We start from the raw sequence: 57,671 nt of genomic DNA on the forward strand, positions 1-57,671 counted from the left end.
GTTGTGAAAGATGTAAAGAAATACTACAAAGGTGAAGTTATCAAAGCTTTAGATGGTATTAATCTTACAATTAACGAAGGAGAAGTTGTAGTTATTATTGGACCGTCAGGTAGTGGTAAAAGTACAATGCTCCGTTGTTTAAACCTTTTAGAGATACCTACAGATGGAGAAATTATATTTGAAGGTGAAAATCTTTTAGGGAAGAAAACTAATATAGATAAACACAGACAGAAAATGGGAATGGTATTCCAGCATTTTAATCTTTTCCCTCATATGACTGTAATGAAGAATATGACTATAGCACCAACAAAACTCAAAATTAAAAACAAAGAAGAAGCCGAGGCTAAGGCAAAGGAACTTCTTGAAGTTGTTAATTTAGCTGATCGTGCTGAGGCGTATCCAAAACAGTTATCAGGTGGACAGAAACAAAGAATTGCAATTGCAAGAGCTTTGTGTATGGATCCTGAAGTAATGCTTTTTGATGAACCTACATCAGCACTTGATCCTGAAATGGTAGGTGAAGTTTTAAGTGTTATGAAGGATTTAGCACGCAGAGGAATGACAATGGCTGTTGTTACACATGAAATGGCATTTGCTAGAGAAGTTGCAACAAGAGTTATATTTATGGATGCGGGAAGAATAATTGAAGAAGGTACTCCGGAAGAAATATTTGAACATCCAAAGAACCAGAGATTAAAAGACTTTTTATCAAAAGTGTTATAAAGACTAATGGAATTATAAAAGTGTTTTATATAAATCATTTTAAGATTAATTTTTGATATATATATACTAAAAAGCAGTGAGTTAAGGCTCGCTGCTTTTTATATTTTTGTGTAGAATAATTTACTTTTATAAAATTTAGTTTTCAAATGTCAAATTTAAGAATGAAGTGTCGCAAACTTTGTTTATGATTTATTTGTGATAAGGTTCATTATTTATGATTCTGTAACTTCTATATATTTGTTCTAATAAAATTACACGCATTAGTTGGTGTGGAAAAGTCATTTTTGAAAAGCTTAATTTAAAATCAGAACGTTTAGAAACACTTTCATGTAAGCCTAAAGAACCACCAATAATAAAAATAATATGACTTTCACCGGTTATTCCCAGTGAATTAATCTTTTTAGATAATTCAACGGAATCCAATTGCTTTCCTAAAATTTCTAAAGTAATAACATATGCGTTGTCTGGAACGTGCTTTAAAATTCGTTCAGCTTCTTTTTCCTTAATTAAATTAATTTCTGTATCGGAACTGTTTTCGATTGTCTTTTCATCGGCAACTTCAACAATATTTAATTTGCAATATCTTGAAAGACGTTTAGAATATTCAGCAATTGCATCTCTATAAAAATTTTCTTTAATTTTACCAACAGTAATGAGTGTAATTTTCATATTTAAAATCCTTTCACCTTGTTCAAAAACAAATAATAGAGTATAATGATATAAGGATACCGAAGCGGGAGTTTTTTGTGCTTGCACAAAAAAACTCACATTTATGGTATCCGTAAAACATGAGGAAGTAGCCCGATAGGGCGAAATCCGAATGTTTTTAGGATTGAGAAAGCACGAAGTGCGAAACAATCCGTAAATATCATTATACAATAAAAGTAAATGTTTTAGGATTGAGAAAGCACGAAGTGCGAAACAATCCGTAAATATCATTATACGGTATACGGAGGAAATGTAAATGCCATTTTGCCCAAAATGTAAATACGAATTTGTAGATGGAATAAAAAAATGCAACGAATGTGGTTGCGATTTAGTAGACAACTTAGATGATATAACTAATGAGTCTGATGAAGAAATTATGGATAATGAGAATATAATTAATGCTGAATTAGAGAATGCTAATTTAGGCGAAACATATGAATCTTTAGAGGATGGAAATGTATCAGTTGACAAAGAAGATGAAGAAAGCAGATTTATGAGTTCTGCAAAGACATATCAGAAATTATCAGATAAATATGAAGATGTAAAGTCATCAGCATATACATTGATTTTAGTTGGTGGAGTTGGACTTTTTGTTATGATTCTTCAATGGATTAATGTTATTAAATTTCCAATATCAAGTCAGACTAAATGGTTGTTTAATTCTGTTTTAGGAGGAATGTTTATAATATTCCTTGCTGCCGGAATTGTATCATTTATGCATGCTAAAAAAGTTAAAATTGAGGCTGACATTGAGGATAAACTTATAAATAAAATTAATCAATTTGCAAAAGAAAACATAACAAAAGAAATAATTGATAAAGAAGTACCACAGGATGATCATGTAGAAATATTATTTTTCAACCGTGCTGAGGTAATAAAAAACATATTGATGCATGAATTTGAGGATGCTGATGAGGCATTGATAGATGAACTTATTGAGAATATATATCAGAGTATATATGAAGAATAAATATAAAATAAAAGCTCTTGCATTAATAGATATAAAATGCAAGAGCTTTTTTATGCTTAGTACTAATAATAGATAGTGAAAAATAGGATAATATATGAAGAGAATGTATACGTAATATAGTTAATTTAGAGGAGAAAAATAAAATGAGTGAAATTAAAAAAATTGCAGTTTTAACAAGTGGAGGAGATGCACCGGGAATGAATTCAGCTATAAGAGCAGTTGTATTTAGTGCGGCGCGTTTTGGAATAGAAGTAGTTGGAATTTTTAGAGGATACGAAGGACTTATAGATTGGGAAACTATAAAATTAGAGCCTGATGATGTTAGAAATATAAACAATCGGGGAGGCACAATTTTATACACAAGCAGAAGCGAAAGATTTTTAGATGAAAAATTTAGAAAACAGGCCGCAGATAATTTGAGAAAAAATAATGTTGATGCTGTTGTGGCAATCGGCGGAGATGGAACTTTAAGGGGTGCAATTGATTTTGAAAAAGAAGGAATAAACATTGCTTGTATTCCAGGAACAATTGATAGAGATGTTTCATGTAGTGAATATACGTTAGGATTTGATACTGCTGCAAATACTGCGACAGAAGCAATTGATAAAATCCGCGATTCATCTATTTCGCATGGTAGATGTAGCGTTGTAGAAGTAATGGGAAGAAAACGCGGATATATCGCTTTGTGGGCAGGAATGGCAACATCAGCCGATGCTATTATTTTACCTGAAAAATGGGATGGCAATTATAATAATGTAACAGATGCGATAAAGAGACGACATGAAGATGGAAGAAACAGTTATTTAGTTGTGGTTGCTGAAGGAGTAACAGATGCCAATGAACTTGCTGATTTAATAAAGAAAAAAACGGGTATTGAATCAAGAGTCTCAGTATTAGGATATATCCAGCGTGGTGGACAACCATCAGCTAAGGATAGAATGTATGGTTCATTAATGGGGGCTTATGCCGTGGAAATATTGGTGAATGGCAATAAGAACAGAATTGTTGCTATAAAAGATGATAAGCTTATAGACTATTCAATAAATGAAGCTTTAAATATTCAGAATAGTCAGATTGATTCATTTCAGTACAAATTAAGTTTATTGTTATCAGATTGATTCATTTCAGTACAAATTAAGTTTATTGTTATCAGATTAGACTCTCAGATTAGACAAATTAATTTATAGATTATAAAAATGCGTAGTGTAAATTAAGCACTACGCATTTTGTTAATTGTACGCCCTGCGACGCACGTTTCAAATCGTATAATATGAAACAATCTCTAGAGGGTACTTGTTTAGTTTAGAAAATATAACAAGATAAATGATGCAATATTTAATTTAATAGCAATTATAATACATTGTTCCGGGTTTTAAGTTCTTTTTATTTAATTTGAATAATTCACTGACAGTTACAAGTTCATAGCCTTTTTTGTTTAATTCAGGCAAAGCTTTAATGAATCCGTCTACAGATGTAGGATGTGAGTCGTGAAGAAGAATTATTTCTCCTTTGTCAGCGCTTTTAATAATTTCTTTATATACATAGTTAACATTTCTATTTTTCCAGTCCAGAGTATCTACAGACCAGTAAATCATAGGAACATCTGCAAGTTTTGATACAGTGTCATTAAAACTTCCATATGGAGGTCTTATAAGTGTAGGATAGATTCCGATTGCAGATTTAACCACAGATTTAGTTTTGTTAAATTCAGATTTAATATCTGATTCTGATAAACTGGTTAATTTAGCATGGTCATATGAATGACTTCCGATTTCATTTCCGTTGTTAAAAGATTCTTTTAAAACAGATTTTTTAGCAGTTACATACTGACCAACAACAAAAAATGTTGAATTATAATTATATTTTTTTAGCGAATCAACTAATTTTTTTGTGTATGGACTTGGACCGTCATCAAATGTTACAGCCATATATTTAAAATTTCCGACAACAACCTTGCATTTGGCTTTAACTTTTTTGGACTTAGACATACAGTAAACATATGTAGTGCCCTTTTTCTTTCCTGTAACAATGCCTTTTTTGTTGACTTTAGCAATAGATGGATTTTTGCTAACCCAGATTATGCCTTCTTTTTTCTTGTCAGTATAAAGTGCTTTAAGACTACGGGAATCCTTTTTGTTTAATCTTAAAACAGTTTTGTTAAGTGAAATTTTTTTTATCGTAGATTTAATTTTAGGCTTTTTCTTAACTATAGTAGTGTCTGTAGGTGTATTTGTAGTAGATGCTACAGTAGTGTCTGTAGTTGAAATAACCGTTGTTGATGTTTCAGGTATAACTGCAGAAGTAGTAATTTCCTCAGCCATTGTTATAGTGGAACATATAAAAATTCCAAGTGCTGTTAAACATAATGTTTTTAAAAACTTTTTTTTCATAAAAATCTCCATTCCATTGCAAGTAATAAATGTAATCCTAATAAAGGATTATACTAATCAGATGCAAAAAATAAATTTATATATATATAACATAAATCCATTTTAAAGTCCAAATTAAAAAAAGTAAATAGCATAATTGTGGCATGTCCTCATATAATTCAATATGGGAAATGAAAGAAAGAATGTATTAGAGTATTTGCCACAAAAAATAGCCTTAGAAATAAAAAATAAAGTGCCTGATATAGAGCAAATATTGGAAATTAGAATAAGGGTAAATAAACCGATTTGCGTTAGGACAATAAAAAAAGAATATGTAATCGATGAAATTAAAATTGAAAATACAGATATGAATCGGATATTTAACATAATTACGGAATTCTCTACATACGCATATGAAAATTCAATAAAAAAAGGATTTATTACCGTAAAAGGTGGGCATCGAATTGGAATTTGTGGTGAAGCAGTTTATGAAAATAATGAAATTAAATATATAAATAATGTATCGTATTTAAATTTCAGGTCTGCAAAAGAAATTATTGGATGTGCAAACGATTTATATGAAAAATTATATAAAAATAACATATTTAAAAATACTTTAATTATATCAGAGCCCGGAAAAGGAAAAACAACATTACTTAGGGACATTATAAGGCTTTTAAGTGATAAAGGTAAGTTCAATATATCTGTAATTGATGAGCGAAGCGAAATTGCGGCAAGTTATAAAGGAATGACTACAAATGATTTGGGAATAAGAACAGATGTTATGACTGCATTTGAGAAAAAAGATGGAATAGTCATGGCAATACGTGCAATGGCTCCCGACATAATTGCTGTTGATGAGATTGGAAATAAAGAAGATATAGAAGGTTTATATTTTGCTAAGCAAAGTGGGGTTGGTGTTATTGCTACAGCACATGGTAGCAATGTAAATGAAAAAGTGACAAAATATAAGGATTTGTTTAAAAAATATATTTATATAGAAGAGATTGGAGAATATGAATGTATATAAAGTTTATTGGAGCAGCATTTTTAATTGTAGCGGGTTGCATGTCGGGCAAAGAGATTAGTTCGAATTATTTAAATCGACTAAGGCAGCTTGAGGAAATAAAGAAAACAATTATTTTTATTTGTGGAGAAATTAAATATAACAATTCGAATCTGGATTATGTTTTTACAAAAATATCCAAAAATTCCAAAGAATTTATAAAGGAGTTTTTGGAAAGTGTAGTTAAGGATTTGAATGGAAATACTGAAAGAGAAATAACAGATGTATGGTGCGAAAATGTAGAAAAAGAAATTAAGACGAAAACCAGTCTTGAAGCATCTGATTTAAATGATTTAAAGGATATGGGAAATTTGCTTGGAATAACGGACAAGGATACTCAGATAAATAATATGAATCTATATTTAGAAAAAATCCAATTGCAAATAGACAAGCTTGAAAAAGAAAAGGATGAGAAATGTAGACTTTATAAAACAGTAGCCACGATGTTTGGTTTACTTATTGTTATAACGATAATTTAATGGTGATGCTATGGATATAAGTATAATTTTTAAAATTGCTGCAGTTGGAATAATTGTTTCAGTAATAGGACAAATATTAAAACACAGCGGAAGGGAGGAACAGGCTTTTTTAACAAGTCTTGCAGGATTAATACTGGTTCTTATGTGGATAATTCCTTATATATATGAGCTTTTTAATACTATAAAAAACCTGTTCGAATTATAAATGTTTACCGTTGGAGTTTTAGGAATAATAATAGTTATTCTGACCCTGCAGTTAAAAAATATTAAAAGTGAATATAGTGTTGTAATTATGATTGTCGGCTGTGTAATTATATTTTTTTATTCTATTTCAGGAATAATTAAAGTTGTTGAAATATTGAAAAAAATAATTAATGATACCGGTATAAATGACGAGCGAATTATAATTCTTCTCAAAATAATGGGAATATCTTACATTGCCGAGTTTGTATCAGATATTGCTAAAGATAGCGGATATAGCGCATTGTCAAATCAAATCCAAATTTATGGGAAAATTACAATTCTTGTAGTAAGTGTTCCAATATTAGAATCGTTAATTAATTGTATAAATGGGTTGCTGTTATGAAAAGAATAATATTAGTTTCAATAATTGTAGGAATAATTTGCTGTAAAAGCGTTTATGCAAATGAATTTGAATCAAATACATATATTACACTTGATGATTTCGATTTAAAAGAAACACAAAATGTTATGCAGAGTGAAAAGTATTCCATTGATATAGATGAACTGTTACAGGAAATTTCTAAGGGAAATGTAATGGCTGCGGTAAATATAATTATCGATAATGTAAGAGATAAATTGGAAAATCAGTTTAATGATATAAAACAGGTAATAATTACTATCATATTTACAACAGTATTTGCGGCATTGATTGTTAATTTCTCGTATTCATCATCTAAAAATGGCGTTAATGAAATGGCATTTTATGCTTGCTATGTTTTGCAGATTTCTACACTAATGTATATTTTTCAAATTGCAATGGAAATTGGAGAAAAACTTGTTTTGTTTATATTACAGCTTATGGGTGCAATAATTCCTACATATTTGCTGGCGGTGGGAATTACAAGTCAGGCAACAGCACTTGGTTTCAATAGTCTTATTATGACACTTATAGCAGTAATAGAGGATGTCATATTGAATATTGTATTTCCTATGCTTAAAGTATATATGGCAATATCCATGGTTAATTCAATTTCAAAAGAAGATCTTTTGTCAGGTATGGCAGATTTGATAAAAAAAGCAATTAATTTTATTTATAAGTTTATATTAGGGACAGTTACCGGACTTAATTTAATTCAAAGTCTGATTCTGCCGACAACAGATTTAGCAAAAAATAATATAGCAAAGAAAATTATTTCAAATGTACCGATAGTTGGAAATGGGACTGACGCAGTAGCACAGATAATATTGAGTTCAGTAGGAATAATAAAAAACAGTATCGGGGTTCTTGCAATAATATTGATTGTATTTGTGTGCATTGTTCCAATGGTGAAAATGACTGCATATTCAGCTGTAGTTCAGATAAGTGGTGCAGTATTACAACCAATTGCAGATAAAAGAATATTGAATTGTATTAAGCAGACAAGTGAAGGAATAAAACTATTAAACAGAGGGATAAGTGTTGTTGGTTTTTTATTTATTATTACAATTGCAATAATTTGTATTTCTACCGGCAATGGAGGATAAGGATGTTTGAAGAATTAGCAGGATATATAAAAGGGATAGTTTTTTTTAGTCTTTTTGCAAATCTGATTTTAGATTTTATGCCAAACATAAACTATAAAAAATACATAAAAGTTTTAATTGGAATATTACTTATAATAGTTATTCTAAAACCTATTTTAAATTTTGATTTTTTGTTAAATGAAATTAATGACAAAGTGGATGATGTTTCATTTGAATTAAATAATGATTTACAGGTTGATGAAAAAATAAATGAAATGGAAACAAAAATTTATGAAAGAATTCTAGAAGGAGAGAACTTTGAAAGATGATTTATTTTCGCAGTTGTATGAAAATATAAAAAAAATAGGACTTACAAAATGGATAATGCTTGGAATAGCAGGAGTATTATTGATTGCAAGTTCTTATTTAAAAAAAGATGAAGTAAATGAAAATAAAGCAAGGTATAGTCAGTATGAAGAAAAAAATACATTTAATCAGAAATACGAATATAAAGATGAGATTGAAAAAGAAGTTGAAGAACTTGTTAAAAACATAAAGGGGGTGAATAAGGCAAAAGTGATGATTACTTTAAAATCATCAGAAGAAAGAATCGTTAAAGAAGACAATGAAGTTGTTGTTGAAAATGATGAAAGGGAAACAAACAAAACGGGCAAAGAAAGTAAAAAAAACAACACAGTAATAGTAGATGGAGAGAATGGAGAACAGCCATATGTAGTCAAAGAATTATATCCGCAGGTTGAAGGTGTGGCAGTGTGTATCAAAGGAAATTTTGATAGTGAAATAAAAAATAATATTATTAGTATAATTCAGGCATTATTTGATATTGAATCACATAAAATATCGGTAACAGAAATGAAATGATAGGAGGAATCATGAAAAAAATATTTAAAAAGAATCAGATAATAGTAACAGTTTTGGCAATACTAATTGTAATTGCAGGATACCTTAAGTATACGGATGCAAATTTTAATAACAAAAACAAAGAAGTTACAAATGAAATATATGAGTCTACATATGGAACTGATGACATATTAAGTAATGGAGAAATTGCAAGCCTCGATGAAAATGAAACAGGTGAAGCAGTGGAAGAAACAACACTTCAGCCGGGAGAAGCTGTAATGACCAGTTCGAAGCTTACGGATTTTATCATTCAGGCACGTATAGACAGAGAACAAATCCGCTCAAAAAACAAAGAAACATTATTAAAAGTTATAAATGACGAAACAGTAAGTGAAAAAGAAAAAACAAGTGCAGTAGAAGCAATGGTTGAGATTACCAAAAGTAGTGAGTTGGAAAATACAATAGAAACATTGCTTGAGGCAAAAGGCTTTTCAAATGTAATTGTAACGCTTTCGGATAACCAGGTAGATGTAATTATAGATGAACAGGAAATAACAGACCAGAAGAGGGCACAAATAGAGGAAACGATTAAAAGAAAAACAGATATTAGCGCAGATAAAATTGTAATAACCCCTGCGCATAAGTAAGTAAATTAAGTTGTAAAAATACTGCCGCAATGATATACTTATACGTGACAAGCACAAAGATGAAATAATTAGGAGGCTTTAAATGGAAGAAAAGAGAACTACTTATACTATATATGAAGGTGGAGAAGTTGGAGAAGTTGAAATCAATGATGATGTAATCGCAGTGATTGCAGCTGTTGCAGCAATGGAAGTTGAAGGAGTAGCTTCAATGGCAGGCAATATAACAGCTGATATAGTTGCTAAACTCGGAATGAAAAAACTTTCAAAGGGAGTAAAGGTTACAGTATCAGAAAACAGCATGGTTATCGACTTATCATTAAACCTGGAATATGGAACAAATATTTTAGAAGCTTCTAAAGCAGTTCAGAGTAAGGTTAAAAGCTCTGTAGAGAATATGACAGGATTGAATGTCGATGTAGTCAATGTCAACATCGCAAGTGTAGAAGTAAAATAATAATACCTTAAAAGCGGGTGTCATTTATGACACCCTTTTTTGGGATATAGATTGATGATTGTATGACATGATATGATTTATATAGATATACTTTGATTTATATAGATATACTAGTTGGGTTATGAAAATATTCGCTTAGTAATTAAAACTTAGGAGGCAGATATGAATAGAACGGAAATAAGAGAAAACACATTTAAATTACTTTTTTGTAAAGAATTTCATAGTAAAGAAGATATGGGAGAACAATATAAACTTTACATGGAATCCTTAGAAGATGAAGAAAGAGAAAAGACTAATAAGATTATTAGTGAAGATAGTGTAGAAGAATTAATTCCATTTGAAGATAAAGAATATATAGTAGAGAGAGTTAACAAAATAATTGATGCAATTCCTGAAATTGATAAAGCAATTGATGAAGTCGCAGTAGGTTGGAAGACTGACAGAATGGGAAAAGTTGAATTGTCTATATTAAGACTTGCATATTATGAAATGGCTATGGATGATGAAGTTCCGGGAAAAGTTGCAGTTGATCAGGCTGTTATATTAGCAAAGAAATATGGAAGTGATAATGCACCTGCATTTATTAATGGAATTTTAGCTAAGTTATTTCAGGAGTAAATAATGAAATCAGTATATTCAGTATCTCAGGTAAACTCTTACATTAAAAATATGTTTACTCAGGATTTTGTTTTGAACAGTATATATATAAAAGGTGAAGTAAGTAATTGTAAATATCATATGTCAGGTCATATTTATTTTTCGCTAAAAGATAAAGGTGGTGTTATTTCCGGTGTAATGTTTGCAGGTAACAGAGGCGGACTTAATTTTACATTAAAAGAAGGACAAGATGTTATTGTTCTTGGAAGTGTTTCAGTATATGAAAAAAGTGGATCATATCAGGTATATGCAAAACAGATAATGCTAGATGGAGCAGGACAACTTTATCAGAAATACGAAGAATTAAAGAAAGAGTTAGAAGAAATGGGCATGTTTGACATTATGTACAAACAGCCTATTCCTAAATATGCCACAAAAATCGGAATATGCACAGCAAGTACAGGAGCAGCTATTCAGGATATAAGAAATATATCTTCAAGACGTAATCCATATGTTCAATTATATTTATATCCGGCAATCGTACAAGGCGAGAATGCAGTTGCAAGCATTGTACAAGGACTTAGGTATTTAGATGAAATGGACATGGATGTTATAATTGTAGGACGTGGTGGTGGTTCTATAGAAGATTTATGGGCGTTTAATGAAGAAGCAGTTGCAAGAACAATTTTTAATATGAAAACGCCGGTAATATCAGCTGTTGGGCATGAAACAGATACTACAATAGCTGATTATGTAGCTGATTTGCGAGCACCAACACCATCAGCAGCTGCAGAATTAGCTGTTTTTGATTACAATGAATTTAAAAATAAGTTATTCCAATATAAAAGAACTCTTGAAAATAAACTTGAAAGAGAAATTCAAAAGAATAGAATTTTAGTTAAAAATTATGAGGCAAGAGTAAATTATGTAAGTCCTAAAAATCAACTGTTAACAAAGAAACAATACGTAGATGAACTTTTTACTAAAATGGAGAATTTATTTAAAAATAAATTAACAAATGATAAACATACTTTGGGAATTTTAGCAGAACGTTTAAATGGTTTATCACCATTAAATAAATTATCTAATGGATATGCGTATATAACTGATGATAATTTGCATACTATTACTTCTGTCGGACAGATTGATGTAGGAGAAAAGGTATTGTTAAATCTTAAAGATGGAAAAGTAACAAGTGTCGTAGAAAAAATTGAAAAAGGGAGTTTATAAATGAGTAAGGCAAGTACAATCGAAGAAAATTTTACTAAACTCGAAGAAATAATTGAAAAAATGGAGTCAGAAGATGTTACATTAGAAACATCTTTTGATTTATATTCAAAAGGATTAAAATTAATAAAAGACTGTAATGATAAGATAGATAAAGTTGAAAAGGAAATGAAAGTGATTGAAGGTGGTAGTGAAGATGAATAATTATGCTGAACAGAAAAAAACTGAAATTTCCAAAATTGAAGATATTATTAAACAGTATTGCCCTAAAGAAGAAGGACTTCAGAAAATAATTTTTGAAGCAATGAATTATAGTGTTGAAGCTGGAGGAAAGCGCCTTCGTCCAATGCTTATTTTAGAATCATGCAGACTATTTGGTGGAAATGATGAAGAAGCGTATCCGTTTATGGCTGCAATGGAAATGATTCATACATATTCATTGGTGCATGATGATCTTCCGGCAATGGATAATGACGAATACAGACGTGGAAAAAAGACAACACATATAGCGTTTGGTGAGGATATGGCTATTTTAGCAGGAGATGCCTTGTTAAATTATGCTTTTGAAATTATGTCTGAAGCTGTTGTTAACAGCAAGCAGCCTGAAAAAATGGCAAAAGCCATGAGCACAATCGCTAAAAAAGCAGGTGTTTATGGGATGATTGGCGGACAGACAGTAGATGTTTTAAATGAAGACAGACCAATGAATATATATACTATTAATTTTATATATAAGTTGAAAACTTCAGCTTTAATAGAGGCGTCTATGATGACAGGTGCAATACTCGGAAATGCAACCGATGATGATATCAAAAAAATGGAACAGATTGCAAGAAATGTGGGACTTGCATTTCAGATTCAGGATGATATTTTAGACGTTACAAGTACAACTGAAGAATTAGGAAAACCGGTTCTTAGCGATGAGAAGAATCACAAAACAACTTATGTGACTTTAATGGGAATTGATGACGCAAAGAAAAAAGTTGAAGATTATTCTAATGATGCATTAAATTTATTAGATGAATTAAATTATAAAAACGAGTTCTTGAATAATCTTATTAATGAATTGATAAACAGAAAGAAATAGATATGAGCAAATATGTATACTTAGATGAAATAAACAATATAAATGATATAAAAAAGATACCACACGATAAGTATCCGGTTTTGGCTCAGGAGATAAGAAATTTTCTTGTAGAAAATGTAAGTAAGACAGGTGGACATTTAGCTTCTAATTTAGGAGTAGTAGAGTTGACGATGGCATTGCATCTTGTTTTAAATCTTCCTAAGGATAAGATAGTGTGGGATGTAGGACATCAGGCATATACACATAAAATTCTTACGGGCAGAAAAGATGATTTTACTACATTAAGATGCTTTGAAGGATTAAGTGGATTTCCAAAGAGAAATGAAAGTGAAGCGGATTCATTTGATACAGGACATAGTTCAACATCAATTTCAGCTGCATTAGGAATTGCAACAGCAAATAAATTAAATGGTAATGATGACAAGGTAGTAGCTGTAATCGGAGACGGTGCACTTACAGGTGGACTTGCTTTTGAGGCTTTAAATAATGTTGCTGCATTAAAAAGAAATTTTGTTATTATTTTAAATGACAATAATATGTCTATAGCTGAAAATGTAGGTGGAATGTCAAAATACTTAAATAAAATACGAGTTGGCGAACATTATAATGAATTTAAAGTTGACGTTGAACATTTACTTAAAGGTATTCCAAAAATTGGTGATAATTTAAGTGCCGGAGTAAAAAGGGTTAAGGATAACTTTAAACAGTTCTTTGTACATGCCAAATTTTTTGACGATATGGGTGTAACTTATATAGGACCTGTAGATGGACATAATATAGATGAACTAATTAGAATTACAGAGGATGCATTAAAAATTGAACATCCTGTATTAATTCATGTACTTACCAAAAAAGGAAAAGGCTATTTGCCGGCAGAAAATAATCCTACTAAATTTCATGGAATTGATTCATTTGATGTTAAAACAGGTGAAAAAATTAATGAGAGCAATGTAAAAACATATACAGATATATTTTCAGATAAGATATTAGAATTAGGCAATGAAAATAAAAATATAGTTGCAATAACTGCTGCAATGCCGGATGGAACAGGCTTGAAAAAATTTGGTGATAAATATCCGGATAAATTTTTTGATGTAGGAATAGCAGAAGAACATGCTGTTACTTTTGCAGCCGGTTTAGCAGCAAATGGCAAGAAACCGTTTATATCAATTTATTCATCGTTTTATCAAAGGGCATATGATCAGATAATACATGATGTATGTTTGCAAAACTTACCGGTTACATTCATTGTCGACAGAGCAGGGTTGGTTGGAAAAGACGGTGAAACTCATCAGGGAATATTTGATATATCATTTTTCTCAAATATTCCTAACATGACCATAATTGCTCCTAAAAATGGAAGAGAATTAGAAAAAGCATTGGAATTTGCTCAAAAATATAATGGACCGATAGCAATTAGATTTTCGAGAGGTAAAGCAAGTAATGTATTTGAAAATTTGAATAATGAACTTGTTATGGGCAAAAGCGAAACGTTAATAGAAGGAAAACACGTTGCAATAATTGCGGTTGGAAATATTATTGAAGAAACGTATAATGCAGTGAAAAGTCTTAATGCTAAAGGGTATAAACCAACTCTTATTAATGCACTATTTTTAAAACCGTTTGATAAAGAAATGATAGATTCTATAGCTAAAAAATATAAATATATAGTTACTATAGAAGAAGGAATAAGACATGGTGGTTATGGCGAAGCAGTTATATCTTATATGGCTGACAAAAACTATAAAAATGATGTTATGAATTTAGCTATAGAGGATGAATTTGTAGAGCAGGGAACTGTAGAAGAATTGAGAAAAAAATTGCAGTTAGATGCAGACAGTATATGTGAAAGGATTTTAAATTTCATAAAATGAAAGAAAGATTAGATGTTTTATTAGTTAAAAGAGGTTTAGCAGAATCAAGAGAAAAGGCAAAGGCAATTATAATGAGTGGAATTGTTTTTGTCGATAATGAAAGAGAAGATAAAGCCGGTACATTTTTTAAAGATACAGTTAATATTGAAGTTCGTGGTAAAACCTTGAAATATGTTAGCCGTGGAGGACTTAAACTTGAAAAAGCAATGGACAAGTTTGGAGTTACTTTAGATAAAAAAATATGTATGGATGTAGGGGCTTCTACAGGTGGCTTTACAGACTGCATGCTTCAAAATGGGGCTGTAAAAGTTTATTCTGTTGATGTTGGACATGGTCAGCTTGCATGGAAACTTGTTCAGGATGAAAGAGTTGTATGCATGGATAAAACAAATATAAGATATGTTACAAGAGATGATATAGATGATGTTATAGAATTTGCATCGATAGATGTATCATTTATATCTTTGACAAAAGTTTTACTGCCTGTAAGAGAACTTTTAACTGATGATGGTGAAATAGTATGTTTAATAAAGCCTCAGTTTGAAGCAGGAAGAGAAAAAGTAGGGAAAAAAGGTGTTGTTCGAGATAAAAATGTACATATCGAAGTAATAAATAATGTAATAGAGTATGCAAAAAGTATTAATTTTAAAATTTTAAATTTAGATTTTTCCCCTGTAAAAGGACCGGAAGGTAATATTGAATATTTATTGTATTTAAAGAAAAAATTAAATGAAAATGAAGAAGATGTCGAAATTACCGTTAAAGATGTAGTTGAAAATTCCCATAAGGAATTGGACAAATAAATTTGGAGTAAATAAATGAAAAATTTTTGCATAATTACAAATAATAATAAAGATAAAGATTATGTTTTATCAAAAAAAATCGAAGGCTTTATTACTGAAAAAGGCGGAACGTGCTTTATTTCTGAAAATTCAGATTTAACAGATGAAAAATACAATTACACAAATCCGGATAAGATGCCTGAAAATCTTGAGTGTGTCATTACAATTGGTGGTGATGGAACGCTTTTACAGGCAGCACAGGATTTGATGTCAAAAGATATTGTGTTTTTGGGGATTAATAAAGGAACTTTAGGTTTTTTAGCAGAAGTCAGTGTTGAAGATATAGAAGATGCATTATATAGATTGCTTATGGATGATTTTAAAATTGAATCACGAATGATGTTGAAGGGAACAATAATAAGAAATGATAAAGAAATATATTCAGCATCTGTATTAAATGATATTGTAATTCATAGAGGTGCAGACATTAGAATTTCTGATTTTTATGTTCATGTAAATAATCAGTTACTTGGTAAATTTCAGGCTGATGGCATAATTTTATCAACACCTACAGGGTCTACGGCTTATAATTTATCGGCAGGAGGACCTATTGCAAGACCTAATTCAAATTTAATTATTCTTACACCAATTTGTGCTCACTCAATAGGACAGAGAAGTATAGTGTTATCAGATGAAGATAAGATAGAAGTTACAATAGGTACATGTAAGAACCCAAAAGGAGAATTTAGAAGAATTTCTTTTGACGGTGATAATATAGTTGAGGTTGAATCAGGAGATGTTATAGCAATTGAAAAGTCTCAGGTTTCAACAAAATTAGTGAAGCTTGATGATAGCAGTTTTTTACAGACAGTAAAGAAAAAAATGGGAGATAAATAGTGAAAGTTCAAAGACAGCGAAAAATTGTAGAGTTAATAACTGAAAAAGACATTGAAACACAGGAAGAATTGGCAAAATGTCTTGTTGATGAGGGTTATGCCGTAACGCAGGCAACTGTTTCAAGAGATATAAGAGAACTTAACCTTACTAAGGTATCTATTAATGGTGGAAAACAAAAATATGTATTACCTCACAGTAAAAACATGACTATTAACAGCAAATATATAAGGGTTTTAAAAGATGGAATACTTTCCATGACATGTGCAGGAAATCTTTTGGTAGTACGAACTGTTGCAGGGATGGCAATGGCTGTAGCTGCTGCTATTGATGCAATTAATATGAAGGAAGTTGCAGGATGTATTGCTGGAGATGATACAATTATGTGTGCGATAAGAGATGCACACGATACTGAAAATGTAAAAAAACATTTAGAAAGTTTTATTATATAATGGCTAATTAACCTGTGAATTTGGAGAGATGTGCAGGCTAGGAGGAAATATGTTACTTAATTTACATGTAAAAAATTTAGCATTAATAAAAGAAGTTGATGTTGATTTTACAAATGGTCTTGTAGTTTTGACAGGGGAAACCGGAGCAGGAAAATCGTTAATTCTTGGTTCAGTGAATATTGCTTTAGGTAAAAAAGTTGAAAAAGACATTATTAGAAAAGGTGCAGAATATGCACTTGTTGAATTAACGTTTTGCATTGATTCAAGATTGAAAGAAAAGTTAGAACAATACGATGTTTATCCGGAAGATGAAAATATAATAGTGGTTTCTAGAAAAATAACCCATGGTAGAAGTGTGTCTAAAATAAATGGAGAAACTGTTAGCCTTACAACTTTAAAAAGTGTAATGGATTTACTAATAGATATACATGGTCAGCAGGATCATCAGTCTTTACTTTATAAAAACACTCATCTTCAGATTTTAGATAAATATGCAGGTGAAGAGGTAAAAGAACTAAAAAATACTATTTACGACAAATACAGTCAATATATTGAAATTAAAAAAGAATTAGACAAATTTGATATGGACGAAACAAAAAGGCTTAGAGAATGTGAATTTGCCGAATTTGAAATTAATGAAATTGAAGCAGCCAATTTAAGTTTAGGTGAAGATGATGAAGTAGAGAATGAGTTTAAAAAATTATCAGGTTCTGAAAAGATTATGTCTTCGCTTTCGGATGCATATCAGATTATGGGATATGAAGGTAATCAGGGTGTGTGTGAGTGTATAAGTCGTGTTGGATATGATTTATCGGAAATATCAGATATAGATTCTAAATTATCGGATTTACAAAAACAGATATATGATATAGATGATATGTGCAAAGGACTTGCCAGAGAAATATCAGATTATATAGATGAAGTAAATTATGAGCCTCAAAGAGTTGCTGAAGTTGAAGAAAGATTGAATCTTATTAATCATTTAAAATTAAAATATGGACAGTCAATTGAAAAAATATTAGCTTATAAAGGTGAAAAGCAGGCATATTTGGATAGTTTAAATAATTATAATTTGATGAGAGAAGAGACAAAAACAAAATTAGATAAAGAGATGAGCGAGTTAGTTGTATTATGTGATAAACTTTCGTCTCTTCGTAAAAAATATGCTATAAAACTTGAAGAAACGGTTGTTAAGGCTCTTGAAGATTTGAATTTTTTATCTGTTAAATTTAAAATTAATGTATCGAAAAAAGAAAATGTATCAGCTAATGGACAGGACGAAGTTGAATTTTTAATTTCTACAAATCCGGGAGAAGAAGTAAAATCTTTAGCAAAGGTCGCTTCCGGAGGTGAGTTGTCAAGAATAATGCTTGCTATTAAATCAATACTTGCCGGTGAAGATGAAATTGATACAATGATTTTTGACGAAATTGATACAGGAATTAGTGGAAAAACTGCACAGATGGTAGCGGATAAATTGATGTGCATAAGTAAGGAACATCAGGTTATTTGTATTTCGCATTTAGCTCAGATTGCGGCTATGGCAGATTCACATTATCTAATTGAAAAAAATACTGATGATGAGTCAACTGAAACGAATATATATAGATTATCAAGAGAAGATTCGATAAAAGAGCTGGTAAGAATTAGCAGTGGAGGAGAAATTACCGAGACAGCTATAAAACATGCTACAGAAATGAAAGAAATGGCAGAACGTGCAAAATTAGGTCAGTTTTAAAGTTATATTACTACATAAACTAAGAAGGAATAAAATATTCCTTCTTTTTTTATTTGCGTAAATAATAATAAAGTATATTTTATGCTGAATTGGTGTATATCACAAAAAATAATCAGAAAGTAACAAATAAATGCTTTCTTATATTTGTTAAAAAGAAGGAGAATAGGAGGATAAATGAGTATGAAACAAATAAATAAAAATACACGTAGAGCTAAAATTTATAAAAGATATCTGATAGTTTCCATAATTATAGGGTCGATTATGGTGTTTGTAACAGGTAAAGAATATATAGAAAAAAATATTCCTAAGGAACTTACGGCAGCTTACAATTCTTCAAAAGATTACGATAGTGGAATTAATTATGAGTATGATGTAAAAAGTGCCAGCGCTCAGATAAATGGAAGTGATACTAAAATATATGCATGTGGAATGCCTGTAGGTTTATATCTTCACACAGATGGAATAATGATTATAGATTATGCAGGTTTTGAAAGCATAGATGGCAACAAGGTTACACCATTGAAAAATAAAGTAAAAAAAGGCGATTATATTGTAAAAGTAAATGGAAAAAAAGTAGATTCAAAACAGGAAGTAATTGATTTAGTCGAAAAAAGCAATGGGGAAACAATAGAACTTACTATAAAAAGAAATGATGAAGAAATAACAGAAAAAGTAAAACCTGTGAAGAACAAAAATGGAATATACAAAATTGGACTTTGGGTTAGAGACGATACACAGGGATTAGGAACTATTACTTTTGTTACTTCAAATGGAATTTTTGGGGCATTAGGACACGGCATAAGTGATTTAGATACAGGAGATATGGTTACTTCATTTTCAGGAAATCTTTATTATGCAAATATATGGGGGATTAAAAAAGGAAAAATAGGAGAACCGGGAGGATTTTGTGGAAGCATAGATTATAACGAAGAAAATAAGGTTGGTACAATTACAAAAAATTGTGAAACAGGATTGTTTGGCAATGTTGATTTAAATAAAATTGAAGTAGAAAAATTTAAAGAGGTTTCAGTTGCTAAAACAGATGAAGTAAAATGTGGAAAAGCAAAAATTATAATTTATAAGGATGGTAGATATAACGAGTATGATATTAATATTAATAGAGTTAGAAGGAGGGCAAATCAGAACAAAAATCTCGTGATTGAGGTTGTAGACAAGAAACTTTTAAGTAAAACAAATGGCATAATTCAGGGGATGAGTGGAGCACCAATTATTCAGAACGATAAACTAATAGGTGCGGTTACTCATGTGCTTATAAATGACCCACATCAAGGGTATGGAAGCCTTATAAGTAACATGATTCAATAATTTCATTGAATAAAAAACATTTTTTTAATATAAATTGTCATAAATATGGTATAATTATTCATAAGTATAAATTACAAAGGAGAGACAAATGGCTTCAAGACGATCAGAAAATATTAGTGAAATGAGTAATTTTGAAATAATTAAGGAAATGGAGGACTTGTTAAAGAAGTATAACAGAAAAACTGATAAGGCAATTTACAAAAAAAGCATTGTTAAGTTATTACAGAGTGCAGAAGTAATTTTAGCTGCAGATGTTGATTTTAAGAAAGCTCAAACAGATGGGGAATTTTTAGAAAAAGTAATTCTGAAAACAGATGTAGTTAAAGATTCTGAAAGAAAAAGAATGTTACCTATATTTACTTCTTTTGATCAGATACCGGATGATTATGCAGAACACTTTTCATTGATAAGAGTTCAGTCAAGAGTATGTTATAATCTTATGAATGAAAGAGATGACATCGATGGATTGGTTATAAATCCGTTTACAAAATCAATGCCATTAATAAAGAAAGTTGATGATAATCCGATAAGAAAAACAGAAGTTAAGGCTGAAATTGATGACTTTGTTTTAGTACACAATGGCGAAAGATATGTAGTTAATAAATGGCCGTTTACTATTGGTAGAGTGGGAACGGATATTGAAATTAACGAATCATATATTTCCAAAATTCACACTATTTTAGTATATAAGGATGGAAAATATATTATTGCTGACAACGATTCAACTAATGGAACTAAGGTAAATGGAATCTTACTTAAACCAAAGGTACCTGTTGTATTACACAGCGGATATAAAATACTTATTGCTGATGAAGAGGAATTTGAAGTCTATATAAACGAATAAAGTTTTTGACTTTTGTAAACCTGTTTCGACATTTTGTTTATCGTTTATTGACATAAATAATCGTTATATAAAAATTAAATCCAGATATGTAAACCACAATGTCATATACAGTCGAATATTGCGATTTGTTTAAGTTGAATCGCGTTTAATAACTAATTATAATTTATCTTGTTGAATGAACAGATAATTCGTGGCGCTGTGATTAAGTCATTCTAAACAATAATGTATTAGGAGAATATATATGGATAAGATTAGGGTAGCAATAGTAGATGATAACGATAAAATGGTTGAAATGATGGATGAGTATTTAGGCTCAGATGATGAAATAAATGTAATTGGCAGAGCAAAAAATGGAGAAGAAGCATTTGATTTGATTAAGGGGACCAGTCCTGATGTAGTATTACTTGATTTGATTATGCCTAAAATGGACGGTCTTTCTTTGATGGATAAGATACATAAAGACGGAACTATGATAAGGATGCCTTTTTTTATAATAACTTCTGCAATAAGCAATGAAGCGGTTATTCAGGATTCATTTAATTATGGAGCGGGATATTATATGTTAAAGCCTTTTGAAATGGATATGATTGTAGACAGGGTAAAAAGTGCAAAAGGAATTAACGGGAAAAAAATTCCAGAAAATAAAAAGATAATTGCTCCACTTGAAGATATGCAGAAATTTATGGAGAGAAATATTGAAAGCGACGTTACTAATATTATTCATGATGTTGGAGTTCCAGCGCATATTAAAGGGTATCAGTATTTGAGGGAAGCGATTATAATGTCCGTTAACGATAATGAAATGTTAAATTCCATAACAAAAATTCTTTACCCATCAATTGCAAAGAAATTCCAGACTACACCAAGTAGAGTTGAAAGAGCAATAAGACATGCCATTGAAGTTGCATGGAACAGAGGAAAAATGGATACAATTGATGAATTGTTCGGATATACAATAAATGCAGAAAAAGGTAAACCGACAAATTCAGAATTTATAGCATTAATTGCTGATAAGATAAGAATTGAATATAAATGTAGATAGTTGTACTTTAAAATAGTCACAAAATACTATATACTAGATAATAAGAGAAAATCTATATGTACAGGAGGTTCTAGATATGAAGAAAATATTATTTGCGGCATCGGAATCTGTACCCTTCATTAAGACTGGCGGGCTTGCAGATGTAGTAGGTTCGTTACCTAAGTGGTTTGATAAAAAAGAATATGATGTACGTGTTATTATTCCAAAATATATGTGCATTGATGAAAAATGGAAAAGCAAAATGCAGTATGTAGACCATTTTTATATGGACTTATGTTGGAGACGTCAATACGTCGGAATTTTGCAGATGGAACTTGATGGAGTAACATATTACTTTATTGATAATGAATATTATTTCTCAGGACCAAAGCCTTATGGAGATGTAAGATATGACCTCGAAAAATTTGCTTTTTTCTCAAGAGCAGTATTGTCAGCACTTCCTGTTATTGGATTTAGACCTGATATTATACATTGTCATGACTGGCATACAGGACTTATACCTGTATATCTCAAAGATAGTTTTGCGTATAGCGAGTTCTATCAAGGCATTAAGTCAATTATGACAATACATAACTTGAAATTCCAAGGTGTTTGGGATATTAACACAATTAAAGATATTGCAGGACTATCAGATTATTATTTCACATCGGATAAATTAAAAGACTATGATAATGGTAATTATTTAAAGGGTGGAATAGTATATGCAGACTGGGTTACAACAGTAAGTGATACATATGCAGAAGAAATAAAGATGCCTTTCTATGGCGAAGGGTTAGACGGCTTGCTTAGAGCAAGGTCTAATTGCCTGTCAGGTATTGTTAACGGTATAGATTATGATGAATATAATCCGGAAACAGATGAGAATATAGCAAAGAATTACAGTGTAGCTAATTTCAGAAAAGAAAAAGTAAAGAATAAAGTTGCTTTACAAAAAGAATTAGGATTAGAAGTAGACCCTAAGAAGATGATGATTGGTTTAGTAAGCCGTTTGACAGATCAGAAAGGTTTGGATTTAGTTGCATACATAATGGATGAACTTTGTTCAGATGCAATTCAGTTTGTTGTTCTTGGAACAGGTGAAGACCGTTACGAAAATATGTTCAGACATTTTGATTGGAAATACGGACAGTCAGTTTCAGCAAATATTTACTATTCTGAAGCAATGTCTCATAAAATATACGCAGCATGTGATGCGTTCCTTATGCCTTCATTATTTGAACCATGTGGATTAAGTCAGTTAATGAGTTTAAGATATGGAACAGTACCTATTGTAAGAGAAACAGGTGGATTAAAAGATACTGTTGAACCATATAATGAATTTGAGGGAACAGGAACAGGATTTTCATTTGCAAATTACAATGCTCATGAGATGTTAGGAACAATAAGATATGCTGAAAAAGTATTCTATGATAAAAAGAGGGATTGGAATAAGATTGTAGAAAGAGGAATGAAAGTCGATTTCTCATGGAAAACTTCAGCGGAAAAGTATAAGAATTTATATGACAATTTAATAGGATAATATATTCAAAAAAGTTTTAAACGATATTAATGAATATATATGATATAGAAGGAAAGATTGCTTATGCAGTCTTTTCTTTTTTTGGATTTTTTTTAAACATGGGTGGTCCAAATGTTTATAGAAATTTTTTGTTCTTTATTAAGCATGGAAATCCAGATTTTATAGAAATTTTTTGGGCCTATGTCAAGTGTAGAAATTCGAGTATTTATAAAAAATTTTGCTCATATATCAAGCATAGGACTCCAAGTTTTTATAGAAATTTTTTGATGTTAAAAAATTACGAATAAATAATTTAAAAGAAGAAATACTAAATTAGGTAATGATAATTAGGAGGTACAATATGAGTAATTTATCAGAACTTGATTTACAGAATTTAAGACATTTAATTACAGGATATGAAACATGTGGTGAAAAGATGTCATGTTATGCAAAAGAAGCTACTGATCCTGAAGTAAAAAAATTTTTTGAAGATGGCGTTAATTCAGCAACACAAAATAAAGAAAAATTAATGAAATTTTTAGGATAGGAGAAGTAATAAAATGCAGGAAAAATATATGGTTATTGATTCATTAGAAGGAATTAATTCTGAGATTGAGAAGTTTGGGAATATGATTCCTCAGACGGAAAATAAAGAATTAAAACAGACATTAAAAGAGATGAGAAATAAATGTGAAATGTCACAGGAACAGTTAGCACAGATTGCTACAGCAAAGAATTATTATGTTCCGGCAGCACAGGCATCAGAACAGGAAATTCAGTCAGTAAAATCTATATTTCAGTAGTAAAGTTAATTTAGTATACAAATAAAGTAGTAAAAATACTTTAATAAAAACATGTTTTAAATTAAATTTATCAAATTAAAAAAATCCGCCATCTTTTTTGATGGCGGAAAATGTACATATTAAATAATCTCCTGTATACCTGTTATATCAGGAGTGATTGCCATAGAATAGTTTGTATGGTAAATAACAAATCCTGGCATAGCACCGGCAACTTTTTTTACCTGTTTTCTTTGAATGTAATCAATTTCGACTTTATCCTGATTACATCCCTTAGAAAAATGAGCAGCAAGTCTTGCAGCCTCTTCAAATGTAGCGTCAGGTAATTCCTTACCCTCACATTTGACAATTACGTGAGAACCCGGGAAGGTTTTGCTATGGAACCACCAGTCATTACCGTTTGCAACTTTAAATGTAAGGTTTTCATTTTGAATGTTGTTTTTTCCAACATACATATGAAATCCATCAGAGGAAATGAAATGTAAAGGCTTATTTACTATTTTTTCTTTTTTTCCTGTTCGCTTAAATTTAATATATCCGGTCTGAATTAATTCATCCTTAATCGCTTTTAAGTCATTTTCGCTTGTAGCAATATCAATTGAAGCACTGACAGTTTCAAGGTAATCAATAGATTTTTTTGTCTCTATAATAATATCTGATAATGCTTCATTAGTACGTTTTAATTTTGCGTATTTGTCAAAGAATTTTTTCGCATTTTCAATTGGTGAAATAGTAGGGTCAAGCGGAATTGATATTGGCTCATTAGTATAAAAATTAATTGTATCGAATTTCTTGGCGCCGGGTTCAATTGAATAACCATAAGTTGTAAGTAATTCACCATATACTTTATATTTATCTTTTTTTAATGTATCTTTCATTTGCTTTTCCTGAATAGCAAATTTTTTTCTGTCTTTTTCTAATGCGTTTGTTACGACACGCCTTAAGTCAGAAGATTTTTGCCTCATACGTGTATGCAAATTTTTCTTGGCATAATAGTTCCTTAACAAAGAACTCATGTCGTCGTAAATAATTTCATTACAGTCTGAATGAGTAGAAAGACGTACAGCTGAAAAATCTACAGGTAAATCATCTTTTTCATATATAACAGGTGTAAATTCACCTTTTTTAATTTTGTTCATTAATTCATAAAATTGAATCCAGATTAAGTTTTGATTCCCATGTTCTAATACGTTTGCAGGAATTGATGAATCAAATTTTGCAGCATAACATATGCTTTCAGCAATAGTTGGACTAATTCCGGTAAAGGAAGTGTAAATTGCTTTTGAAAGATTAATCGGTTTAGAGAATACTGTGTTAAAGAATTCTTCTTTTGAAACTGATAATGGGTCAAATTTATCCATTGTATCAGGAATGAAATAGTCTTTTCCGGGGAGAACCTGTCTTACAGAACTCATAACGGCTGATACATGTTTTATGCTGTCTAATATCATATTATTTTCATCACAGAAAATAATATTGCTGTGTTTGCCCATTAGTTCGACAATTAAATGCTTTTGTCTTATGTCTCCTAAATCATCTAAATGCTGTATTTCAAAATCCAGGATTCGTTCAAGTCCCGGCTGTGTAATGTTTATGATTCGTCCATTATTTATATGTTTTCTGAGTAACATACAAAAGTTAGGAGCTGTCATTGGACTAGGTTTAGATTCTTCAGTTATGTATGTTAATGGAAGGCTTGCATTAGCTGAAATTAAAAGTTTGTATTGAGCTTTGCCATTTTTAATAGTTAATGTGAGCTCGTCATTTTCTGTCTGGGCAATTTTATACAGTCTTCCATCTGTAAATTTATTTTTAAATTCCTGTGCCAAAGCAGCAACAGTTATTCCGTCAAATGCCATAATTTGAAATTCCTTTCGTATATCGAAATTTTAAAGTTACTGATAATATAATAATGTATTTTTCATTTTATTATTTTATGAATTTCAAGTCAACCTTGACTGAATATTTCAAATGAATTATAATAAGTTGAATTATGGCATTGTATGCTTAAAAAGAAATGAATGGTGAATGATATGCTATGTAGTATGACGGGATTTGGAAGAAGTGAAGTGTCAGTAGGAGAGAGAAAGGTTACTGTTGAAATTAAATCAGTTAATCATAGATTTCTTGAGGCAGGCATAAAACTTCCAAAAAAATTAAATTATTTAGATGGAGATATTAGAAGAATATTAAAATCTAAGATTGAAAGAGGAAAAGTAGATGTTTTTATTACTTATGAAAACACAGGTGAAGGAAATGTCTGCTTGAAGTATAATTCTGAACTTGCAGCTGAATATTACAATATATTTAAGAAAATGAGTGATGAGTTAGGAATAGACAATGATATAACAACATCTAAATTAGGACGTTGCCCTGAAGTTATAATGATGGAGGAGCAGAGTGAAGATGAGGATGAATTATTACACATTGTTGAAGATGCAATGATACAGGCATGTGATAAGTTGGTTCAGGCAAGAAATGCAGAAGGCGAAAGACTTAAAGCTGATTTAATGAATAAGTTAGACAATATAGAAAAAAATGTTTTATTTATTCAGGAAAAGTCCCCTTTAATTGTTGCGGAATATCGTGAAAAAATTAATGAAAGATTGCATGAATTACTTGAGGATAATCAGATAGATGAAGGCCGAATTGCACAGGAAGTAACAATTTATGCAGATAAGATATGTGTAGACGAAGAGATAATAAGACTGCTTAGTCATATTAAGGCTATGAGAGACAGTCTTAATAGCAATAAAGCTATAGGTAGAAAATTGGATTTTATTACTCAGGAAATGAATAGAGAAGCTAATACTACTTTATCAAAGACGTCTAATCATGAAATTGCAGATGTGGCAATCGAATTAAAGACTGAAATCGAAAAGATTAGAGAACAAATACAGAATTTGGAGTAAGAGTAATGAGTAAACAGGGTAAATTATTAATTATTTCAGGTTTCTCAGGTGTTGGAAAAGGAACTGTAGTTAATAAATTAATAGATAAATACGATGATTACACAATTTCAATTTCAGCTACAACGAGAAAACCAAGAGTTGGAGAAGTTGATAAGGTAAATTATTTCTTTGTTAGTAAAGAAGAATTTGAAGATATGATAGCTAATAATAAATTGTTAGAATATGCACAGTATGTTGACAATTATTATGGTACTCCGCTTGAATTTGTTAATGAAAAGTTAAATGAGGGCATTAATGTTATTCTAGAAATTGAAACTCAGGGCGCTTTGAAGGTAAAAGAGATAATGCCTGAAGCAATGATGATTTTTATTCTTCCTCCAAGTGCAGAGGAGTTAAAAAAACGTTTGGTCGGCAGAAACACAGAGTCTATGGAAGTAATAAATAAAAGACTCATGAAAGCAGCTGAAGAAACAATATTTATGGATAATTATGAATATTTCGTTGTTAACGATGAAATAGAAGGTTGTGTCGAAAAAATCAATTTAGTTGTGAATAACGATACAACAGGAACAGCTTCAAAAAAAGAAGTTGAAGAAATTAAAAATGATATTAAAAAGTTTTCGAAAGGAGAATAAATTATGTTACATCCATCATATTCAGATTTAATGGCAATAGCAAACAGCGACGTTGAGGAAGGTGAACATCCGGTAGTACAAAGCAGATATTCAATTGTTATGGCTACATCAAAGAGAGCAAGACAGATAATTGCAGGTGATGCACCACTTATTGATGATGCTGATGATAAGAAACCACTTTCTATCGCAGTAGAAGAATTATACAAATCTAAGATTAAAATCTTAGGAGACGACGAAAGCGAAAATTAGAAAATAAGGGAGGCTTTTGTAGAATGACATATAGAATGATTCATTTTACAAAAGTCTCTTGTTTTGTAGGAGATAAAATGAAAATCTTATTTATTTCATTAGGTTGTGATAAAAACTTAGTTGATTCAGAGCACATGATAGGACTTTTAGGAAAAGCAGGTTATGAATTTACTTCTGATGAAACTGAGGCTGATATTATAATTATAAATAGTTGTAGTTTTATTAAAGATGCAAAAGAAGAAAGCATTGAAACAATATTTAATATGGCAAGAATGAAAGAAGAAGGAAATTGTAAAGCTTTGGTTTTAGCAGGATGCCTTGCGCAAAGATATCATGAAGAAATTAAAGATGAAATTCCTGAAATAGACATTGTTGTTGGTACTACGGCTATTGATGATATTGTAACTATAGTAGAAGATTATTTTAATAAGAATGAAAAAAAGCAATATATTAAAAATATAAATCTATTAGCCGGTACAAAAGCACCACGTGGTAATGCTGGAACAGACAGATATGCTTATTTAAAAATTGCAGAAGGTTGTGATAAACATTGCACATATTGCATTATTCCAAAAATCAGAGGAGACTATAGAAGTGTGCCAATGGAAGATTTAATTGCTGAAGCAAAAGATTTAGCTAAGTCAGGCATACGCGAGTTGATTTTGGTTGCCCAGGAAACAACAATGTATGGAAAAGATATATATGGAGAAAAAAGACTTCATATTTTATTAAAGGAATTATGCAAGATTGAAGACATCGAATGGATTAGAGTGTTATACTGTTATCCGGAAGAAATATATGATGAATTGATTCATACCATTGCAAGTGAAGATAAGATATGTAATTACTTAGATATTCCTATTCAGCATGCAAGTGATAATGTATTAAAACGGATGGGACGAAGAACAACTAATCAGGAATTAAGGGATGTTATTGCAAAACTAAGAAAAGAAATACCTGACATAGTACTTCGTACAACTTTAATTACAGGATTTCCCGGAGAAACACAAAAGGATCATGAAATTCTTATGAATTTTGTGGATGAAATGGAATTTGAAAGATTAGGTGTATTCACATATTCAAAAGAAGAAGGAACACCTGCTGAAAAGATGGAAAATCAGATTCCGGAAGAAGTTAAAGAAGAACGTAGAGATGAAATTATGGAACTTCAACAGGAAATTGCCTTTGATTTTTCTGAAAAAATGATTGGAAAGGTTATGAAGGCTTATATTGAAGGAAAAATTTCAGGAGAAAACGCATATATTGCAAGAACATATATGGATATACCGGGTGTCGACAGTAATGTTTTTGTAATTACCGATGAAGAATTAATGACGGGTGATTTTGTAAATGTATTAATTACAGGCTCAAATGATTATGATTTGATAGGTGAACTTCAATACAAATAGATGAGAAGGAGATAAAAAGATGAATTTACCAAATAAACTAACGGTTTTCAGGGTGATTTTAATACCGTTTTTTGTATGTTTTATGTTGGCTGATATTTTTGGAGGTATAGACAAATATATCGCTGTTGGAATATTTATTGTTGCAAGTTTAACAGACTTACTTGATGGAAAGATTGCAAGAAAATACAATCTTGTTACAAATTTTGGAAAATTTATGGATCCATTAGCAGATAAATTGTTGGTAAGCGCTGCTTTAATTTGTTTATCAGAAAGTAAAATTCCAGTATGGATTGTAATTATAATTATCAGTAGAGAATTATTTATCAGTGGATTTAGAACACTTGCTGCAGATAAAGGAGTTGTTCTTGCTGCAGGTTGGTGGGGTAAATTTAAAACAACATTCCAAATGATTATGATTATTGTATTAATTATTGATTTGCCTTATACATTTATGGGAGTTATAGGAACTGCTTTAATATATATATCATTAGCTCTCACGATTATTTCAATGGTAGATTATGTATATAAGAATGTAGATGTACTAAAGGGGTAATATTTTAAAAATATTTATATGTACAACAAATATACGTTGTCTGAAATAGTCAGGCATTAAGCTTAAAATAAATTAAGTAAAAATAAAAGGATAGGTGTCTGCTTAAGTAGGCATCTATGTTTTTATATAAATATATTTGGCTGGTTTTAATGCAGTATGCTAATAATAAAATCCCACAACTGACCGGGAGAAAGGAGTATTCAATTAATATATAAGATAATTGAAATGGATGGAATAAAATGAATTTAGAGGAAAGATTAGTTAAAATGTTATTAGATAGAAACGAAAAAGTTTCTACAGCAGAATCATGTACAGGAGGCTTAGTGGCTGGAAAGATTGTAAATGTTTCAGGAGCATCTGAAGTATTTGACGAAGGATATGTAACTTATGCTAATAAATCAAAAGCAAAATTATTAGGGGTAAGTAAAGAAATTATGGACAATGAAGGAGCTGTAAGTAAAGAATGTGCAATGGAAATGGCAATTGGATGCGCAAAAGCAGCAAATGCCCAGCTTGGATTATCCACAACCGGAATTGCGGGACCGGGAGGAGGAACACCTGATAAACCTGTAGGGTTAGTTTATTTTGGATGCTATTATAATGGAGAAGTTTCCTGTGAAAAGCATATATTTAAAGGAGATAGATATGAAGTACGTACTCAGGCTGCAGATAAAATTTTGGAAATTGCCTTAAATAAAATGACTTTAAAAAATTAAGTAAATGCTATACAAAACAAAATATTATAAAAAATGATTGAATAATACTTAATTTTATTATAGAATCTTATAGACGAAAAAAGGATAGGAGGCCCACTAATGTTTTATAATGAATATAGCAAAGAAAAATTGCAGGAAGAATTAGAAGGACTTTACAAAGAGTACAATAAGATTAAGGAATCCGGAATTAGTTTGGATATGTCAAGAGGAAAACCGGGACCTGACCAATTAGATTTGTCAATGGATATGTTAGATGTATTTAATTCAGAAAGTGATTTAAAGGCATCAAACGGTTTCGATTGCAGAAATTATGGTGTTTTAGACGGAATTCCGGAAGCTAAAAAAATGATGGCTGATATTATGGAGTGTAATCCGGAAAATGTTATTATTGGCGGAAATGCAAGTCTTAATTTAATGTATGATGCAATTTCGAGAGCATATACACATGGAATTATGGGTGAAACTCCTTGGTGTAAATTAGATAAAGTAAAATGGTTATGCCCGGTGCCTGGATATGACAGACATTTTGGTATTACAGAACATTTCGGTATTGAAATGATAAATATTCCACTTAAAGAAGATGGACCTGATATGGATATGATTGAAGAATTAGTTTCTAAAGATGCATCTATAAAAGGTATTTGGTGTGTACCAAAATATGAAAATCCAACAGGATTGTCTTATTCAGATGAAGTTGTAAAAAGAATGGCAGCACTTAAACCGGCAGCTAAAGACTTTAGAATTTTCTGGGATAATGCATATGCTATTCATCATTTATACGATGAAGAAGAAAAACAGGATACTATATTAAATATTATTGATGAATGTAAAAAAGCAGGAAATGAAGATATGGTGTACGAATTTGCATCAACATCGAAAGTTACATTCCCAGGTTCAGGGATAGCTGCGATAGCTTCATCTGTAGCAAATGTTGATGAAATTAAGAAGAGAATGTCAGTACAGACAATCGGATTTGATAAAATGAATCAGCTTCGTCATGTAAAATATTTCAAGAATGCTGAAGGTGTAAAAAAACATATGGCTAAACATGCAGCTAAATTAAGACCAAAGTTTGAAGCAGTATTGAAAATGCTTGATGCTGAATTAGATGGATATGGAATTGCTACATGGACAAAGCCAAATGGTGGATATTTCATATCTTTTGATGTTATGGAAGGCTGTGCAAAGAAAGTAGTAAATATGTGCAAAGAAGCAGGAATGGTTCTCACAGGGGCAGGAGCACCTTTCCCATATGGAATAGATCCTAAAGATAGCAATATTAGAATTGCACCATCATATCCTTCACCTGAAGAATTGATCGATGCAAGTAAAATATTGATTGTTTGTACAAAAATTGCAGCAATTGAAAAATTGCTTGAAACTAAGTAAAATAATAATATTTTGAAATATTAGGATTAAGTTTGCTTTTGATGTCATTATGCAATTATTATTTTTGATAATTTATGATAAAAAATAAATCTAAAAATAAATATATAAATAAGCCGTATGAGTAATTAGTGCGATAGAATGCAACATAATTTTCATACGGCTTTAATTGTATCCGGACGAATGTTTGAAGATGGAATCGTTAGTTGTCATGCATTGGAGAGACTAATCTTATGGTTTGATTAGGATTGGTTTGTAACTATTCAAATATATACTTAAATTGTTAATTGTCTGTAATATATATTTAAAATGCTGATTGTGACGATAAAGTTTTAATAAAAATATTTAAACAATAAATTTAATATTGCAATTTAAATATAAAATGTGATATTATAATAGCGTCCGTAATAAAAAAAGGTTGACATTGGTTCAATGTTATAATAAGATAATAACATAACGAACATAAGTTCGAACAGAAAGGGAACGAAATGAATAAAGAAGATAAATTAAAAGCACTCGATGCAGCGATTGCTAAGATTGAGAAAGATCATGGTAAAGGATCAATTATGAAACTTGGGGATTCAAGGGCGCAGATGAATGTAGATTCAACACCTACAGGTTCATTAAGCCTTGATATAGCACTTGGAATTGGAGGGATTCCTAAGGGAAGAATTATTGAAATATATGGCCCTGAATCAAGTGGTAAGACAACGGTTGCATTACATATGATTGCTGAAGTACAGAAACAGGGCGGAGTTGCAGGGTTTATTGATGCTGAACATGCACTTGATCCGGTTTATGCTAAGAATATTGGTGTTGATATAGATAATTTATATATTTCACAGCCTGATTTTGGTGAACAGGCATTAGAAATTGCCGATACAATGGTTCGTTCAGGAGCAGTTGATATAATTGTTGTTGATTCAGTTGCGGCATTAGTTCCTAAAGCTGAAATTGATGGCGAGATGGGTGATACACATGTAGCACTTCAGGCAAGACTTATGTCACAGGCATTAAGAAAATTAACAGGTGTTATAAATAAGACGAATTGTTCTGTTATTTTCATTAACCAGTTAAGAGAAAAAGTTGGGGTTATGTTTGGTAATCCGGAAACCACAACAGGTGGTAGAGCATTGAAATTCTATTCATCTGTAAGACTTGATGTTAGAAGAGTTGAAACATTAAAAGCAGGTGGAGAGATGATTGGAAACCGTGCTAAAGTAAAGATTGTTAAGAACAAAGTAGCTCCTCCGTTTAAAGAAGCTGAGTTTGATATTATGTTTGGTAAAGGAATATCTAAAGAAGGAGATATTTTAGATTTAGCATCTAAAATTGGAGTTATTGTAAAGAGTGGCGCATGGTATGCATATAATGGTGAGAAGATTGGTCAGGGTAGAGAAAATGCCAAGATATATCTAAGAGAACATGAAGCTGCTATGAACGAAATAGAAAAGAAAGTTCGTGAACATTTTTCTTCACATGATGAGGAAAGTGAATCAGAAAAGCAGGATAATGGTAAGGTAGAGGAATAACATGCACTATATTACTGAAATAAAAGATATAGGAAAGAAATGTAGAATTATAATCGATGACGATATCGTAGTTCAATTATATAAAGGAGAAGTTCGAAAACTGGGAATAAAAGCAGATTCTCAGTTTTCGAATGAGTCTTATAATGAAATGTATAATATCTTAAATAAGAGAGCGCGTGAGCGCTCATTATTTTTATTAAAAGATATGGATAAGACAGAAAAACAGATAAGAGATAAGTTAAAATTAGGTGATTACCCGGAAGATATAATAAATAATGCAATTGAATTTTTAAAGAAATATGGTTATGTAGATGATATACGATATGCGAAACTCTATATATCCTCTAAACAAAATTCGAAAAGTATAAAACAAATAGAACTTGAATTATATAAAAAAGGAGTTAATAAGGAAAATGTCAGTAAAGTTCTTTTAGAAATGGATTTATCTAATGAAGAGGCATTAAATAAATTAATAGAAAAGATTATAAAAAAATATGATTTGAATGATAAAACACAGTATAACAAGATGTGCAGATATCTGTTAGGAAAAGGATTTTCTTATGGAGAAATACAGGAAGCACTATTTAAGTACACCAACTATGATACGGAATGGTAATGCACAAATGTTAGTTTGTTCAATTAATATTTATACAATATGTAGTAAGAAATGATGGTATATGTGACAGGATAAGTACCCCTTTTTACTTGACATAACATTGATTTGGGAGTAAAATTAATTTGTTGTGTTTGTACAATGAAAATTTAATAAGGAGGTGCTCCTGTGAAACCAGAATTAGTGGCTATTATAGTAGTTGCAGTCGCAGTTGTATTCTCTATTATTTCCTCAGTTATCACTTCGTTATATAGAAAGAATGTAAGTGAAAAGAAGATTGGAAATGCTGAAAGCAAAGCAAGAGAAATCATAGATGAGGCAATTAAAACAGCAGAATCTAAGAAGAAAGAAGCTTTATTAGAAGCAAAGGAAGAAAATCTCAAGACAAAGAATGAGTTAGACAAGGAAGTAAGAGAACGCAGAGCTGAGATTCAACGTTACGAAAAAAGAGTTCTTAACAAAGAAGAAACCATTGATAAAAAGATGGATAGCTATGAAAAGAAAGAAGCTGCACTTAAGGTTAAAGAGGAAGAGTTAGCTGTTATGAAAGCTAAAGTTGAATCACTTAATGAGCAGCGTGTACAGGAATTAGAAAGAATCTCTGGATTAACCTCCGAACAAGCAAAAGATTATTTATTGAAAACTGTTGAAGAAGAAGTAAAACATGAAACAGCGAAATTAATCAAGGAAAATGAAGCAAGAGTAAAGGAAGAATCTGAAAAGAGAGCTAAGGACATAATTGTTAATGCAATTCAAAAATGTTCAACAGATCATGTTTCAGAAACTACAATTTCAGTTGTAAATCTTCCTAATGATGAAATGAAAGGTAGAATTATTGGTAGAGAGGGAAGAAATATTAGGACAATAGAAACTCTCACTGGTGTTGATTTGATTATAGACGATACACCTGAAGCAGTAATTCTTTCAAGTTTTGATCCAATTAGAAGAGAAGTTGCAAGAATTGCACTTGAAAAGCTGATTGTAGATGGACGTATTCATCCGGCCAGAATCGAAGAGATGGTTGAGAAAGCTCAAAAAGAAGTTGAAACAATGATTAGAGAAGAGGGTGAAGCAGCATCCTTAGAAGTTGGAGTACATGGATTACATCCTGAACTTATAAAACTCTTAGGAAGAATGAAGTTCAGAACAAGTTATGGACAGAATGCCTTAAAGCATTCAATTGAAGTTGCTCATTTATCAGGGTTGATAGCAGCTGAAATCGGATTAGATGTTCGAGTTGCTAAGAGAGCAGGTTTATTACATGATATAGGTAAATCTGTTGACCACGATATGGAAGGAACACATATTCAGTTAGGTGTTGATATTTGTAGAAAATACAAAGAATCTGCAATTGTAATTAATGCAGTTGAAGCACATCATGGTGATGTTGAACCTGAAAGCCTTATTGCCTGTGTAGTTCAGGCAGCTGATGCGATTTCAGCGTCAAGACCGGGTGCTAGAAGAGAAACACTTGAAACATACACAAACAGATTAAAACAGTTAGAAGATATTACGGACTCATTTGAAGGAGTTGAGAAGTCTTTTGCTATTCAGGCAGGAAGAGAGATTCGAGTTATGGTAGTACCTGAGAAAGTATCTGATGCTGATATGGTACTCATGGCAAGAGATATTTCTAAACAGATAGAAGCTGAGTTAGAATATCCTGGTCAGATTAAAGTTAATGTAATTCGTGAAAGCAGAGTAACAGATTATGCTAAATAGATTTTAATTACATAATCATTCGGCTATACGAAATAATACTTTATAAAATTATAAAAAAGTGCAAGTTAATTGCACTTTTTTTTTATTATGATATACTTTTACAGAAAAGATGTTGGAGGTAAATATATATGGCTAAAATTGGATTTATCGGAATGGGTAATATGGGATATGCAATGTTAAAGGGTGCTTTACGTGAATTTGATGTACAGGATATTGTATTTTATGATGTAAATGTAGATAGAATGAAGCAGGTTTCTAATGAAACTAAAGTTGATTATCTTGATTCTAATGTACATGTTGTACGTAGTGTTAAATATTTAATACTTGCGGTTAAACCTCAGTTTTATAATGATGTCTTAAAAGATATAGCAGATGAAATAGAAAAAGAAAATGTTGTTATTTCCATCGCACCGGGAATTACAATTAAACAATTGAAAGACAGAATTGGATTTGATGCAAGAATTGTTAGAGCAATGCCCAATACTCCGGCGTTAGTTGGTGAAGGTATGACAGGAGTTGCTTATAATCCTACAGAATTTAATCTGGAGGAAAAACATATTATTGAAAAGATATTTAAGGCAATTGGTAAGATGAAAATTGTTAATGAAAAACTTATGAGTGCAGTTACATGTGCTAGTGGAAGTTCACCAGCATATGTATTTATGTTTATTGAAGCACTTGCAGATGGAGCAGTAAGATGTGGTATGAGCAGACAGGATGCATATGAATTTGCAGCTCAGACAGTTTACGGCTCAGCAAAGATGGTTTTAGAAACAAAGGCACATCCGGGAATCTTAAAAGATATGGTTTGTTCGCCGGCAGGAACAACAATAGATGCTGTTAAGGTTTTAGAAGATAATGGATTTAGAAGTGCAATTATGAAAGCAACAGAAGCTTGTTTTGATAAGTGTGAAAATATAAAATAATTTGTCGTTTTTTATAAATGTCTATTTGATTTTTGAAATATGGAGTGGAGAAATATATGAAGGAGTTTAATAGAATAAACAGAGAAATTGTTTATAAAGGTGCCATAATTGATTTTTGTAAGGATACAATTATTACACCGAAGAATCATACTGTGAAATGGGATTTGATAAAACATAAAGGTGCTGCAGCAATTATTCCTGTAACGAATGATGGAAGAATAATTATGGTGAGACAGTGGAGAAATGCAGTAGACAAGTTTTCATTGGAAATTCCGGCAGGAGGTTTAGATGGAGCAAATGAACCTACTAAAGTATGTGCAGCCCGTGAACTTGAAGAGGAAACAGGTTATACATCTGAAAAAATCGAATTTTTACAGACATTAATTCCTGCAATAGCATATTCTCAGGAAAAAATAGATGTATATGTTGCTTTTGATTTAAAAGAGTCTCAGCAGAATTTCGATGAAGACGAAGATATTACATTAGAAATATATTCTGTAGAGGAATTGTTAGAAAAGATTATGAAAAATGAAATTAACGATGCCAAAACTGTTTCGGCAATTTTAACATATTATAATAAGTATTGTTGTAATAAGTGATAAAATAAATGTAATTGCATATTATATAATACACTTTAATGAAGAGTGATTATATGGTAAGATGGCAGTTCCCAAAAACTAAATTTAGAATCTGTGCATTTATACTCGGAAATATTATAGGATTTATGATGTTTAGGTATTTATGGACAGATTCTTATTTTGTAAATAAATATTGTGAAAGTTTGTTGATAGATAGAAAGTTTGTTCAAATAAAATTAGATAGTATGATTTTTTTTACTATATATTACGAAATGAAAAAAATGATATTTCTAAATTTTATTGGAATAACGAAATATAGAAAATATTTTATAGATATATATATTGTTTATGTTGGTTTAACTTTTATGATTCAGTTATGTATGTTGTTGAAAAGACCTGGGTTTATTTTCATAGTATCAGTATTCATATATATATTGGAAAAAAGTCTTCAATTGCTTTATGTTCTTTTTATCGAAAAATATATGATTAATTATGAACAACAAACAAAAACAAACATAAAATATAAATGCGTTATTATGGGAAATCTCCTTTTCATAAATATAGGATTTATAGGAATTCTTAGTTCCTTTATTGCATTTATATTTAAAATTATATTTTTTTAATAAAATATTTTGACCAATATGTAGTTGATTAAAAATGAATCAAACGATATATAGTGTATTTATTGCAAAAATAATATATTTATATAATTTTGAATGTAAATAGTTGCAAAAATGTGTTTGATTTTATCGTAAAAGAAATATATAATTAATAGTAATCGACTATAAAATGACACATAATATGCGACTATAAAATCTTTTGTGTGATGTTGTTTTAGGATGAATTAGGAGACGGAATATGCATTTGGAAATTGAAAAATTTATAATAAAATTGCATAAAGAAAAAGATATTTCTGAAAATACTGAATTATCATACAGAAGAGATTTGAAGAAACTTGTGGATTATTTAGAAAATAAAGGAATAGATGATTTTAAACAGATAAATGAGAGTGATTTAGTTGGATATGTTGAATGTTTGCATAAATTAGGACGTAAATCATCTACTATAACAAGATCAATAGTAAGTATAAAATCCTTTTTTAACTATCTGTTTAACGAGGGATTGGTCGAGAAAAACTATGCCTTAAAATTAGTAGCTCCTAAAATAGAAAAACATGCACCTAATGTATTGACTTTAAATCAGGTTGATGCACTTTTAAGTGCACCTAGTGGAGATACTCCAAAAGAATTGAGAGATAAAGCAATGCTAGAATTACTTTATGCTACAGGAATGAGAGTTACAGAGATTATCACATTAGAATTAAAAGATGTTAATCTTGAGTTAGAATATGTAGTTTGTCATGACAGAACAAAAGAAAGAATGATTCCATTTGGTAGCGATGCAAAAAAAGCATTAGTAATGTATCTGAGAAATGGAAGAGATTATTTGCTTGGCGATAATGAAAGTGATTGCCTGTTCCTTAATTGCTCAGGAAAAACAATGAGCAGACAGGGCTTTTGGAAAATTATAAAACAGTATGGTAATAAAGCGGAAATAGATATGGAAATCACTCCGCATGTGTTAAGACATACATTTGCAACGCATTTAATTAATAATGGTGCAGCATTAAAGTCTGTACAGGTTATGCTTGGACATTCAGATGTGTCAACAACCCATATGTATTTGAATGCTGAAAACAGGCAGATAAGGGAAGCTTATGATAGGGCACATCCTAAAGCATAGGTTATATAAAAGAGTAATTAGTATACATAAATTGAATGCAATAAATAAAACTGTGGTTGATAAAGCCATGGTTTTTATTATCCGGTAAAGTTTTAGATAGTTTAATATAGAAAAATCCGACAGTACTAAAATGTGATATGATACCTCTAAAGTAGACAGATTAAATATAAAAAATCTGTTACTTTGGAGGTATTTTTCATGTCTAGAAAAGAAAGATTTACTCCTCAAGAAAAAGAGCAAGCTTGTATTGACTATATTGAGGGGAATCGTTCCAAGGTCGAAATATGTAGTGAACTTTATATTTCGACTAGTACTATTCAACATTGGGCAGCCATATATAACAAATATGGTGTTGCAGGATTTGCAAAAAAACTAAAAATTCTTCTTATTCAAAACAATTTAAGATTGAAATTGTTGAAAAATATATACGTGGTGAAGCATCATCAATTGAATTAGGCAATCAATACGATATCTCGCCCGGTCTATTAAGAAAATGGATTCGGATGTATAATGCCAATATAGAACTTAAAGATTATAATCCCAAACAGGAGGTCTATATGGCAGAGGCAAGAAGAAAGACAACCAAAGAAGAACGAGAAGAGATTGTTGAGTATTGCTTAAATAATAATCGTGATTATAAAAATACAGCAGTTAAGTTTGATGTTTCCTATAGTCAGGTATACAACTGGGTAAGAAAATACGATGCTTGTGGTTTAGAAGGGTTGACTGACAAAAGAGGACATCATAAATCTGATGATGAGGTCGATGAATTAGAACGTCTTAGAAGAGAAAATCTTCGCTTAAAACGTCAACTAGAAGAAAAGGATATGGTTGTAGAATTGTTAAAAAAAGTGAAAGAATTCGAAAGGATGTGAGATTAGGGAAAACACGATACGAATCAAAATATATGGCAATAAAGGAATTACACACCGAGAAAAAATGGAGTATTGAATGGATGTGCAAGCAGCTAGAAATATCCCGTGCTGCCTACTATAAGTGGCTTAAGCACGAAATGCCAGAGGCTGAAATTGAAAATATCAAACTTGCAGAGTTGATTAAAGAATACGATGAGCGATTCAATCGCATCCTAGGATATCGAAGAATGACATCTTGGATTAATCATTTTAATCATACTAATTACAGCAAAAAAAGAATCCATAGAATCATGAAAAAACTTGGGATACATTCGGTAATAAGAAAAAAGAAGGCGAAATATATATATTCAAAACCTGATGAAACAGCAGAAAATCTTCTTCAACGAGATTTTTATGCTACCGCACCAAATCAAAAATGGGCTACAGATGTAACTGAGTTTAAAGTTCCTGGTGATAAAAAGAAAATATATTTGAGCGCCATCATAGATTTATATGACAGATATCCAGTAGCATATGTAATTAGTGGACGAAATGATAATCAATTAGTTTTTAAAACTTTTGATAAAGCGATTATGGCTAATCCTGATGCCAAGCCTATTTTTCACTCTGATCGTGGCTTTCAATATACAAGCAAAACATTCAAGAAAAAACTTGAAAAACAGAAAATGACACAATCCATGTCACGTGTAGGACATTGCATAGATAATGGTCCGACGGAAGGATTTTGGGGAATTATCAAATCTGAAATGTATCATATGTATGAAATAACTGACGAAAAGTCATTGCGTACGGCAATAAGTGACTATATAGGATTTTATTCCGAAAAAAGACCTCAAGATAGATATAACTGTAAAACACCACTAGAGGTGCGTCAAGAAGGTCTTGCTTCAGACAATCCAACAGAATATCCTATACCTGAAAATAAACGTATAAACAAATACAAAGAGAAATGGTGCGCATAGGAAAATACCTACACTTCAATCGAAATGTAGGTATAATCTGTACTTATTTTTAGATATTTCATCTGTCTACTTGACAGGTATCATATCAATGTCTGTCGGATTTTTATTTCATCAAGCTTGATCAGCAATTTCGTAAATTAATTCTTTAGATAAGTCCCAACCTAAACATGGATCAGTAATAGATTTACCATATGTATGTTCAGATAATGGCTGATTTCCGTTTTCAATATAACTTTCAATCATAAGACCTTTAACGAATTTCTTCATGTCGTCAGAATGTTTTCTGTTATGCATTACTTCTTTAGCTATTCTAATCTGTTCTAAATAGTTTTTGTTTGAATTAGAATGGTTTGTATCAATAATAACTGCAGGATTTGCAAATCCCTTGTCCATATATGAATCATGTAAATTAATTAAATCTTCATAATGATAGTTAGGGATGCACTGACCGTATTGGTTTACGGCACCTCTTAATATAGCGTGTGTTAAATCGTTTCCGGATGTCTGAACGTCCCATCCTCTATAGATGAAAGAATGACCACATTGTGCAGCTTCAATTGAATTTAACATGATTGAAATATCTCCACTTGTTGGATTTTTCATTCCGACAGGAATGTCAATTCCACTTGCAGTTAAACGATGCTGCTGATCTTCAACAGATCTTGCACCAATAGCTACATATGATAAGCAATCTGAAAAATATCTGTAATTTTCAGGATATAACATTTCATCTGCTAAAGGTAACTTAGTATCTTCCATTAACTTTAAGAATAACTGTCTTATTGTGATTAACCCTTGAAGCAAATCAGGTTTCTTTTCAGGATCAGGCTGATGTAACATACCTTTATATCCCTTACCTGTTGTACGAGGTTTGTTTGTGTAAACTCTTGGAATGATAAGAAGTTTATCTTTAACTTCTTCCTGAATTTTAGCAAGTCTTGAAATGTAGTCTTCAACAGCTTCCTGATTGTCAGCTGAGCAAGGACCGATGATTAATAAAAATTTGTCAAGTTCGCCTGTGAAAACTTTGCGAATTTCTGCATCGTTTAATTCTTTTTGTTTTGCAACTTCATCTGACACCGGATACATTGTTTTGATTTCCAATGGAGTCGGAAGTTTTCTGAAAAATTCATAACTCATAATTTTGCTCTCCTTTAGTAAAAGTCGTTATAGGATGTATGGGAATAAAATTATTTCTGATTTAATCAGAATAAAAATGTTGATTAAATATAATCAACTTACTTGTTAGAAAATGCTTTTATTCAATGCATTTTTGATTAAAAATAATCAATTATAAGATAAAATTCACCATATAAGGTAATTGAAGGTTACCCATCGCTAACGCTCATTATACCATATAAATTTAATTCTTCAATAAAGAAAAAATATGCTATCATATTTTTATTTTAAAAGTAAAAGTAGTATAATAAACATATAAAATGATGTAAAAAGTTAGATTAAGATTAATTTGTCTACACATCTAGAGCGATATTTTGTTTGTGGAGGTGGTTTAAATGTTAAACAGAGTAATTTGGATTATATTAGATAGTGCAGGTATAGGTGAACTTCCGGATGCTGATAAATTTGGAGATGAAGGTGCTGACACATTTGGACATATTTATGAATCAAAAGAGGGGTTTGGACTTCCTAATTTAGAAAAACTTGGGATTGGGAATATACAAGGTGTGAATAAAAATATTAGAAATGTAGTAAATCCTGTTGGAATATATGGTAAAGCTATGGAGAAATCTAAAGGAAAGGATACAACAGTTGGTCATTGGGAAATGACGGGGATAATTACGGAGACTCCTTTTAAAGTATATCCAAATGGTTTTAATGAAAAAATAATAAATAAGTTTATAGAATCTTCAAATTTACCGGGTATATTATGTAATAAGGTTGGTTCGGGAACGAAAGTAATAGAAGAATATGGAGTCGAACATATTAAGACGAAGAAACCAATTGTATATACCTCAGCTGACAGTGTTTTTCAGGTGGCATGTCATACATCTGTTTACAGCTTGGATGAATTATATGAAATGTGTGAAAATGCCAGAAAGATTCTTTGTGGAGATGATAGCGTGGCAAGAGTAATTGCCAGACCATTTGATGGCAATCCGGGAAACTTTGTAAGAACAAGCGATAGAAGAGATTTTTCAGTTAAACCATCAGACTCTAATTTGCTTAAAATATTACAAAACAATGGAATTAGTGTTACGGCAGTTGGAAAAATAAATGATATATTTTGTGGAAGCGGAATAGAAAAGGCAATTCATACAACGGATAATATGGATGGCGTAAATAAAACATTAGATGAAATGAAAGAACTAGAAAAGGGGCTTATATTTACAAATTTAGTAGAGTTTGATTCAAAATGGGGACACAGAAGAAATGTAGAAGGTTATGGACAGGGACTTATTGATTTTGATAGCAGATTGCCTCAAATAATTGATAATTTAAGGAATAATGATTTACTTATAATTAATGCAGACCATGGCTGTGACCCTACTTTTAAAGGAACTGATCATACAAGAGAATATATTCCTGTTATTGCATATTCTAAGAATTGTAAAAATGGAGTAGATTTGGGAATATTGAATTCATTTTCTGATATTGGAGCTACAATAGCAGAAATATTTGGTGTAAAAATAAGCAATGGTGAAAGTTTTTTAAATAAAATTCTTTAGCATTGTTTTAGTTGAAAAATATAATGATTAGAGTACAAAAATGGATTTTGCTATTTGAGGATGTGTTTGCATTATTCCCATTTTTGATATTATATCATATGATTTTAGAGGATTGAACAGGAGGGTACTATATGGGAAAACAATATCATATACAGGTAGATGAAAATGACGTTGGAAGATATGTAATTCTTCCGGGAGACCCGGGCAGGTGTGAAAAAATAGCATCTCATCTAGATGATGCAAAGTTTATAAGCAGAAATAGAGAATTCGTTACGTATACAGGATATTTAGAAGGGAAAAAAGTTTCTGTTACTTCAACAGGAATTGGTGGCCCTTCAGCTGCAATAGCAATGGAAGAACTGGTTGCGTGTAAAGCGGATACATTTGTGCGTATAGGAACCTGTGGCGGAATTAACATGAAAGTAAAATCAGGAGATTGTGTTATTGCAACCGGAGCTATTAGAAATGAAGGGTTAAGTAGAGAATATGCACCAATTGAATTTCCAGCTGTTCCAGATTTTTCTATTGCAACTGCATTAGTTAATGCTTGCAAAAAAAATAAAATAGTGTATCATTGTGGAGTGGTACAATGTAAAGATTCTTTTTATGGACAGCATGCACCTGAGCGAATGCCGGTGTCTTATGAACTGCTAAATAAATGGAAAGCATGGAAACGTTTGGGAGTGCTTGCAAGTGAAATGGAATCAGCTGCATTGTATACAGTTGCAGCGACTTTAGGCGTTAGATGTGGTTCTGTGTTTAATGTAGTATGGAATCAGGAAAGAAAGAAGGCAGGATTTGTAGAAGAGGATTGTCTTAATACCGAAAAGGCTATAAAAGTTGCTGTAGATGCTATAAAAATTTTAATAGAGGAAGACAGGGATGTTAGATAACATTAAAAAAGCAAAAGAGGAATTAATTAAAGTAAAACATTTTTTTAAGGAAACTTATAATAAACATATAATTTATATGTATATTACTGTTGCATTACTAGTTAATCTTATTATTGAAATGTTGGCAAGAGGTTCTTTCCTAAAAGGAATTTTTTATCTTATTTCAAGCCCATATGTTTTTATATGTAATTCGATAATAATTTTAATGACGTTGTCAGTTACATTACTGATGAGACGAAGATTTTTTGGTATATCAATTATATCGATTGTTTGGATTATATTTGGTATAGCCAACTGTGTATTGCTATCGTATAGAGTTACACCATTTACTGCGGTAGACATGATGCTTATTGATAGTGCATTGGATGTAATGAATAAATATTTAAATACTTTTGCATACATACTTATTATAGCTTTAGCGATTTTAGCAGTTGTAGGATTAGTATTTGTTTGGATTAAAGTACCTAAAGTAAATCATAAAATTAATTATGTTCGTAACATAATAGCAATAGCAATTATATGGGTGATAGGTTTTGGCGCAATTAATTTAGGAATTGCTTCATCATTATTGTCAGCTAAATTTGGAAATCTGGCTGACAGTTACAGAGACTATGGTTTTGTTTACTGCTTTACTAACAGTTTGGTTAATACAGGTGTAGATAAGCCGGCAGACTATTCAGATAAAACAATAAAAAGTTTGACTGCAGATGTAGAAGAAACGAAGGTAAAGAAAAAGCCTAATATAATATTTTTGCAGTTAGAGTCATTTTTTGATATTAACAATATGACAAATATAACTTTTTCTGAAAATCCGGTTCCATATTTTGAAAGCCTGATGGAACAGTATCCAAGTGGATATTTAGATGTTCCAATTGTAGGTGCAGGAACTGTAAATACAGAATTTGAAGTTATGACAGGAATGAATCTGGATGATTTTGGCCCTGGTGAATATCCTTTTAAAACAATTTTAAAAGAGACAACATGTGAAAGTATAGCATATAACTTAAAGGAATATGGTTATGCTACTCATGCAATTCATGATAATACAGCAACTTTTTATAGTAGAAATGTAGTATTTTCAAATTTAGGATACGATACATTTTCAAGTATAGAAACAATGAATATTGATGACTTTACTCCTATGGGTTGGGCAAAAGATTATTTCCTTACAGATGAAATAGTTGCAGCACTTGACTCTACAGAAGAACAGGATTATATTTATACAATTTCTGTACAGGGACACGGAAGTTATCCTACTGAAGGAGACTATGATTATCCGATTACTGTAAGTGGATTAGATGATCAGGCAAAGACAAATCAGTATCAGTATTATGTTTGGCAGATAAATGAAATGGATAAATTTATACAGAAACTTGTGGAAACTCTTTCTAAGAGAGACGAAGATACAATATTAGTTATGTATGGAGATCATTTGCCAAGTTTAGGTATAACGGAATCAGAACTTGTAAATGGTGATGTATATCAGACACAGTATGTTATCTGGTCTAATTTTAAGACAAAATACGAAGACGAAGATATAGAAGCATACCAGTTACAGTCAAAAATTCTTGGCGGATTAAATATGACTGCAGGTACAATCAATAATTATACACAAAAGCACAAGAATGATGATGATTATGCAGATGGTTTACAAAATCTTGAATATGACAGCTTGTATGGGGATCATTTGCTTTATGGTGGTGATAATCCATATGTAGCAACAGATATTCAGTTTGGTCTTACAAAGGTGTCTGTTTCATCAATTTCGCCAATGAATGATGGAAGTGGAACAGTTTATATTTATGGAAAGAACTTCACAAATTATAGTAAAGTTTATATAAATGACGAAAAAGTTTCTACTGTATTTATTGATGATAGCACATTAATGATAAATTATGGCGATTTGAAAGATGGAGACAGTTTCTCTGTATACCAGCAGAATTCAGATACTCATGTGTTGAAGAAGACAGATCCGATTATTTTTGAATCGGAAAATCTGGCAATGCCACAGGAAGAAACAACAATTCCTGAGACAACCGTACCTGAAACTAAGAAAAATAGAAAGAATAAAAAAAATAAAGAATAATTTTAATGAAACTCCATTACAATGTTATATAGGTTGTAATGGAGTTTTTTATGAAGAAAATAATTATATACATACTTTGTGTTTGTCTGATGTTTACATTTATCTTTAGTAAAAGTGTCTTTGCAAAAAACAACAAAAATGAAACTGTTGAAAATTCATCAATAGAAAAAGAAATAACAGCTAAGGCGGCAGTACTGATGGAGCCTGAATCTAAAACAATTTTGGTAAACAAAAATGGGGATGAGAAATTATGTCCGGCAAGTATAACAAAAATAATGACGCTATTACTTATTTTTGAAGAATTAGAAGCGGGTAAAATTAAATTGGATGATATGGTAACGACAAGTGAACACGCAAAAAGCATGGGTGGTTCACAAGTGTTTTTGGAAACAGGAGAACAGCAAAGTGTGGAAACACTAATTAAATGTATTGTTGTTGCGTCAGGAAATGATGCCTCGGTTGCCATGGCTGAATACATAGCCGGTTCTGAAAGCGAATTTGTTGATAGAATGAATAAAAAAGCTAAAAAACTAAATATGAATAATACTAATTTCGAAGATTGTTGTGGACTTACGGATTCTGATAACCATTATTCGAGTGCAAATGATGTGGCGATTATGTCTTCAGAATTAATTACAAAATATCCGCAGATATTTAAATATTCAACAATATGGATGGAAACCATAATTCATAAAACGGATAAGGGAGAAAAGGAGTTTGTTCTGTCAAATACAAATAAATTACTTAAAACAAATGATTGCATAAAGGGGTTAAAGACAGGAAGCACATCAAAAGCAAAATATTGCGTATCTATTGTAGGACAGAAAAATGATGTCACATTGGTGTCGGTAATAATGGCAGCGCCTGACTATAAAGCAAGATTTTCTGAGTCAGAAAAACTAATTAATTATGGATTCTCAAAATGCAAATTTTATAAGGATGAAAATGTGCATAAAGGTAATGTGAAAATAAAGAATGGTAAAAAAGAATACGTAAAATCAGGGGTTAAAAATAAATTTTCATATGTAGAAATCAAGGACAGAGATATTAGCAACATTAAAAGCAAAGATAAGATTAAAACTAATATTAAGGCTCCGGTTAAAAAGGGGGATAAACTTGGTGTATGCGAATATTTTATTGACAAAGAAAAAATAGGAGAAACAGAAATAATATCGTATGAAAATGTAGAAAAGAATAATTTTATAACAGAATATTTAAAAATGTTTAAAAATGTATTTAGATGCTGCATTTAAAAATGAGTTGAAAAAATACATGAATTTATGTAAAATTAACAATGATATTAATTTGAAAGAGTAAGATACATGGAATTAGAAGTAAAACTTGAAGTGTTTGAAGGACCATTAGATTTGCTTTTGCATTTGATAGAAAAAAATAAAGTAGACATTTATGACATACCTATTGTTGAAATTACAAGACAATATTTAGAGTACGTAAGTAAATTAGCAGAAGAAAATCTTGACCTTGCCAGCGAATTTCTGGTAATGGCATCAACGTTAATTGATATAAAATGTAAAATGCTGTTGCCTAAAGAAGTTGATGAAGATGGTGAAGAAATTGATCCGAGAACAGATTTGGTTCAAAAATTAATCGAATATAAAATGTATAAATATGCAGCTATAGAACTTAAAGATATGCAGCTTTATGCGGGAAAGTCACTATATAAAGAACCGACAATTCCTGAAGAAGTTGCAAAATATCAACCGCCTGTAGATTTAGATGAAATTTTAAAGGATGTTGATTTAAATAAGTTAAAAGAAATTTTTGATACAGTAATTAAACGCCAGATAGATAAGATTGACCCTGTAAGAAGTAAATTTGGTAAAATTGAAATGGAGGAGGTCAGCCTTACTGATAAAATAACTTATGTGAAAAAAGTAGCTGTAAAAAAGCATAAATGCAGCTTTAAACAGTTGCTTGAAAACCAGACATCAAAAATGGAAGTTATAGTTACATTCCTGGCAGTATTAGAACTGATTAAAGTGGGAGAGATTAATGTAAGTCAGGAAAAGACATTTGATGATATAATTATTAGCACAAAGGAATGAGTAGGTGTAAGATTTAATGGAAACAAATAATTATGAAGCTGCCATAGAAGCAATATTATTTACTATGGGAGAATCAGTAGAAATAGATAAGATTGCAAAGGCCTTAGAATTAACTAAAGCTCAAGTTAAAAAGATTGTTGCAAATATGCAGAAGGAACTTGAAAGTGATTCAAGAGGAATTAGAATAATCGAGTTAGAAAATGCATATCAGTTATGTACTAAACCTGAAATGTATGATTATTTAATAAAAGTTGCAAAGCAACCAAGAAGACAGGTGCTTACGGATGTAATGATGGAAACACTTTCTATTATTGCATACAAGCAGCCGATTACAAAATCTGAGATTGAAAGTATCAGAGGAGTAAAAAGTGATTTTGCAGTCAATAAACTAGTTGAATACGAATTGGTTCAGGAGGTTGGAAGATTAGATACTCCGGGTAGACCGTTACTTTTTGGTACTACAGAAGAATTTTTGAGAAGGTTTGGAGTTGACTCTTCAGAAAATCTACCTGAGATTAATCCTGATGTTATAGAAGAAATAAAAGAAGAAGCAGAAAAAGAAGTTTCTCTTAAATCAAATGACTAAAAGATAAAGTAGCAAAGAAGCTGGAATATAAATCTGGCTTCTTTATTTTTTTAATTAGTATGTAAAATATGACCAGGGGGAGTTATGTCTAAAAAAAGTATTTATAGATTGATAAGTTTTTGTATAACGATAATTATCGCATGTAATATACTTTGTATTTGTAAAATAAATGCTGATGAGGAAAAAGTAGTAAAATACGCAAAGTCTGCTGTTTTAATAGATGGGGACTCAGGTAGAATTTTGTATGAAAAATCTGCACACAATAAAGTGTCTGTGGCAAGCACGACTAAAATTATGACATGTATAATAGTAATCGAAAATGGAAATCTTGGTGATATGGTTACTCCGTCTGATTATGCGATAGCTATGCCAAAGGTTAAAATGCATTTAGACTCAAAAGATAAATATAAACTTGAAGACTTACTATACGCAATGATGTTAGAGTCATATAATGATGTCGCTGTAGCAGTCGCTGAGCATATAGCTGGAAGTGTTGAAAAATTTGCAGAGTTAATGAATATTAAAGCAAAAGATATTGGAATGAAGGATACAAATTTTGTTACACCAAATGGGCTTGATGCCAAAAATCAATATTCAACTGCTTACGATATGGCTCTTTTAGGCATGTATGCAACAAATAATGAACTGTTTGTAAAAATCACAAATACAAGAAACTATTCTTTTGCAAGCGAAAACGGAAGAAGAGTTTCTGTAAGTAATAAAGATGCGTTTCTAGATAAAATGAGTGATGCAATAGGTATAAAGACAGGATTTACAGGAAATGCAGGATATTGTTTTGTAGGTGCTTTAAAAAATGAAAATAAAAAACTAATTTCATGTGTTCTTGCATGTGGATGGCCACCTAATAAAGGATATAAATGGAATGACACTTTAAGCTTAATGAAATATGGTGAAAATTATAATTATAAAGAAATAGTCGATATACAGAATGATTTTGTTAAATACGATGTTAGGAATGGGGTAGAAAATATATTAAATACATATACGAATGAAAAATTTGGATTGCTGCTTAGAAATGACGATAAAGTTGATAAAAAGATAGTAATAACCAAAAAGAATGCACCAATTTTTAAGAATGAAGTTGTTGGATACGAAAATATATATGTAAATAATATTAAAATAAAAGCTATAGAGATTAAGGCAAAACAAAATATTAAAAAGTATGAATTTAAATATTGTTTAAAAAAATTTTTTTTGACATTTTTTTCTTTAATTTAAATGGAATAGGTGTAGTGATATACAAGATTTTAAACGCCAATGATATAAATTAAAATGTTTTACTTTAATATTTATATGTGGTATATTTATACCAAATTTGTTTTTAAAAAAAATAGTATATTTTATAATAAACAAATTGATATTAATAGATACAATCTCTTACTATTGATTAAAAGTAGCAGGAAGAACAGGAGAGTTTATGAAGTTTACAAAGATGGAAGGTTGCGGAAATGATTATGTTTACGTAAACGGATTTGAAGAAAAAATTGATAATCCCAATGAAGTTGCTATAGCAGTTAGTGACAGACATTTTGGAATAGGTTCAGACGGACTTATAATAATTAATCCATCAGAAGTAGCTGATTTTAAAATGTGTATGTACAATGCTGACGGTTCAGAAGGAAAGATGTGTGGAAATGGAATCCGTTGCGTTGCAAAATATGTTTATGATTTTAACCTGACAGATAAAGATGTAATAACAGTTGAAACTTTATCAGGAATTAAGACTTTAAAATTAAATGTTGAAAATGGAAAAGTTAAAACTGTCAGAGTAAATATGGGAGCACCAATTCTTGAGTGTGATAAAGTACCGGTTAAATATGACGATGAAAAGATGATTAATAAGCCTGTAAAGGTAGATGGAAAGACATTTAACATAACATGCGTTTCAATGGGTAATCCTCACGCAGTTACATTTATAAATGATACAGATAATCTTGAAATAGAAAAAATCGGACCTAAGTTTGAAAATAATGAAATTTTCCCGGATAAAGTAAATACGGAATTCATTCAGATTATTGATAAGAAGACAGTAAAAATGAGAGTGTGGGAAAGAGGCTCAGGTGAAACTTTTGCATGTGGAACAGGAGCTTGCGCATGCGTAGTTGCAAGTGTGTTAAACAGGCTTACAGAAAATAAGGTAACAGTAAAACTATTAGGTGGAGAATTAGAGATTGAATATAATCAGGATGAAAATACTGTATATATGACAGGACCTGCAAGAGTTGTTTTTACGGGAGAATATGATATATAAAATGAAAGGAACATTAGACTGTTAAGTCTATGCATGGGAAATAATATGAAATTATCAGATTTACTCACAGATATAGAATATGTGCTTGTACAGGGCAATTTAGATATTGATATAAATAATATAGTGTATGATTCAAGAAAGGCACAGAAAGATGATGTGTTTGTGTGCATAAAAGGAACAGGCGTAGATGGGCATAAATTTATACCACAGACAATTGAAAAAGGAGTTACGGCTTTAATAGTTACTGATGAAGTTAAGGTCCCTGAAAATATAACTGTTGTAAAAGTTAATGACGACAGAAAAGCGCTAGCTTATATGTCTGCTGCCTATTTTGGATATCCTGCTAATAAATTAAAAACAATTGGAATAACAGGAACTAAAGGAAAGACAACAACTACATATATGATACGTCAGGTATTAGAAAGTGTTGGAATAAAAACAGGCTTAATTGGAACAATAGAAACAATTATTGGAGATAAAAAAATACCTGCAAGCAACACAACGCCTGAATCATATGTTGTACAACAAAGTTTTGCAAAGATGGTTGAAGAGGGATGCGAATGTGTTGTTATGGAAGTATCATCTCAAGGATTAAAACAAAACAGAGTTGCAGGAATTCAATTTGATTATGGAGTTTTTACAAATATAGAACCAGATCACATCGGTCCTAATGAACATGCAGATTTTAACGAATATGCACATTGTAAGGGATTGCTTTTAAAACAATGCAAACATGGAATAATAAATGCAGATGCGGACTTCTTAGATAAGATATTAGATGGTCATACATGTGATATTGAAACATACGGCATTGATAATGAATGTGATCTTAAGGCTAATGATATTGAATTGTTTACAAAACCGGGATGCTTATGCGTATCTTATAATTTATCAGGAGAATTATCATTCCCTGTAGAAATTCATATACCCGGAAAATTTAGTGTATATAATTCATTATGTGCTATTGCTATATGCAAACATTTTACTAACAGCATTGAAGATATTAAGAAGGCTTTGATTGATGTAAAAGTTAAGGGAAGAGTTGAAATTATTCCGGTTTCAAAGAGATTTACATTAATGATTGATTATGCTCATAACGCTATGAGTTTAGAAAGTTTAATTACGAGTCTTAAAGAATATAATCCGAAAAGAATAGTTACATTATTTGGCTGTGGTGGAAATCGCTCAACTGAAAGAAGATTTGAAATGGGAGAAGTTTCATCTAAATTATCAGATTTAACAATTGTTACATCTGATAATCCTAGATTTGAAGAACCTATGGATATTATAAATGATATTATTACGGGAATTAAGAAAGCTGATGGAGAATATGTTGTAGTTCCGGATAGAAAAGAAGCAATAAAATACGCTATTGTTAATGCAAATGATGGAGATGTTATTGTTCTTGCTGGAAAAGGACATGAAGATTATCAGGAAATTAAAGGTGTAAAATATCCGATGGATGAGAGAGTTCTTATTGATGAAATTATCAATGAAGATGAAGTAAAGAAAATATTATAAATAAGACGAAAGAGAGATTGATATGTGTGGAATATGTGGATTTGCAGGAAAAGTAAATAACAGCAGAGATGTTCTTAAAACTATGATGGATAAGATAGCACACAGAGGACCGGATGATGAAGGTATGTATGTAGACAATGATGTGGCTATTGGGCATAGAAGACTTAGCATTATTGATTTAAGTCATGGCGCACAGCCTATGTATAATGAAACAGGCGATATTGCAATTGTATTTAACGGTGAAATATATAATCACTTAGAAATCAGAAAGGATTTGATTGCTAAAGGACATACATTTGCAAATGACTCTGATACAGAATGTCTTATACATGGATACGAAGAATATGGTACAGAATTACTTGGAAAATTAAGAGGAATGTTTTCTTTTGTTATCTGGGATACTAATAAAAAACTTATGTTTGGTGCAAGAGATCACTTTGGCATAAAGCCATTCTATTATTCATTGTTTAATGATAACTTTATATTTAGTTCTGAAACAAAAGCAATATTAGAATTTCCGGGATTTAAAAAAGAAGTTAATGAAGAAGCTCTTGAACAGTATTTAAGTTTTCAGTATTCTGTTCTTCCTGAAACATTCTTTAAAGGAATATATCGTCTGCCGGCAGGACATTACCTTATATTTAAAGATGGAAAACTTGAAGTCCAAAGATATTTTGATCCAATGATGGAACCGGCAGAAAGTGGAGATTTAGAAAAAACAGTAGGTGAAATTGAGAATGTTGTTAAAGATACAATTAACGCTCATATGATTGCTGATGTAGAGGTAGGTTCACTTTTGTCAAGTGGTGTTGATTCAAGTTATGTCGTTTCGGAATTTCCGGGTAAGAAGACATTTACAGTTGGATTTCTTGATAAAAACAGTAAATATAATGAAATCAGATATGCCGAAAGTCTTGTAAAAGAATTAGGCAAGGAAAATTATAATAAAACAATTGACAGTGATGAGTATTTTAATTCAATTCCTACAGTTATGTATTATATGGATGAGCCTTTAGCAGATCCCTCATGTATAGCACTTTATTTTGTTGATCAGGTCGCTGCAGAACAGATTAAAGTTGTTCTTTCAGGTGAGGGTGCTGATGAGTTCTTTGGTGGATATAATATTTATCATGAACCTTTGTCTCTTAAAGGATATCAGAAACTTCCAAAAGGACTTAGAAAAGGACTCGCAGCTATAGCTAAAAAGTTACCTGATATAAAGGGAAGAGATTTTATAATCAGAGGCAGTAAAGATGTTGAAGAAAGATTTATTGGAAATGCCAATATGTTCTCAGTTGAAGAAAGGGAAAAGTATTTGAAACATCCAATTACTCATATTCCACCTAAAGATATTGTGGCTTCAACATATAAAAAAGTAGAAGGCTTAAATGATATTGCTAAAATGCAGTATATTGATACAAATTTCTGGTTACAGGGCGACATTTTACTTAAAGCAGATAAAATGAGTATGGCTCATTGTCTTGAATCAAGAGTTCCGTTCCTTGATGTAAAAGTATTTGATTATGCAAAGAAACTTCCAATAGATTTTAGATGTAATGAAGAAGCTACAAAGAGAGCTTTTAGAATTGCAGCCAAAAGACATTTACCGGAAGCTACCGCCAATAAAAAGAAACTTGGATTCCCGGTTCCAATCAGAGTTTGGTTAAAAGAAGATAAATATTACAATAAAGTATATGAAATGTTTACAAGTGATGTTGCAAATAAATACTTCAATACAGAATTACTTGTAAAATTATTAGAAGACCACAAAGCAGACAAAGCAGATAACAGTAGAAAGATTTGGACAATTTACGTTTTCCTTGTTTGGTATAACGTATACTTTGTTGAAGAGGATTTTAAACCTATTAATGATGAATGGGTTAAAAATAGAATAAAAACTGCCTAGAAATATTTGGAAAAATAACTTGATATTTGACTGAAAACAGTATAATCTATATAAGGCAGAAATTTGGTTGTAACACACAGATTACTGTGTGTAAATTATAATAAAATGGAGGACTGATTATGAGTACAACAGCAAAAGTATCAGCAAGACAGAGAATTGAATCTATTCTTGATGATAACAGTTTTGTTGAAATTGGAGCTTTAGTTAAGGCTAGAAGTACAGATTTCAACATCAAAACCAACGATACTCCATCTGATGGTGTAATAACCGGATATGGTATTGTCAACGGTAAACTTGTGTACATTTATAGCCAGGATGCATCAGTTATTGGTGGATCAGTTGGAGAAATGCATGCAAAGAAAATAGTTAATCTTTATAATATGGCTATGAAGACAGGTGCGCCTGTAATTGGACTTGTGGACAGCACAGGTTTAAGACTTCAGGAAGCTGTTGATGGATTAAATGCATTTGGAGAAATTTACTTAAAGCAGGCAATGGCTTCAGGCGTTATTCCAATGATTACAGCAGTATTTGGTAGCTGTGGTGGTGGATTAAGCGTTGTTTCTTCAATGGGAGATTTCACATTTATGGAAGGTGAAAAGGCAGAATTATTTGTTAACTCACCTAACGCAATTAATGAAAACCGTAAAGAAGTATGTGATAGTGCTTCTGCTAAATTCCAGAGCGAAAGCGGTACAGTTGATTTTGTAGGTACAGAATCAGAAATATTTGAAGAAATCAGAGACTTAGTTTCTATACTTCCATCAAATAATGAAAAGGCTGATTATGAAGAAGAATGTGAAGACGATTTAAACAGAGCATGTGAAGGAATGGAAAATTGCGTTGAAGATACATTAATTGCAATTTCAAATATTTCTGATAATGGTTATGTATTCGAAGTTAAAAAAGCATATGCTCCTGAAATGCTTACAGCATTTATTAAAGTAAACGGAGCAACAGTAGGTGTAGTTGCAAACAGAACAAAAGTATATGATGATGATATGAATGTTGCTGCTGAATACGAAGCTAAATTAACAGTTGGTGGATGTAAGAAGGCTGCAGAATTTGTTGAATTTTGCGATGCATTCGGAATTGCAATTCTAACATTAACAAATGTTGATGGATTTAAGGCAACAATGTGTCAGGAAAAACATGGTGCTAAAGCAACTGCTAAACTTGTATACGCATTTGCTAATGCAACAGTTCCTAAAGTAAATATTTTAATTGGAAATGCAATGGGAAGCGCATATGTTGCAATGAACAGCAAGGCAATTGGAGCAGATGTTGTTTATGCATGGCCAACAGCTAAAGTTGGAATGATGGATGCTAAGAGTGCAGTACAGATTATGTATGCTGACGAAATTGAAAAGGCAGATGATGCATCTGTAATTATCAATGAAAAGACTAAAGAATATAACGAATTACAGTCTAATGTAATGTCAGCAGCTGCCAGAGGATATGTTGACAGCATAATCGAACCTGTTGATACAAGAAAATATGTTATTGGCGCATTTGAAATGCTCTATACAAAATATGAGAATCGTCCAGGTAAAAAACACGGCACAGTATAATATAAGGAGAGAAACATGAAAAAAATAATAAAATTGTTTTGTATCGTTTCTTGTCTGATGGTATGTTTTGCAGGTTGTGGAAAAGGTGATGATAAGGCTTCTTACAATGCACAGGATGTACGTGCTTATTTAGAAACTCAGGTTGCCGATATCTCTAAGGGAGAGGAAGAACCTGTTGATGACGAAACTGCTACATTCAAAAAAGAAGAAGGAATGTATAAGTCAGCTGTAGAATCTTGGAATAAATTAGCAGACGAATGTGGTAAGGCTACAGATTCAGTTTCTGATTTTGCTATAAATGAACAGAATGGCGAATTAGCCGTAACTGAAGTGATACAGTTTGAAGATAGAAAAGTGAATATTACTTCTACATTTGAAGAAAGCGATAATGGATATATTATGACAAGCTTGTCTTTTGACCCTATTTATTCAATGGGTGAAAAAATGGAACAGGCAGCTTTAAATACAGTAATGGGAATGGGAACAGTATTTGCTGTTTTAATTTTCATTTCAGCAATTATTTCATTATTTAAATTTATTCCGTCAATCATTGATTCTTTTGGTAAAAATAAGAAATCAGAAGAAAATAAAGAAACAGCAACAGAGTCAAAGGCTTCAGTTCCTGTTGTAGAACAACCGGTATCTGATGATGCGGAACTTATTGCAGTAATTGCAGCGGCAATTGCAGCGAGCGAAAACACAACAACAGACGGATTTGTAGTTCGTTCTATAAGAAAACGCTAGATACTTATGAATTATTTAGGAGGAAATAAAATGAAGAATTATACAATTACAGTTAATGGAAATGTATATGATGTAACAGTTGAAGAAACTGGAAGCACACCAAGTGCAGCTCCAGTTAGAAAAGCAGCACCTGCAGCTAAGGCAGCTCCTGCACCTGCAGCAGCACCAGCAGCAAGCGGAGCAGAAGGTTCAGTTAAGATTACAGCACCTATGCCTGGTAAAGTTTTATCTATCAGTGCAAATGTAGGTCAGGCTGTTAAAAGAGGCGATACAGTTTTAGTATTCGAAGCAATGAAAATGGAAAACACAGTTGTAGCTCCGGAAGATGGTACAGTTGCAAGCATTAGCGTTGCAGTTGGAGACAGCTTTGAAGCAGGTGCAGTTATCGCATCATTAAACTAATG

The 57,671-nt window shown here is 31.1% G+C and carries 61 protein-coding genes (1 of these 61 only partly in view); 57 read left to right on the forward strand and 4 right to left on the reverse strand.

Annotation, left to right across the window (positions count from 1 at the left end):
* Nucleotides 1–723: the 3' portion of an amino acid ABC transporter ATP-binding protein gene (locus N5B56_RS09050; protein ID WP_336306365.1), read on the forward strand. 30 nt of this gene lie to the left of the window's left edge; 723 of the gene's 753 nt are visible here — the last part of the coding sequence; its start codon lies off the left edge, out of view; the stop codon is at nt 721–723.
* 189 nt (nt 724–912) lie between these two features.
* On the opposite strand, the gene rlmH is transcribed toward N5B56_RS09050, so the two are convergent.
* Nucleotides 913–1,392, reverse strand: a complete 480-nt coding sequence (gene rlmH, locus N5B56_RS09055; RefSeq protein WP_022089009.1) for a 23S rRNA (pseudouridine(1915)-N(3))-methyltransferase RlmH — start codon at nt 1,390–1,392, stop codon at nt 913–915.
* 295 nt (nt 1,393–1,687) lie between these two features.
* On the opposite strand from rlmH, the gene N5B56_RS09060 reads away from it, so the two are divergent.
* Together N5B56_RS09060 and N5B56_RS09065 are read left to right on the forward strand one after the other, a co-directional pair.
* Nucleotides 1,688–2,401: a hypothetical protein gene (locus N5B56_RS09060; protein WP_022089010.1), complete on the forward strand. Its 714-nt coding sequence runs from the start codon at nt 1,688–1,690 to the stop codon at nt 2,399–2,401.
* A 143-nt stretch (nt 2,402–2,544) separates the two neighbouring features.
* Nucleotides 2,545–3,519, forward strand: a complete 975-nt coding sequence (locus N5B56_RS09065; protein ID WP_117910183.1) for an ATP-dependent 6-phosphofructokinase — start codon at nt 2,545–2,547, stop codon at nt 3,517–3,519.
* A gap of 222 nt (nt 3,520–3,741) precedes the next feature.
* Here the strand turns inward: N5B56_RS09065 and N5B56_RS09070 are convergent, their stop codons facing one another.
* Nucleotides 3,742–4,791, reverse strand: coding sequence for a polysaccharide deacetylase family protein (locus tag N5B56_RS09070; RefSeq protein ID WP_260978779.1), 1,050 nt, complete (start codon nt 4,789–4,791; stop codon nt 3,742–3,744).
* 163 nt (nt 4,792–4,954) lie between these two features.
* Here N5B56_RS09070 and N5B56_RS09075 point away from each other — a divergent pair, with 163 nt between their 5' ends.
* The 24 genes from N5B56_RS09075 (at nt 4,955) to N5B56_RS09190 (ending at nt 24,127) form a co-directional block, all read left to right on the forward strand.
* Nucleotides 4,955–5,800 (forward strand): ATPase, T2SS/T4P/T4SS family, encoded by an 846-nt coding sequence (locus tag N5B56_RS09075; protein ID WP_260978780.1) that lies wholly within the window; start codon nt 4,955–4,957, stop codon nt 5,798–5,800.
* Nucleotides 5,791–6,315, forward strand: a complete 525-nt coding sequence (locus tag N5B56_RS09080; RefSeq protein WP_260978781.1) for a stage III sporulation protein AB — start codon at nt 5,791–5,793, stop codon at nt 6,313–6,315. The genes N5B56_RS09075 and N5B56_RS09080 overlap by 10 nt, the downstream gene beginning before the upstream one ends.
* 10 nt (nt 6,316–6,325) lie before the next feature.
* On the forward strand, nt 6,326–6,520 hold the full coding sequence (spoIIIAC, locus tag N5B56_RS09085) for a stage III sporulation protein AC (RefSeq protein ID WP_117910187.1): 195 nt from the start codon (nt 6,326–6,328) through the stop codon (nt 6,518–6,520).
* Entirely contained in the window at nt 6,521–6,901 is a 381-nt protein-coding gene (locus N5B56_RS09090) for a SpoIIIAC/SpoIIIAD family protein (protein WP_117910188.1), read from the forward strand.
* Nucleotides 6,898–8,022 carry a stage III sporulation protein AE gene (locus N5B56_RS09095; RefSeq protein WP_117910189.1) on the forward strand — a complete coding sequence of 375 codons (1,125 nt, stop codon included), beginning with the start codon at nt 6,898–6,900 and terminating at the stop codon, nt 8,020–8,022. The genes N5B56_RS09090 and N5B56_RS09095 overlap by 4 nt, the downstream gene beginning before the upstream one ends.
* Nucleotides 8,023–8,024: 2 nt before the next feature.
* Nucleotides 8,025–8,330 (forward strand): stage III sporulation protein AF, encoded by a 306-nt coding sequence (locus tag N5B56_RS09100; protein ID WP_022089018.1) that lies wholly within the window; start codon nt 8,025–8,027, stop codon nt 8,328–8,330.
* Entirely contained in the window at nt 8,320–8,883 is a 564-nt protein-coding gene (locus N5B56_RS09105) for a stage III sporulation protein AG (RefSeq protein ID WP_022089019.1), read from the forward strand. The genes N5B56_RS09100 and N5B56_RS09105 overlap by 11 nt, the downstream gene beginning before the upstream one ends.
* Before the next feature lie 11 nt (nt 8,884–8,894).
* Nucleotides 8,895–9,509: a SpoIIIAH-like family protein gene (locus tag N5B56_RS09110; RefSeq protein WP_260978782.1), complete on the forward strand. Its 615-nt coding sequence runs from the start codon at nt 8,895–8,897 to the stop codon at nt 9,507–9,509.
* Nucleotides 9,510–9,591: 82 nt separating this feature from the next.
* Entirely contained in the window at nt 9,592–9,963 is a 372-nt protein-coding gene (locus tag N5B56_RS09115; protein ID WP_022089021.1) for an Asp23/Gls24 family envelope stress response protein, read from the forward strand.
* A 162-nt stretch (nt 9,964–10,125) separates the two neighbouring features.
* Nucleotides 10,126–10,581 (forward strand): transcription antitermination factor NusB, encoded by a 456-nt coding sequence (gene nusB / locus N5B56_RS09120; protein ID WP_260978783.1) that lies wholly within the window; start codon nt 10,126–10,128, stop codon nt 10,579–10,581.
* Nucleotides 10,582–10,584: 3 nt separating this feature from the next.
* On the forward strand, nt 10,585–11,790 hold the full coding sequence (gene xseA, locus N5B56_RS09125; RefSeq protein ID WP_260978784.1) for an exodeoxyribonuclease VII large subunit: 1,206 nt from the start codon (nt 10,585–10,587) through the stop codon (nt 11,788–11,790).
* A complete protein-coding gene (gene xseB, locus N5B56_RS09130) occupies nt 11,791–11,991 on the forward strand; it encodes an exodeoxyribonuclease VII small subunit (RefSeq protein ID WP_022089024.1) in 201 nt (66 codons plus the stop codon). It abuts the gene before it with no gap.
* Nucleotides 11,984–12,874: a polyprenyl synthetase family protein gene (locus N5B56_RS09135; protein ID WP_118565136.1), complete on the forward strand. Its 891-nt coding sequence runs from the start codon at nt 11,984–11,986 to the stop codon at nt 12,872–12,874. Before xseB ends, N5B56_RS09135 begins: the two co-directional genes overlap by 8 nt.
* Before the next feature lie 2 nt (nt 12,875–12,876).
* Nucleotides 12,877–14,748, forward strand: a complete 1,872-nt coding sequence (dxs, locus tag N5B56_RS09140; RefSeq protein WP_260978785.1) for a 1-deoxy-D-xylulose-5-phosphate synthase — start codon at nt 12,877–12,879, stop codon at nt 14,746–14,748.
* A complete protein-coding gene (locus N5B56_RS09145) occupies nt 14,745–15,551 on the forward strand; it encodes a TlyA family RNA methyltransferase (protein WP_022089027.1) in 807 nt (268 codons plus the stop codon). Before dxs ends, N5B56_RS09145 begins: the two co-directional genes overlap by 4 nt.
* A gap of 15 nt (nt 15,552–15,566) precedes the next feature.
* Nucleotides 15,567–16,427, forward strand: a complete 861-nt coding sequence (locus N5B56_RS09150) for an NAD(+)/NADH kinase (protein ID WP_022089028.1) — start codon at nt 15,567–15,569, stop codon at nt 16,425–16,427.
* Complete coding sequence (gene argR / locus N5B56_RS09155; protein WP_117910192.1) at nt 16,427–16,876, forward strand: arginine repressor; 450 nt, start codon at nt 16,427–16,429, stop codon at nt 16,874–16,876. The genes N5B56_RS09150 and argR overlap by 1 nt, the downstream gene beginning before the upstream one ends.
* Before the next feature lie 49 nt (nt 16,877–16,925).
* Nucleotides 16,926–18,614, forward strand: coding sequence for a DNA repair protein RecN (recN, locus tag N5B56_RS09160; protein WP_260978786.1), 1,689 nt, complete (start codon nt 16,926–16,928; stop codon nt 18,612–18,614).
* Between the two features lie 174 nt (nt 18,615–18,788).
* Nucleotides 18,789–19,940 carry a SpoIVB peptidase gene (gene spoIVB, locus N5B56_RS09165; protein WP_260978787.1) on the forward strand — a complete coding sequence of 384 codons (1,152 nt, stop codon included), beginning with the start codon at nt 18,789–18,791 and terminating at the stop codon, nt 19,938–19,940.
* 88 nt (nt 19,941–20,028) lie between these two features.
* Nucleotides 20,029–20,784: an FHA domain-containing protein gene (locus tag N5B56_RS09170; RefSeq protein WP_022089032.1), complete on the forward strand. Its 756-nt coding sequence runs from the start codon at nt 20,029–20,031 to the stop codon at nt 20,782–20,784.
* Between the two features lie 241 nt (nt 20,785–21,025).
* Nucleotides 21,026–21,826, forward strand: coding sequence for a sporulation transcription factor Spo0A (gene spo0A / locus N5B56_RS09175; RefSeq protein ID WP_022089033.1), 801 nt, complete (start codon nt 21,026–21,028; stop codon nt 21,824–21,826).
* A gap of 76 nt (nt 21,827–21,902) precedes the next feature.
* On the forward strand, nt 21,903–23,345 hold the full coding sequence (gene glgA, locus N5B56_RS09180; RefSeq protein ID WP_118565130.1) for a glycogen synthase GlgA: 1,443 nt from the start codon (nt 21,903–21,905) through the stop codon (nt 23,343–23,345).
* Between the two features lie 340 nt (nt 23,346–23,685).
* Entirely contained in the window at nt 23,686–23,871 is a 186-nt protein-coding gene (locus N5B56_RS09185) for a hypothetical protein (protein WP_022089035.1), read from the forward strand.
* 13 nt (nt 23,872–23,884) lie between these two features.
* Nucleotides 23,885–24,127: a spore coat protein gene (locus N5B56_RS09190; RefSeq protein WP_022089036.1), complete on the forward strand. Its 243-nt coding sequence runs from the start codon at nt 23,885–23,887 to the stop codon at nt 24,125–24,127.
* Between the two features lie 119 nt (nt 24,128–24,246).
* On the opposite strand, the gene N5B56_RS09195 is transcribed toward N5B56_RS09190, so the two are convergent.
* Entirely contained in the window at nt 24,247–25,983 is a 1,737-nt protein-coding gene (locus tag N5B56_RS09195) for an Rqc2 family fibronectin-binding protein (protein ID WP_022089037.1), read from the reverse strand.
* Nucleotides 25,984–26,157: 174 nt separating this feature from the next.
* Between N5B56_RS09195 and N5B56_RS09200 the strand changes: the two genes are divergently transcribed.
* The 17 genes from N5B56_RS09200 to N5B56_RS09280 all read left to right on the forward strand — a co-directional run bounded on the left by N5B56_RS09200 (nt 26,158) and on the right by N5B56_RS09280 (nt 40,935).
* A complete protein-coding gene (locus N5B56_RS09200) occupies nt 26,158–27,036 on the forward strand; it encodes a YicC/YloC family endoribonuclease (protein ID WP_118565128.1) in 879 nt (292 codons plus the stop codon).
* A gap of 5 nt (nt 27,037–27,041) precedes the next feature.
* Nucleotides 27,042–27,671, forward strand: a complete 630-nt coding sequence (gene gmk / locus N5B56_RS09205) for a guanylate kinase (RefSeq protein WP_022089039.1) — start codon at nt 27,042–27,044, stop codon at nt 27,669–27,671.
* Nucleotides 27,672–27,674: 3 nt separating this feature from the next.
* Nucleotides 27,675–27,920: a DNA-directed RNA polymerase subunit omega gene (gene rpoZ, locus N5B56_RS09210; RefSeq protein WP_022089040.1), complete on the forward strand. Its 246-nt coding sequence runs from the start codon at nt 27,675–27,677 to the stop codon at nt 27,918–27,920.
* A 77-nt stretch (nt 27,921–27,997) separates the two neighbouring features.
* Nucleotides 27,998–29,329, forward strand: a complete 1,332-nt coding sequence (rimO, locus tag N5B56_RS09215; protein ID WP_260978788.1) for a 30S ribosomal protein S12 methylthiotransferase RimO — start codon at nt 27,998–28,000, stop codon at nt 29,327–29,329.
* 19 nt (nt 29,330–29,348) lie between these two features.
* The gene (gene pgsA / locus N5B56_RS09220; protein ID WP_117910195.1) at nt 29,349–29,882 is read left to right on the forward strand and encodes a CDP-diacylglycerol--glycerol-3-phosphate 3-phosphatidyltransferase; all 534 of its coding nucleotides are present in this window, start codon (nt 29,349–29,351) and stop codon (nt 29,880–29,882) included.
* A gap of 239 nt (nt 29,883–30,121) precedes the next feature.
* Nucleotides 30,122–30,598 (forward strand): CinA family protein, encoded by a 477-nt coding sequence (locus N5B56_RS09225; protein WP_260978789.1) that lies wholly within the window; start codon nt 30,122–30,124, stop codon nt 30,596–30,598.
* A gap of 99 nt (nt 30,599–30,697) precedes the next feature.
* The gene (locus N5B56_RS09230) at nt 30,698–31,987 is read left to right on the forward strand and encodes an aspartate aminotransferase type Ic (RefSeq protein WP_117910197.1); all 1,290 of its coding nucleotides are present in this window, start codon (nt 30,698–30,700) and stop codon (nt 31,985–31,987) included.
* Between the two features lie 485 nt (nt 31,988–32,472).
* Nucleotides 32,473–33,516, forward strand: a complete 1,044-nt coding sequence (gene recA, locus N5B56_RS09235) for a recombinase RecA (RefSeq protein WP_022089045.1) — start codon at nt 32,473–32,475, stop codon at nt 33,514–33,516.
* 1 nt (nt 33,517) lies between these two features.
* Complete coding sequence (locus N5B56_RS09240; RefSeq protein WP_022089046.1) at nt 33,518–34,132, forward strand: regulatory protein RecX; 615 nt, start codon at nt 33,518–33,520, stop codon at nt 34,130–34,132.
* Between the two features lie 165 nt (nt 34,133–34,297).
* A complete protein-coding gene (gene rny / locus N5B56_RS09245) occupies nt 34,298–35,851 on the forward strand; it encodes a ribonuclease Y (RefSeq protein WP_243003058.1) in 1,554 nt (517 codons plus the stop codon).
* Nucleotides 35,852–35,979: 128 nt separating this feature from the next.
* Nucleotides 35,980–36,777, forward strand: coding sequence for a pyrroline-5-carboxylate reductase (gene proC, locus N5B56_RS09250; protein WP_022089048.1), 798 nt, complete (start codon nt 35,980–35,982; stop codon nt 36,775–36,777).
* Nucleotides 36,778–36,833: 56 nt separating this feature from the next.
* On the forward strand, nt 36,834–37,376 hold the full coding sequence (locus tag N5B56_RS09255; RefSeq protein ID WP_147585948.1) for an NUDIX hydrolase: 543 nt from the start codon (nt 36,834–36,836) through the stop codon (nt 37,374–37,376).
* A gap of 53 nt (nt 37,377–37,429) precedes the next feature.
* A complete protein-coding gene (locus N5B56_RS09260; protein WP_260978790.1) occupies nt 37,430–37,978 on the forward strand; it encodes a hypothetical protein in 549 nt (182 codons plus the stop codon).
* 235 nt (nt 37,979–38,213) lie between these two features.
* Nucleotides 38,214–39,098 (forward strand): site-specific tyrosine recombinase XerD, encoded by an 885-nt coding sequence (gene xerD, locus N5B56_RS09265; protein ID WP_117910200.1) that lies wholly within the window; start codon nt 38,214–38,216, stop codon nt 39,096–39,098.
* A 198-nt stretch (nt 39,099–39,296) separates the two neighbouring features.
* A complete protein-coding gene (locus tag N5B56_RS09270) occupies nt 39,297–39,554 on the forward strand; it encodes a transposase (RefSeq protein ID WP_260978791.1) in 258 nt (85 codons plus the stop codon).
* Nucleotides 39,524–39,973, forward strand: coding sequence for a helix-turn-helix domain-containing protein (locus N5B56_RS09275; RefSeq protein WP_260978845.1), 450 nt, complete (start codon nt 39,524–39,526; stop codon nt 39,971–39,973). Before N5B56_RS09270 ends, N5B56_RS09275 begins: the two co-directional genes overlap by 31 nt.
* On the forward strand, nt 39,970–40,935 hold the full coding sequence (locus N5B56_RS09280; protein WP_158562730.1) for an IS3 family transposase: 966 nt from the start codon (nt 39,970–39,972) through the stop codon (nt 40,933–40,935). The genes N5B56_RS09275 and N5B56_RS09280 overlap by 4 nt, the downstream gene beginning before the upstream one ends.
* A 111-nt stretch (nt 40,936–41,046) precedes the next feature.
* On the opposite strand, the gene N5B56_RS09285 is transcribed toward N5B56_RS09280, so the two are convergent.
* On the reverse strand, nt 41,047–42,075 hold the full coding sequence (locus tag N5B56_RS09285; protein WP_022088356.1) for a 3-deoxy-7-phosphoheptulonate synthase: 1,029 nt from the start codon (nt 42,073–42,075) through the stop codon (nt 41,047–41,049).
* Between the two features lie 374 nt (nt 42,076–42,449).
* Here N5B56_RS09285 and N5B56_RS09290 point away from each other — a divergent pair, with 374 nt between their 5' ends.
* From N5B56_RS09290 to N5B56_RS09350, 13 genes are all read left to right on the forward strand, one after another.
* The gene (locus N5B56_RS09290; protein ID WP_022088357.1) at nt 42,450–43,622 is read left to right on the forward strand and encodes a phosphopentomutase; all 1,173 of its coding nucleotides are present in this window, start codon (nt 42,450–42,452) and stop codon (nt 43,620–43,622) included.
* A gap of 131 nt (nt 43,623–43,753) precedes the next feature.
* Nucleotides 43,754–44,515, forward strand: a complete 762-nt coding sequence (gene udp / locus N5B56_RS09295) for a uridine phosphorylase (RefSeq protein ID WP_022088358.1) — start codon at nt 43,754–43,756, stop codon at nt 44,513–44,515.
* Nucleotides 44,505–46,601, forward strand: coding sequence for a sulfatase-like hydrolase/transferase (locus tag N5B56_RS09300; RefSeq protein WP_117909498.1), 2,097 nt, complete (start codon nt 44,505–44,507; stop codon nt 46,599–46,601). Before udp ends, N5B56_RS09300 begins: the two co-directional genes overlap by 11 nt.
* A gap of 50 nt (nt 46,602–46,651) precedes the next feature.
* Nucleotides 46,652–47,854 carry a D-alanyl-D-alanine carboxypeptidase family protein gene (locus tag N5B56_RS09305; RefSeq protein WP_243003019.1) on the forward strand — a complete coding sequence of 401 codons (1,203 nt, stop codon included), beginning with the start codon at nt 46,652–46,654 and terminating at the stop codon, nt 47,852–47,854.
* A 69-nt stretch (nt 47,855–47,923) separates the two neighbouring features.
* The gene (locus N5B56_RS09310) at nt 47,924–48,667 is read left to right on the forward strand and encodes a segregation and condensation protein A (RefSeq protein ID WP_117909494.1); all 744 of its coding nucleotides are present in this window, start codon (nt 47,924–47,926) and stop codon (nt 48,665–48,667) included.
* 16 nt (nt 48,668–48,683) lie between these two features.
* Nucleotides 48,684–49,253 carry an SMC-Scp complex subunit ScpB gene (scpB, locus tag N5B56_RS09315; protein WP_022088362.1) on the forward strand — a complete coding sequence of 190 codons (570 nt, stop codon included), beginning with the start codon at nt 48,684–48,686 and terminating at the stop codon, nt 49,251–49,253.
* Between the two features lie 84 nt (nt 49,254–49,337).
* Nucleotides 49,338–50,492, forward strand: a complete 1,155-nt coding sequence (locus N5B56_RS09320) for a D-alanyl-D-alanine carboxypeptidase family protein (RefSeq protein ID WP_260978792.1) — start codon at nt 49,338–49,340, stop codon at nt 50,490–50,492.
* A 199-nt stretch (nt 50,493–50,691) separates the two neighbouring features.
* A complete protein-coding gene (gene dapF / locus N5B56_RS09325) occupies nt 50,692–51,525 on the forward strand; it encodes a diaminopimelate epimerase (RefSeq protein ID WP_260978793.1) in 834 nt (277 codons plus the stop codon).
* A gap of 45 nt (nt 51,526–51,570) precedes the next feature.
* Complete coding sequence (locus N5B56_RS09330; protein ID WP_260978794.1) at nt 51,571–53,046, forward strand: UDP-N-acetylmuramoyl-L-alanyl-D-glutamate--2,6-diaminopimelate ligase; 1,476 nt, start codon at nt 51,571–51,573, stop codon at nt 53,044–53,046.
* Between the two features lie 22 nt (nt 53,047–53,068).
* Nucleotides 53,069–54,952: an asparagine synthase (glutamine-hydrolyzing) gene (asnB, locus tag N5B56_RS09335; RefSeq protein ID WP_022088366.1), complete on the forward strand. Its 1,884-nt coding sequence runs from the start codon at nt 53,069–53,071 to the stop codon at nt 54,950–54,952.
* Nucleotides 54,953–55,071: 119 nt separating this feature from the next.
* Complete coding sequence (locus N5B56_RS09340; protein WP_260978795.1) at nt 55,072–56,523, forward strand: acyl-CoA carboxylase subunit beta; 1,452 nt, start codon at nt 55,072–55,074, stop codon at nt 56,521–56,523.
* A 15-nt stretch (nt 56,524–56,538) separates the two neighbouring features.
* Complete coding sequence (locus tag N5B56_RS09345; RefSeq protein ID WP_022088368.1) at nt 56,539–57,267, forward strand: OadG family protein; 729 nt, start codon at nt 56,539–56,541, stop codon at nt 57,265–57,267.
* A gap of 30 nt (nt 57,268–57,297) precedes the next feature.
* Entirely contained in the window at nt 57,298–57,669 is a 372-nt protein-coding gene (locus tag N5B56_RS09350) for a biotin/lipoyl-containing protein (protein ID WP_022088369.1), read from the forward strand.
* Nucleotides 57,670–57,671: the final 2 nt, after the last annotated feature.

Source organism: Eubacterium album, from assembly GCF_025336545.1.
In the GTDB taxonomy this organism is placed as follows: Bacteria; Bacillota; Clostridia; order Lachnospirales; family Lachnospiraceae; genus Eubacterium_U; species Eubacterium_U album.

What these genes read in the sequence shown, in the direction of transcription:
- N5B56_RS09285 (WP_022088356.1), bottom strand. Translation starts at nt 42,075, where the DNA reads ATGAGTTATGAATTTTTCAGAAAACTTCCGACTCCATTGGAAATCAAA.
- N5B56_RS09340 (WP_260978795.1), top strand. Translation starts at nt 55,072, where the DNA reads ATGAGTACAACAGCAAAAGTATCAGCAAGACAGAGAATTGAATCTATT.
- N5B56_RS09200 (WP_118565128.1), top strand. Translation starts at nt 26,158, where the DNA reads ATGCTATGTAGTATGACGGGATTTGGAAGAAGTGAAGTGTCAGTAGGA.
- N5B56_RS09290 (WP_022088357.1), top strand. Translation starts at nt 42,450, where the DNA reads ATGTTAAACAGAGTAATTTGGATTATATTAGATAGTGCAGGTATAGGT.
- dapF (WP_260978793.1), top strand. Translation starts at nt 50,692, where the DNA reads ATGAAGTTTACAAAGATGGAAGGTTGCGGAAATGATTATGTTTACGTA.
- N5B56_RS09185 (WP_022089035.1), top strand. Translation starts at nt 23,686, where the DNA reads ATGAGTAATTTATCAGAACTTGATTTACAGAATTTAAGACATTTAATT.
- gmk (WP_022089039.1), top strand. Translation starts at nt 27,042, where the DNA reads ATGAGTAAACAGGGTAAATTATTAATTATTTCAGGTTTCTCAGGTGTT.
- N5B56_RS09080 (WP_260978781.1), top strand. Translation starts at nt 5,791, where the DNA reads ATGTATATAAAGTTTATTGGAGCAGCATTTTTAATTGTAGCGGGTTGC.
- spoIVB (WP_260978787.1), top strand. Translation starts at nt 18,789, where the DNA reads ATGAGTATGAAACAAATAAATAAAAATACACGTAGAGCTAAAATTTAT.
- N5B56_RS09090 (WP_117910188.1), top strand. Translation starts at nt 6,521, where the DNA reads ATGTTTACCGTTGGAGTTTTAGGAATAATAATAGTTATTCTGACCCTG.
- N5B56_RS09060 (WP_022089010.1), top strand. Translation starts at nt 1,688, where the DNA reads ATGCCATTTTGCCCAAAATGTAAATACGAATTTGTAGATGGAATAAAA.
- N5B56_RS09195 (WP_022089037.1), bottom strand. Translation starts at nt 25,983, where the DNA reads ATGGCATTTGACGGAATAACTGTTGCTGCTTTGGCACAGGAATTTAAA.
- N5B56_RS09070 (WP_260978779.1), bottom strand. Translation starts at nt 4,791, where the DNA reads ATGAAAAAAAAGTTTTTAAAAACATTATGTTTAACAGCACTTGGAATT.
- N5B56_RS09065 (WP_117910183.1), top strand. Translation starts at nt 2,545, where the DNA reads ATGAGTGAAATTAAAAAAATTGCAGTTTTAACAAGTGGAGGAGATGCA.
- recN (WP_260978786.1), top strand. Translation starts at nt 16,926, where the DNA reads ATGTTACTTAATTTACATGTAAAAAATTTAGCATTAATAAAAGAAGTT.
- spoIIIAC (WP_117910187.1), top strand. Translation starts at nt 6,326, where the DNA reads ATGGATATAAGTATAATTTTTAAAATTGCTGCAGTTGGAATAATTGTT.
- N5B56_RS09305 (WP_243003019.1), top strand. Translation starts at nt 46,652, where the DNA reads ATGAAGAAAATAATTATATACATACTTTGTGTTTGTCTGATGTTTACA.
- N5B56_RS09075 (WP_260978780.1), top strand. Translation starts at nt 4,955, where the DNA reads ATGGGAAATGAAAGAAAGAATGTATTAGAGTATTTGCCACAAAAAATA.
- N5B56_RS09240 (WP_022089046.1), top strand. Translation starts at nt 33,518, where the DNA reads ATGCACTATATTACTGAAATAAAAGATATAGGAAAGAAATGTAGAATT.
- N5B56_RS09225 (WP_260978789.1), top strand. Translation starts at nt 30,122, where the DNA reads ATGAATTTAGAGGAAAGATTAGTTAAAATGTTATTAGATAGAAACGAA.
- N5B56_RS09135 (WP_118565136.1), top strand. Translation starts at nt 11,984, where the DNA reads ATGAATAATTATGCTGAACAGAAAAAAACTGAAATTTCCAAAATTGAA.
- N5B56_RS09100 (WP_022089018.1), top strand. Translation starts at nt 8,025, where the DNA reads ATGTTTGAAGAATTAGCAGGATATATAAAAGGGATAGTTTTTTTTAGT.
- N5B56_RS09115 (WP_022089021.1), top strand. Translation starts at nt 9,592, where the DNA reads ATGGAAGAAAAGAGAACTACTTATACTATATATGAAGGTGGAGAAGTT.
- N5B56_RS09170 (WP_022089032.1), top strand. Translation starts at nt 20,029, where the DNA reads ATGGCTTCAAGACGATCAGAAAATATTAGTGAAATGAGTAATTTTGAA.
- xseB (WP_022089024.1), top strand. Translation starts at nt 11,791, where the DNA reads ATGAGTAAGGCAAGTACAATCGAAGAAAATTTTACTAAACTCGAAGAA.
- nusB (WP_260978783.1), top strand. Translation starts at nt 10,126, where the DNA reads ATGAATAGAACGGAAATAAGAGAAAACACATTTAAATTACTTTTTTGT.
- xerD (WP_117910200.1), top strand. Translation starts at nt 38,214, where the DNA reads ATGCATTTGGAAATTGAAAAATTTATAATAAAATTGCATAAAGAAAAA.
- N5B56_RS09330 (WP_260978794.1), top strand. Translation starts at nt 51,571, where the DNA reads ATGAAATTATCAGATTTACTCACAGATATAGAATATGTGCTTGTACAG.
- glgA (WP_118565130.1), top strand. Translation starts at nt 21,903, where the DNA reads ATGAAGAAAATATTATTTGCGGCATCGGAATCTGTACCCTTCATTAAG.
- scpB (WP_022088362.1), top strand. Translation starts at nt 48,684, where the DNA reads ATGGAAACAAATAATTATGAAGCTGCCATAGAAGCAATATTATTTACT.
- N5B56_RS09260 (WP_260978790.1), top strand. Translation starts at nt 37,430, where the DNA reads ATGGTAAGATGGCAGTTCCCAAAAACTAAATTTAGAATCTGTGCATTT.
- N5B56_RS09110 (WP_260978782.1), top strand. Translation starts at nt 8,895, where the DNA reads ATGAAAAAAATATTTAAAAAGAATCAGATAATAGTAACAGTTTTGGCA.
- N5B56_RS09230 (WP_117910197.1), top strand. Translation starts at nt 30,698, where the DNA reads ATGTTTTATAATGAATATAGCAAAGAAAAATTGCAGGAAGAATTAGAA.
- rimO (WP_260978788.1), top strand. Translation starts at nt 27,998, where the DNA reads ATGAAAATCTTATTTATTTCATTAGGTTGTGATAAAAACTTAGTTGAT.
- N5B56_RS09320 (WP_260978792.1), top strand. Translation starts at nt 49,338, where the DNA reads ATGTCTAAAAAAAGTATTTATAGATTGATAAGTTTTTGTATAACGATA.
- asnB (WP_022088366.1), top strand. Translation starts at nt 53,069, where the DNA reads ATGTGTGGAATATGTGGATTTGCAGGAAAAGTAAATAACAGCAGAGAT.
- N5B56_RS09255 (WP_147585948.1), top strand. Translation starts at nt 36,834, where the DNA reads ATGAAGGAGTTTAATAGAATAAACAGAGAAATTGTTTATAAAGGTGCC.
- N5B56_RS09350 (WP_022088369.1), top strand. Translation starts at nt 57,298, where the DNA reads ATGAAGAATTATACAATTACAGTTAATGGAAATGTATATGATGTAACA.
- N5B56_RS09310 (WP_117909494.1), top strand. Translation starts at nt 47,924, where the DNA reads ATGGAATTAGAAGTAAAACTTGAAGTGTTTGAAGGACCATTAGATTTG.
- N5B56_RS09270 (WP_260978791.1), top strand. Translation starts at nt 39,297, where the DNA reads ATGTCTAGAAAAGAAAGATTTACTCCTCAAGAAAAAGAGCAAGCTTGT.
- N5B56_RS09300 (WP_117909498.1), top strand. Translation starts at nt 44,505, where the DNA reads ATGTTAGATAACATTAAAAAAGCAAAAGAGGAATTAATTAAAGTAAAA.
- N5B56_RS09190 (WP_022089036.1), top strand. Translation starts at nt 23,885, where the DNA reads ATGCAGGAAAAATATATGGTTATTGATTCATTAGAAGGAATTAATTCT.
- N5B56_RS09095 (WP_117910189.1), top strand. Translation starts at nt 6,898, where the DNA reads ATGAAAAGAATAATATTAGTTTCAATAATTGTAGGAATAATTTGCTGT.
- N5B56_RS09145 (WP_022089027.1), top strand. Translation starts at nt 14,745, where the DNA reads ATGAAAGAAAGATTAGATGTTTTATTAGTTAAAAGAGGTTTAGCAGAA.
- udp (WP_022088358.1), top strand. Translation starts at nt 43,754, where the DNA reads ATGGGAAAACAATATCATATACAGGTAGATGAAAATGACGTTGGAAGA.
- rlmH (WP_022089009.1), bottom strand. Translation starts at nt 1,392, where the DNA reads ATGAAAATTACACTCATTACTGTTGGTAAAATTAAAGAAAATTTTTAT.
- recA (WP_022089045.1), top strand. Translation starts at nt 32,473, where the DNA reads ATGAATAAAGAAGATAAATTAAAAGCACTCGATGCAGCGATTGCTAAG.
- rpoZ (WP_022089040.1), top strand. Translation starts at nt 27,675, where the DNA reads ATGTTACATCCATCATATTCAGATTTAATGGCAATAGCAAACAGCGAC.
- dxs (WP_260978785.1), top strand. Translation starts at nt 12,877, where the DNA reads ATGAGCAAATATGTATACTTAGATGAAATAAACAATATAAATGATATA.
- spo0A (WP_022089033.1), top strand. Translation starts at nt 21,026, where the DNA reads ATGGATAAGATTAGGGTAGCAATAGTAGATGATAACGATAAAATGGTT.
- N5B56_RS09345 (WP_022088368.1), top strand. Translation starts at nt 56,539, where the DNA reads ATGAAAAAAATAATAAAATTGTTTTGTATCGTTTCTTGTCTGATGGTA.
- proC (WP_022089048.1), top strand. Translation starts at nt 35,980, where the DNA reads ATGGCTAAAATTGGATTTATCGGAATGGGTAATATGGGATATGCAATG.
- xseA (WP_260978784.1), top strand. Translation starts at nt 10,585, where the DNA reads ATGAAATCAGTATATTCAGTATCTCAGGTAAACTCTTACATTAAAAAT.
- pgsA (WP_117910195.1), top strand. Translation starts at nt 29,349, where the DNA reads ATGAATTTACCAAATAAACTAACGGTTTTCAGGGTGATTTTAATACCG.
- N5B56_RS09150 (WP_022089028.1), top strand. Translation starts at nt 15,567, where the DNA reads ATGAAAAATTTTTGCATAATTACAAATAATAATAAAGATAAAGATTAT.